Origin of the sequence: Paraburkholderia monticola (genome assembly GCF_001580545.1) — a bacterium.
Classification (GTDB): domain Bacteria; phylum Pseudomonadota; class Gammaproteobacteria; order Burkholderiales; family Burkholderiaceae; genus Paraburkholderia; species Paraburkholderia monticola.
The window spans coordinates 110983-168653 of record NZ_LRBG01000035.1; the positions used below are offsets into that span (position 1 = coordinate 110983).

51 protein-coding genes and 2 pseudogenes (2 of these 53 only partly in view) are annotated in these 57671 nt (G+C 63.8%); 22 read left to right on the plus strand and 31 right to left on the minus strand.

Going from position 1 to position 57671, the window contains the following annotated elements:
- Both zwf and CI15_RS21340 read left to right on the plus strand, forming a co-directional pair.
- On the plus strand, positions 1–694 hold the 3' portion of the coding sequence (gene zwf, locus CI15_RS21335) for a glucose-6-phosphate dehydrogenase (RefSeq protein WP_062131630.1). The gene continues 929 nt to the left of window position 1, outside the view; only the last 694 of its 1623 coding nucleotides appear in the window; its start codon lies beyond the left edge, outside the window; its stop codon occupies positions 692–694.
- A gap of 88 nt (positions 695–782) precedes the next feature.
- Complete coding sequence (locus CI15_RS21340) at positions 783–1607, plus strand: ROK family protein (protein WP_062130639.1); 825 nt, start codon at positions 783–785, stop codon at positions 1605–1607.
- A gap of 120 nt (positions 1608–1727) precedes the next feature.
- Here the strand turns inward: CI15_RS21340 and CI15_RS21345 are convergent, their stop codons facing one another.
- Positions 1728–2723: an aldo/keto reductase gene (locus tag CI15_RS21345; RefSeq protein WP_062130642.1), complete on the minus strand. Its 996-nt coding sequence runs from the start codon at positions 2721–2723 to the stop codon at positions 1728–1730.
- A 481-nt stretch (positions 2724–3204) separates the two neighbouring features.
- Between CI15_RS21345 and CI15_RS21350 the strand changes: the two genes are divergently transcribed.
- From CI15_RS21350 to CI15_RS21370, 5 genes are all read left to right on the plus strand, one after another.
- Positions 3205–5424 carry a TonB-dependent receptor gene (locus CI15_RS21350; RefSeq protein WP_062130645.1) on the plus strand — a complete coding sequence of 740 codons (2220 nt, stop codon included), beginning with the start codon at positions 3205–3207 and terminating at the stop codon, positions 5422–5424.
- Positions 5425–5503: 79 nt separating this feature from the next.
- Positions 5504–6187 (plus strand): Fe2+-dependent dioxygenase, encoded by a 684-nt coding sequence (locus CI15_RS21355; RefSeq protein ID WP_062130648.1) that lies wholly within the window; start codon positions 5504–5506, stop codon positions 6185–6187.
- Positions 6184–6906 (plus strand): PepSY-associated TM helix domain-containing protein, encoded by a 723-nt coding sequence (locus tag CI15_RS21360; RefSeq protein WP_062130651.1) that lies wholly within the window; start codon positions 6184–6186, stop codon positions 6904–6906. The genes CI15_RS21355 and CI15_RS21360 overlap by 4 nt, the downstream gene beginning before the upstream one ends.
- Before the next feature lie 111 nt (positions 6907–7017).
- A complete protein-coding gene (locus CI15_RS21365; RefSeq protein WP_062130654.1) occupies positions 7018–7734 on the plus strand; it encodes a nitroreductase in 717 nt (238 codons plus the stop codon).
- Between the two features lie 36 nt (positions 7735–7770).
- Positions 7771–8085: a high-potential iron-sulfur protein gene (locus CI15_RS21370; RefSeq protein WP_062130657.1), complete on the plus strand. Its 315-nt coding sequence runs from the start codon at positions 7771–7773 to the stop codon at positions 8083–8085.
- A gap of 28 nt (positions 8086–8113) precedes the next feature.
- Here the strand turns inward: CI15_RS21370 and CI15_RS21375 are convergent, their stop codons facing one another.
- Complete coding sequence (locus tag CI15_RS21375) at positions 8114–8464, minus strand: DOPA 4,5-dioxygenase family protein (RefSeq protein WP_062131633.1); 351 nt, start codon at positions 8462–8464, stop codon at positions 8114–8116.
- Positions 8465–8495: 31 nt separating this feature from the next.
- Complete coding sequence (locus CI15_RS21380; RefSeq protein WP_062131636.1) at positions 8496–8987, minus strand: GNAT family N-acetyltransferase; 492 nt, start codon at positions 8985–8987, stop codon at positions 8496–8498.
- A gap of 449 nt (positions 8988–9436) precedes the next feature.
- On the opposite strand from CI15_RS21380, the gene CI15_RS21385 reads away from it, so the two are divergent.
- On the plus strand, positions 9437–9709 hold the full coding sequence (locus CI15_RS21385) for a DUF1488 family protein (protein ID WP_062130660.1): 273 nt from the start codon (positions 9437–9439) through the stop codon (positions 9707–9709).
- Positions 9710–10510: 801 nt separating this feature from the next.
- Entirely contained in the window at positions 10511–10984 is a 474-nt protein-coding gene (locus CI15_RS21390; protein WP_062130663.1) for a hypothetical protein, read from the plus strand.
- Between the two features lie 146 nt (positions 10985–11130).
- Here CI15_RS21390 and CI15_RS21395 read toward each other — a convergent pair whose 3' ends face one another.
- Both CI15_RS21395 and CI15_RS21400 read right to left on the minus strand, forming a co-directional pair.
- On the minus strand, positions 11131–12159 hold the full coding sequence (locus tag CI15_RS21395; RefSeq protein ID WP_161950049.1) for an OmpA family protein: 1029 nt from the start codon (positions 12157–12159) through the stop codon (positions 11131–11133).
- Between the two features lie 496 nt (positions 12160–12655).
- Positions 12656–14623 (minus strand): carboxypeptidase-like regulatory domain-containing protein, encoded by a 1968-nt coding sequence (locus tag CI15_RS21400; RefSeq protein ID WP_062130670.1) that lies wholly within the window; start codon positions 14621–14623, stop codon positions 12656–12658.
- Positions 14624–14960: 337 nt separating this feature from the next.
- On the opposite strand from CI15_RS21400, the gene CI15_RS21405 reads away from it, so the two are divergent.
- The 3 genes from CI15_RS21405 to CI15_RS21415 all read left to right on the plus strand — a co-directional run bounded on the left by CI15_RS21405 (position 14961) and on the right by CI15_RS21415 (position 17258).
- A complete protein-coding gene (locus CI15_RS21405; protein ID WP_062130673.1) occupies positions 14961–15314 on the plus strand; it encodes a YciI family protein in 354 nt (117 codons plus the stop codon).
- Between the two features lie 178 nt (positions 15315–15492).
- The gene (locus CI15_RS21410) at positions 15493–15906 is read left to right on the plus strand and encodes a YciI family protein (RefSeq protein WP_062130676.1); all 414 of its coding nucleotides are present in this window, start codon (positions 15493–15495) and stop codon (positions 15904–15906) included.
- A gap of 77 nt (positions 15907–15983) precedes the next feature.
- Positions 15984–17258, plus strand: a complete 1275-nt coding sequence (locus CI15_RS21415; RefSeq protein ID WP_062131639.1) for an RNA polymerase sigma factor — start codon at positions 15984–15986, stop codon at positions 17256–17258.
- Positions 17259–17282: 24 nt separating this feature from the next.
- Here the strand turns inward: CI15_RS21415 and CI15_RS21420 are convergent, their stop codons facing one another.
- The 7 genes from CI15_RS21420 to CI15_RS21450 form a co-directional block, all read right to left on the minus strand.
- Positions 17283–17900 carry a LysE family translocator gene (locus CI15_RS21420; protein WP_062130679.1) on the minus strand — a complete coding sequence of 206 codons (618 nt, stop codon included), beginning with the start codon at positions 17898–17900 and terminating at the stop codon, positions 17283–17285.
- Between the two features lie 52 nt (positions 17901–17952).
- A complete protein-coding gene (locus CI15_RS21425) occupies positions 17953–18540 on the minus strand; it encodes a DUF4337 domain-containing protein (protein ID WP_062130681.1) in 588 nt (195 codons plus the stop codon).
- A gap of 153 nt (positions 18541–18693) precedes the next feature.
- The gene (locus tag CI15_RS21430) at positions 18694–19662 is read right to left on the minus strand and encodes a quinone oxidoreductase family protein (protein ID WP_062130683.1); all 969 of its coding nucleotides are present in this window, start codon (positions 19660–19662) and stop codon (positions 18694–18696) included.
- Between the two features lie 138 nt (positions 19663–19800).
- Positions 19801–22869, minus strand: a complete 3069-nt coding sequence (locus CI15_RS21435) for an efflux RND transporter permease subunit (RefSeq protein WP_277621045.1) — start codon at positions 22867–22869, stop codon at positions 19801–19803.
- A 16-nt stretch (positions 22870–22885) separates the two neighbouring features.
- The gene (locus tag CI15_RS21440) at positions 22886–24037 is read right to left on the minus strand and encodes an efflux RND transporter periplasmic adaptor subunit (RefSeq protein ID WP_062130688.1); all 1152 of its coding nucleotides are present in this window, start codon (positions 24035–24037) and stop codon (positions 22886–22888) included.
- Positions 24038–24089: 52 nt separating this feature from the next.
- Positions 24090–25673, minus strand: coding sequence for an efflux transporter outer membrane subunit (locus CI15_RS21445; protein WP_062130691.1), 1584 nt, complete (start codon positions 25671–25673; stop codon positions 24090–24092).
- A gap of 192 nt (positions 25674–25865) precedes the next feature.
- A complete protein-coding gene (locus CI15_RS21450; protein WP_062130693.1) occupies positions 25866–26648 on the minus strand; it encodes an alpha/beta fold hydrolase in 783 nt (260 codons plus the stop codon).
- Positions 26649–26775: 127 nt separating this feature from the next.
- On the opposite strand from CI15_RS21450, the gene CI15_RS21455 reads away from it, so the two are divergent.
- Positions 26776–27696 carry a LysR family transcriptional regulator gene (locus CI15_RS21455; RefSeq protein ID WP_062130696.1) on the plus strand — a complete coding sequence of 307 codons (921 nt, stop codon included), beginning with the start codon at positions 26776–26778 and terminating at the stop codon, positions 27694–27696.
- 30 nt (positions 27697–27726) lie between these two features.
- Here CI15_RS21455 and CI15_RS21460 read toward each other — a convergent pair whose 3' ends face one another.
- A complete protein-coding gene (locus CI15_RS21460; protein WP_062130699.1) occupies positions 27727–28683 on the minus strand; it encodes an AEC family transporter in 957 nt (318 codons plus the stop codon).
- Between the two features lie 144 nt (positions 28684–28827).
- Here CI15_RS21460 and CI15_RS21465 point away from each other — a divergent pair, with 144 nt between their 5' ends.
- Entirely contained in the window at positions 28828–29694 is an 867-nt protein-coding gene (locus tag CI15_RS21465) for a LysR family transcriptional regulator (RefSeq protein WP_062130702.1), read from the plus strand.
- Between the two features lie 471 nt (positions 29695–30165).
- Here CI15_RS21465 and CI15_RS21470 read toward each other — a convergent pair whose 3' ends face one another.
- Positions 30166–32334 (minus strand): GNAT family N-acetyltransferase, encoded by a 2169-nt coding sequence (locus tag CI15_RS21470; RefSeq protein ID WP_062130705.1) that lies wholly within the window; start codon positions 32332–32334, stop codon positions 30166–30168.
- A 367-nt stretch (positions 32335–32701) separates the two neighbouring features.
- Between CI15_RS21470 and CI15_RS35600 the strand changes: the two genes are divergently transcribed.
- Complete coding sequence (locus tag CI15_RS35600) at positions 32702–33040, plus strand: GNAT family N-acetyltransferase (protein ID WP_075643753.1); 339 nt, start codon at positions 32702–32704, stop codon at positions 33038–33040.
- A 102-nt stretch (positions 33041–33142) separates the two neighbouring features.
- On the opposite strand, the gene CI15_RS21480 is transcribed toward CI15_RS35600, so the two are convergent.
- Entirely contained in the window at positions 33143–33811 is a 669-nt protein-coding gene (locus tag CI15_RS21480) for a VC0807 family protein (RefSeq protein ID WP_062130710.1), read from the minus strand.
- 207 nt (positions 33812–34018) lie between these two features.
- Entirely contained in the window at positions 34019–34753 is a 735-nt protein-coding gene (locus tag CI15_RS21485) for a GNAT family N-acetyltransferase (protein WP_062130714.1), read from the minus strand.
- 89 nt (positions 34754–34842) lie between these two features.
- On the opposite strand from CI15_RS21485, the gene pdxR reads away from it, so the two are divergent.
- The 3 genes from pdxR to CI15_RS21500 all read left to right on the plus strand — a co-directional run bounded on the left by pdxR (position 34843) and on the right by CI15_RS21500 (position 37732).
- Entirely contained in the window at positions 34843–36474 is a 1632-nt protein-coding gene (gene pdxR, locus CI15_RS21490) for a MocR-like pyridoxine biosynthesis transcription factor PdxR (protein ID WP_075643754.1), read from the plus strand.
- Positions 36475–36669: 195 nt separating this feature from the next.
- Entirely contained in the window at positions 36670–37002 is a 333-nt protein-coding gene (locus CI15_RS21495) for a hypothetical protein (protein ID WP_062131642.1), read from the plus strand.
- Between the two features lie 148 nt (positions 37003–37150).
- Entirely contained in the window at positions 37151–37732 is a 582-nt protein-coding gene (locus CI15_RS21500; protein ID WP_062130716.1) for a flavin reductase family protein, read from the plus strand.
- Positions 37733–37737: 5 nt separating this feature from the next.
- On the opposite strand, the gene CI15_RS21505 is transcribed toward CI15_RS21500, so the two are convergent.
- On the minus strand, positions 37738–38235 hold the full coding sequence (locus CI15_RS21505; protein WP_062130718.1) for a GNAT family N-acetyltransferase: 498 nt from the start codon (positions 38233–38235) through the stop codon (positions 37738–37740).
- Between the two features lie 434 nt (positions 38236–38669).
- Here CI15_RS21505 and thrS point away from each other — a divergent pair, with 434 nt between their 5' ends.
- A complete protein-coding gene (gene thrS, locus CI15_RS21510) occupies positions 38670–39887 on the plus strand; it encodes a threonine--tRNA ligase (protein ID WP_075643757.1) in 1218 nt (405 codons plus the stop codon).
- Positions 39888–39907: 20 nt separating this feature from the next.
- Here the strand turns inward: thrS and CI15_RS21515 are convergent, their stop codons facing one another.
- Positions 39908–40291, minus strand: a complete 384-nt coding sequence (locus CI15_RS21515) for a hypothetical protein (RefSeq protein ID WP_062130724.1) — start codon at positions 40289–40291, stop codon at positions 39908–39910.
- 152 nt (positions 40292–40443) lie between these two features.
- On the opposite strand from CI15_RS21515, the gene CI15_RS21520 reads away from it, so the two are divergent.
- Together CI15_RS21520 and CI15_RS21525 are read left to right on the plus strand one after the other, a co-directional pair.
- Positions 40444–41316 carry an AraC family transcriptional regulator gene (locus CI15_RS21520; protein WP_062130727.1) on the plus strand — a complete coding sequence of 291 codons (873 nt, stop codon included), beginning with the start codon at positions 40444–40446 and terminating at the stop codon, positions 41314–41316.
- 348 nt (positions 41317–41664) lie between these two features.
- On the plus strand, positions 41665–43029 hold the full coding sequence (locus CI15_RS21525) for an MFS transporter (RefSeq protein ID WP_062130730.1): 1365 nt from the start codon (positions 41665–41667) through the stop codon (positions 43027–43029).
- Positions 43030–43086: 57 nt separating this feature from the next.
- Here CI15_RS21525 and CI15_RS21530 read toward each other — a convergent pair whose 3' ends face one another.
- The 13 genes and pseudogenes from CI15_RS21530 to CI15_RS21590 all read right to left on the minus strand — a co-directional run.
- The gene (locus CI15_RS21530; protein ID WP_062130732.1) at positions 43087–43920 is read right to left on the minus strand and encodes an AraC family transcriptional regulator; all 834 of its coding nucleotides are present in this window, start codon (positions 43918–43920) and stop codon (positions 43087–43089) included.
- 45 nt (positions 43921–43965) lie between these two features.
- Complete coding sequence (locus CI15_RS21535; RefSeq protein ID WP_062130734.1) at positions 43966–45459, minus strand: MFS transporter; 1494 nt, start codon at positions 45457–45459, stop codon at positions 43966–43968.
- Positions 45460–45572: 113 nt separating this feature from the next.
- Complete coding sequence (locus CI15_RS21540) at positions 45573–46247, minus strand: glutathione S-transferase family protein (protein ID WP_062130736.1); 675 nt, start codon at positions 46245–46247, stop codon at positions 45573–45575.
- Positions 46248–46374: 127 nt separating this feature from the next.
- Entirely contained in the window at positions 46375–47598 is a 1224-nt protein-coding gene (locus CI15_RS21545) for a dienelactone hydrolase family protein (protein ID WP_062130739.1), read from the minus strand.
- Between the two features lie 33 nt (positions 47599–47631).
- A complete protein-coding gene (locus tag CI15_RS21550) occupies positions 47632–49272 on the minus strand; it encodes an AMP-binding protein (RefSeq protein WP_062131644.1) in 1641 nt (546 codons plus the stop codon).
- A 50-nt stretch (positions 49273–49322) separates the two neighbouring features.
- Positions 49323–49718, minus strand: a complete 396-nt coding sequence (locus CI15_RS21555; RefSeq protein WP_062130741.1) for a RidA family protein — start codon at positions 49716–49718, stop codon at positions 49323–49325.
- Positions 49715–50158: an acyl-CoA thioesterase gene (locus CI15_RS21560; protein WP_062130744.1), complete on the minus strand. Its 444-nt coding sequence runs from the start codon at positions 50156–50158 to the stop codon at positions 49715–49717. Before CI15_RS21560 ends, CI15_RS21555 begins: the two co-directional genes overlap by 4 nt.
- Positions 50155–51366, minus strand: a complete 1212-nt coding sequence (locus CI15_RS21565) for an acyl-CoA dehydrogenase family protein (protein ID WP_062130747.1) — start codon at positions 51364–51366, stop codon at positions 50155–50157. Before CI15_RS21565 ends, CI15_RS21560 begins: the two co-directional genes overlap by 4 nt.
- Before the next feature lies 1 nt (position 51367).
- Complete coding sequence (locus tag CI15_RS21570) at positions 51368–52219, minus strand: enoyl-CoA hydratase family protein (RefSeq protein WP_062130749.1); 852 nt, start codon at positions 52217–52219, stop codon at positions 51368–51370.
- Positions 52220–52238: 19 nt separating this feature from the next.
- Positions 52239–52799 carry a MarR family winged helix-turn-helix transcriptional regulator gene (locus CI15_RS21575; protein ID WP_062130751.1) on the minus strand — a complete coding sequence of 187 codons (561 nt, stop codon included), beginning with the start codon at positions 52797–52799 and terminating at the stop codon, positions 52239–52241.
- Positions 52796–53569 carry an SDR family NAD(P)-dependent oxidoreductase gene (locus tag CI15_RS21580; RefSeq protein ID WP_062130754.1) on the minus strand — a complete coding sequence of 258 codons (774 nt, stop codon included), beginning with the start codon at positions 53567–53569 and terminating at the stop codon, positions 52796–52798. The genes CI15_RS21575 and CI15_RS21580 overlap by 4 nt, the downstream gene beginning before the upstream one ends.
- A complete protein-coding gene (locus tag CI15_RS21585) occupies positions 53566–55950 on the minus strand; it encodes a bifunctional salicylyl-CoA 5-hydroxylase/oxidoreductase (RefSeq protein WP_062130757.1) in 2385 nt (794 codons plus the stop codon). Before CI15_RS21585 ends, CI15_RS21580 begins: the two co-directional genes overlap by 4 nt.
- 71 nt (positions 55951–56021) lie before the next feature.
- A pseudogene (locus CI15_RS21590) lies at positions 56022–56758 on the minus strand (hypothetical protein); the annotation flags it as partial.
- Between the two features lie 678 nt (positions 56759–57436).
- Between CI15_RS21590 and CI15_RS21595 the strand changes: the two are divergent.
- Positions 57437–57671 (plus strand): annotated as a pseudogene (locus CI15_RS21595) (MFS transporter) (it continues 970 nt past the right edge of the window).

Sequence of the window (57671 nt, forward strand, 5' to 3'; positions counted from 1 at the left end):
GCGCAACAGGAAGGCCGAGCTGTTCGACGCCATCCAGCCGCTCACGCCCGACGACGTCGTCTTCGGCCAGTACGAGAAAGGACCGGCCGGTGTGGGCTATCGTGAGGAGCCCAACGTCGCCCCCGACAGCACCACGGAAACCTACGCCGCGGCGCGTGTGTTCGTCGAGAACTGGCGCTGGGCCGGCGTGCCGTTCTATCTGCGCACCGGCAAGCGGCTCGCGGTGCGCCGCACCGAGATTTCGGTGCAGCTCAAGCCGGTGCCGTTCCTGCTGTTCCGGGACACGCCAGTCGCTGCCCTGACACCGAACGTGCTGACCATTCGCATCGATCCCACGCACGGCACGAGCTTCGATTTCAATGTGAAGAAGCCGGGGCCGGTGATGGAAATCGGCGCGGTGCAATCATCGTTCAACTACGACGACTTTTTTGCGCAGAGCGCGAACGTCGGCTATGAGACGCTGCTGTACGACTGCATGCTGGGCGACGCGACGCTGTTCCAGCGCGCCGATAGCATCGAGACGAGCTGGTGCGCGGTCGACGACGTGCTGCACCCGAAGAACGACGGCGCGGTCGCCGTGCACGGGTATGCTGCCGGCAGCGAAGGGCCTGCCGAAGCCGATGCGCTGCTTGCGCGCAATGGCCACACGTGGCGGCCACTGCGGCAGCAAACGCCCGGCGGCAAGACGACGTGACGCTACCTTGAACAGGCTCGTTTGAAAGACCCGTTTGAAAGACCCGCAGACCCGCAACACAACCGCCTCAAGACAATCGGGGGACATCGTGGCAACCAGCAAGAAGACCGCAGCGAAGCGCAACGCGCCGAAAAGCGCCGGCGAGAACATTCTCGCGATCGACGTCGGCGGTACCGGCCTGAAGGCCGCGATCATCGATGCCGACGGGAAAATGAAAACCGACCGCGTGCGCGTCGCGACGCCGCATCCGTGTACGCCGGACCAGCTGGTGGACGCGCTGGCGCAACTGGTCGCGCCGCTCGTCGAGCAGGCGCCGCCTGCCTGTATCTCGATCGGTTTTCCGGGTGTCGTGCGCGACAACCGGATTCTGACCGCGCCGCACTTCGGAATCGAAGGCTGGCACGATATTCCGCTCGCGGATTCGTTCGCGCAGCGCCTCGGCGGTTTGCCGGTCCGCATGATCAACGACGCCGAGGTGCAGGGTTTCGCGGCGATCGAAGGACACGGCCTCGAATTCGTGCTGACGCTCGGCACCGGCGCGGGCACCGCGATGTTCCGCGATGGCGAGCTGATGCCGCATCTGGAGCTCGCGCATCATCCGGTCAGCAAGAAGGGCGTCGCGTACGACGAATACATCGGCGAGGCCGCGCGCGAGCAGATCGGCAACAAGCGTTGGAACCGGCGCGTCGAGAAGGTGATAGGCATTCTCGATTCGCTGGTCAATTACGACAAGCTATGGATCGGCGGCGGCAACGCGGCGCGCATCAAGTTCACGTTGCCGGCGAACGTCGCGACCGTATCGAACGATGCGGGGATCGAGGGCGGCGCGCGCTTGTGGCATCCGCTGTCGGTGCGCGAGACGCGACAGTATCCGGAGGCGATGCAGAAGACGGGGCGGTTCAAGCCGAAGTGAGGGCGGGGCTACGGCTATCACGTTTCTTTCGACGGCCTCGACAACCTTCCAATACGCGCGCTGAACCTGCGCGGCCGGACGCCGGCCGCGCGTGACAGGAGCGAAAATCGCGAAAGGCGCCTAGCGCGCCGCATCCCCCCAGCGGTATTGCACGCTCGCGTCATCGAGTTGCACCTTGATCTCGTCATCGAGCTTGAACTCGGCTGCCGCGAGCGTATCGCTCAATTGCTCGGCGCGGCTCGCGCCAATGATCGCGGACGTGATCAGCGGATTCGCGAGCACCCAGGCCAACGACACCTTCGCCAGCGACTCGCCGGTCGGCGCGACGATCGCCTTCAGCTTTTCGATCGTGTCGAACTCGCGCTCGTGCCAGTAGCGCTCCTGATAGATCGCGCCTGCCTTGCCGACGCTTTCAGTGAAGCGCCCCTCGGTGGGCGTCGCGTCGAGCCGGTGCTTGCCGGTCAGCAGGCCGCCCGCGAGCGGGTTGTACGGCATCACGGCCAGTTGCTCCTCGGCGGCCAACGGCAGCAATTCGCGCTCGATCTGGCGAAACAGCAGGTTGTAGCGCGGCTGGACCGACACGAAGCGGGCGACGCGCAACACATCCGCGCGTCCCAAGGCCCGCGCGAGCCGGTACGCGAGGAAGTTCGACACGCCGATATAGCGCGCCTTGCCCGAGCGCACGATCACGTCGAGCGCTTCGAGGGTTTCGTCGAGCGGGGTTTTCGCGTCGTCGGAATGGAGTTGGTACAGGTCGACGTAGTCGGTGCCGAGACGACGTAGCGACGCATCGATCGCATCGAGCAGGTGCTTGCGCGACGCGCCCTGATCCCACGCAGCTGGTCCCATCTTGCCGACCGCCTTGGTCGCGACGATGAAGCGCTCGCGCTTGCCCTTCAGCCAACGCCCGACGATCTCCTCGGTGCGTCCGGCCAGATTTTCGCCGCTGCCGAGCGGGTAGACGTTGGCGGTATCGATGAAATTGACGCCGGCGTCCGCGGCCGTGTCGAGGATGCGGTGCGATGCGGTTTCTTCGGTTTGCAGGCCGAAGGTCATAGTGCCGAGACACAGGCGCGAAACGGTCAGGCCAGTGCGGCCGAATTGGCGATATTGCATAAGGTCGACTCCAGAGAGGAACGAAAGCGCTTGCCAGGAGGGGCGGCACTGCAGTGTTGTATGCAGTGTTGTAAAAAGGATAAACGGACTTGCGTTTTGATGCGCGCGACCGTCGTTGTTCTAAGTTATAAAAATGAAAGGTTGTGTGTAATGTTGGTGCGGGCGCCAGGCTTGTCGCTGATAAGCTTTCTGCAAGCATAGAATTACAATGTGTAATAAATCGACGCGGACAAGCAACTTAAAATTACAGTAAGCTTTCGTCCGTAAAAAACGGCAACAACTTCCTTACGTCAGGTAATACGAGCCGCGCTTGATGCGCCTTCGCTCATGTGAAATGATAGCGATTCTCATTTAAACCAAGCCAGCCATCCCGTCATCTCCACTCCACACAACGGAGAGCGGCAGCCAGCCATTTGCAGCTTTGTCATGAATTCGACGTCAGCGATGCGAATTTGACAGGCGCATTTCTGACGGGATTTCCATGCTCAACCACACGCCGCTCGCGACAGCGCTAGCGCTCGCTTTTGCCATTCCTTTTGCGACCCCTGCGCACGCGCAAAGCGCTCCGCAAGGCGCATCGCAACCGGCCGCCGCCAGCGCGCCGGCGAACGCGCAGAACAGCGCACAGAACACCGCGCCCGCTGCCGAGGGGCAGACGCTGCCGACCATCGGCGTGCAGGCTCAAGCCGCTCAGCCGGACTTCCAGGCCGACACCGCGACGGTCGGCGCCAAGACGCCGACCGCGCTGCGCGATATTCCGCAGACCGTCACCGTGATCAACCGCGACCTGCTCCAGTCCCAAGGCGCGACGTCGTTTACGGATGCGCTGCGCAACGCGCCCGGCGTGACGATCGGCGCGGCCGAAGGCGGCCAGATCGGCAACAACATCAACCTGCGCGGCTTCACCGCACAGAACGACATCTATCTGGACGGCTTTCGCGACCGCAATCAGTACTACCGCGACACGTTCGACCTCGAATCGCTCGAAGTGCTGTACGGCCCGTCGTCGATGCTGTTCGGCCGCGGCTCGACCGGCGGCGTGATCAATCAGGTCAGCAAGAAGGCGAACCTGACGGATTCAGCGGAAGTCTCCGGCATGATCGGCACCGACGACCGTTATCGCTCCACCGTCGACGTGAACCACAAGCTCACCGACACCTCGGCGATCCGCCTGAACGCATTCGGCCAGAGCCTCGGCTCGACACGCGACGTGATGAAGAACAAGGACTTCGGCGTCGCGCCGGAACTGCGTTTCGGTATCGGCACGCCGACCGAGATCACGCTGTCCGCGCTGATCCAGCGCAACAACGACATGCCCGACTACGGCATTCAGGCGCTGAACGGCCGCCCTTCGCCGGTACCGAAGAACACGTTCTACGGTTTGACCAGCGACCGCACGATCCAGGACGTGCAGATCTTCAACGCGGCGATCAAGCACAGGTTCTCCGACGCCCTGACGCTGACGAACCAGACGCAGATCTCGCACTCGATGACCGACGCGCGCGAAACCGCGCCGCAAGCGGTGCTGACGGGGCCGCTGGCGTCGAGCCCGGCATTGAGCAACGGTAACTTCACGACGCTGCCGCCGTCGCAGCTGTTCATCAAGCTGCAGAGTCATGACCGCGTGATCGAGAATCACGCGATCTACAACGACACGATGCTCGAGTACAAATTCAACACCGGGCCGATCAAGCACGACCTGATCGCCGGCGTCGAAGTGGGCCACGACAGCTATACGAATCAGGCGTACACGCGTAACAACCTGCCGATCGTGCCGATGCTCAATCCGCCGATCATGAGCACGCCGTCGAACGTGACGACCACGGTCGGCAACTACGCCGATTCGAGCTCGAACGAAATCGCTGCTTACCTGAACGACACGATCACGCTGACGCCGCACTGGAAGCTGATCGGCGGCGTGCGCTGGGATCGCTTCTCGGCCGAGATCAGAAATACGATCAGCGCGCCGGCTTACGCCAGCCAGACCAACTACTTCACGAGCGTGCGCACGGGCGTCATCTATCAGCCGACCGACTGGCAGTCGTACTACGTGTCGTACGGCACGTCGTTCAACCCGTCGCTCGAAACGCTGACGGTCACGAACCTCACGCAGAACCTCGCGCCGGAATCGACGAAGTCGTATGAAGTCGGCGGCAAGTGGGATCTGTTCGGCGGCAACATCTCGCTGAACTCGGCATTGTTCCGGCAGGAAATGGACAACGCGCGCACCCAGGTCTCGCCGACCGAGTACGAGCTGGCTGGCGACATCCGCGTCGACGGCTTCCAGGCGGGCGTGACGGGGCACATCACCGAAAAGTGGCAGGTGTTCGGCGGCTACACCTACATGGACGCGACGATCCTGAAGGCAGCGGACGGCACCCAGGGCCACACGCCGGCGAACACGCCGCGCAACACGCTGACGTTCTGGACCACGTATGCGATCACGCCGCACTGGGAAATCGGCGGCGGTCCGATCTACATGTCGCCGCGTTATGCGTCGAATACGAACTACGTGAAGGTGCCGGGCTACACGCGGTGGGACGCGACCGCGGCGTATCACGCGAAGAAATACGACGTGCGCGTGAACCTGCTGAACCTGACCAACAAGTACTACTACGACGCGTTGATTCCGTCGGACGGCGGACGTTCGGTGCCGGGCATCGGCCGCACGCTGCTCGCGACGTTCGATTACCGCTTCTGATGGACGCTTTTGATCCGCACTGAGCGGATGCGTTAGGCTTGCCGCTTTTCACACGGCAAGCCGACGCGAAGGACACACCATGCTGCTGCACATTCCGAAGGTACTGGACGCCGAGCAAGTGCGCTTCGTGCGCGAGCGGCTCGATCGAGCCGGCGACGCGTGGGTCGACGGTCGCGCGACCGCCGGCTATCAGGGCGCGCCGGTCAAACGCAACCAGCAGATCGCCGAGCATTCGCCGCTCGCGCGCGAACTCGGCGACGTGATCGTCGCGGCGATCGAGCGCAATCCGCTGTTCATCAGCGCGGTGCTGCCGAATCAGGTCTATCCGCCGCTCTTCAATCGCTACGAGGGCGGCATGCAGTTCGGCAGCCACGTCGACGGCGCGGTGCGCGTGCTGCCGAATGGCGTGAAGCTGCGCACCGACGTGTCGGTGACGCTGTTTCTGAGCGCCCCCGACGAATACGACGGCGGCGAACTCGTGATCGAAGACACCTACGGTGTGCAGCAGGTGAAGCTGCCCGCCGGCGACATGATCGTCTATCCGGCGACGAGTCTGCATCAGGTCACGCCGGTCACGCGCGGGGCGCGCGTGGCGAGCTTCTTCTGGGTGCAGAGCCTCGTGCGCAGCGACACGCATCGCGCGCTGCTGTTCGACATGGACACCGCGATTCAACGGCTCAATGCCACCCACGCCGATGAGACTGCGCGCCGCAGTCTCGTCGGTTGTTATCACAATCTATTGCGTACCTGGAGTGAAACGTGAGCGTACCGGACACCATCGACATTCAACCGCCCTCGGCCGGCGAACTCGAGACGCACGAGCCGAGACGGCTCGATAGCGATGAGCTCAAATCGCGCCAGCAGCGCTCGCGTCGCGCGACCTTCATCAAATGGCTGCGCAAGGTGCATGGCTGGGTCGGACTGTGGGGCGCGGCGCTCGGTCTGCTGTTCGGCACGACGGGGTTCTTTCTGAACCATCGCGGCGGGCCGCTCAAGGTATCGACTGGCGAGCCGCAGGTGTCGGTGATGCAGGTGCCGCTGCCGCAACCGGCGCCGGAGACGCCGCGCGAGCTTGCGAAGTGGCTCAAGCAGGAGTTGAAGATCGTCGGCAACCCGGGGCGCGTGCAGAAGGAGCCCGAGCATCCGGTGGCGTGGGGCGATCGCAGCGTCGTGCAGCCCGAGCACTGGCAGCTGAGTTTCGGCTCGCCGAAGGAAAACACGTCGGCCGAATACTGGGTCGGCAATAACTATGTGACGGTAAAGCGCAGCGCGAACACCTTTCTCGCGATGTTGACGAACATGCACAAGGGCGTGGGCTTGAGCGTCGGCTGGGTGCTGTTGATCGACACGCTCGCGGGCAGTCTGATTCTGCTGTCGCTGACGGGCGTGCTGTTGTGGACCGAGCTGAACAAGCGCAAGACCGTGGGGCTCGCGCTCGTGGTGGGGTCGATCGTGGCGGTGGTGGCGTTGGGGACGACGTAAGCGCGCAGTGCAACACTGCGGGGCGAAGCCTGTGCGCTTGCGCGCAGGCTTTCACCGGCACGCGCTAGAATCGGTGCAGGCCCACTTCGCTGCCGCTGCCGCCATCCCCCGATGACCTCCCCCGCGAATCCCTCGAATCGTGCCGATCAGGCGAACCTCGTCGACACCGCACTGACCACGCGCCGCTCGGTGCGTGCCTTTCTGCCGACACCGGTGCAGCGCGCCGACATCGAAGCCATTCTCGAAGCCGCGAGCCGTGCGCCGTCGGGCACCAACACGCAGCCGTGGCAGGTGTACGTGCTGACGGGCGAATCGCTCGCGCGGCTGTCGCGCGACCTGCTCGCCGCCTACGACGATCCGCAGCGCGACGAGCTGTATCAGGAGGAGTACGCGTACTATCCGCGCCAATGGCAGTCGCCGTTCATCGACCGGCGCCGCAAGATCGGCTGGGATATGTATGGGCTGCTCGGCATCGACAAGGGCGACAAGACGCGCATGCACGAACAGCACTCGCGCAACTTCCGTTTTTTCGACGCCCCCGTCGGCCTGCTGTTCACGATCGATCGCAGCCTCGAGCGCGGCAGCTGGCTCGACTACGGCATGTTCCTGCAGGCGATCATGACGGCCGCGCGCGGCCGAGGGCTCGACACCTGTCCGCAGGCGGCGTTCACGCAGTTTCATCGGCTGATTGCCGAACATCTCGACTTGCCCGACAACGAGCAACTCGTGTGCGGCATGTCGCTCGGTTTCGCCGACCCCAGCGCGCCGGTCAATACGCTGCGCACCGAGCGCGAACCGGTCGAACGCTTCGTGCGCTTTCTCGATTGAACCCAGCTGTCCGTCCCCATCCCGAGGCAAACGACAATGAAAACATCGCGCCGCCATTTCCTGTTGCTGAGCGCGGGCGTCGGCTCGTCGCTCGCGCTGTCCCGCGTCGCGTTGGCCGCGACCGTTCCCAATGCGCTGAGCGAGAGCGATCCGCAGGCGCAGGCGGTCGGCTATACGGAAGATGCGTCGAAGGTCGACAAAGCCCGCTTCCCGAACTTCGCGGCGGGGCAATCGTGCGCGAACTGCTCGCTGTTCCAGGGCAAGTCGTCGGATGCCTACGGCGGCTGCACGCTGTTCGGCACCAAACAGGTCGCCTCGCGCGGCTGGTGCAGCGCGTACTCGAATATGTGAGCACGTCGCTGCATCAATCGGCGCGCTGCTAGAGCAGCGCCTTCAGCGCGAGCTCGTGCGAGTGCCCGATCCATACCGCCGCGTCGCGATGGTCGCGCAGGGCGTCGCCGGTGTTCGGATGCAGAAAGACGTCGAGTGCGCCGTGATTGAGCGTGAGCCAGCCGACCACCTCGGCGAACTGCGCGTGCCCGAACGCAAGCTGATACGACCACATCGGATGCGGTCCGACTGGCCGTTCGTGAAAGCGCCCGATCTGCAGCTTGTCGCCCCAATGCGCGTCGATCTGCTCGCGAAACGCCCAGGCGGCGTCGCGGCTCACCGCGTCGAAATAGATGTGGGCGTGCCAGCTTGCTATCGCTGAAGCATCGCGAAAGGTCATATCAGAGTTCATCGCCACGTTCGTTTCCGTATCAGTCTTTATCCGACATTCGTTCTGCTTCGCTTTCCGCCGGCGCGCGCGCTGCGAGGCGCATGTGAAACTGTGCCTCATCCTCGCCGACGATCTCGAAGCCGAGACGATCGTACAACCGTTTCGCGGGATTGCCCTTGAGCACCTGCAAGCGGACCGGCAGCGCTTCGGCCGCGGCGGCGCGCAAGATCGTGCGCAGCGCCCGCTCGCCGATGCCGCGTCCCTGTAGCGCCGGCGTGATCTGCACTTGCACGACGAACCATTCGTCTTCGTTGCGATGCGCCTTCAGGAGACCCGCCGGCGCACCATCGATACAGATGACCTGCGCCGCGTCATAGCGATGCAACAGGCGCGCGCGATGGGCGTCGTCGTCGATCGGCTCGCCGGCGCGGGTCAGGTGTTCGGTCATCGTCGCCTTGCGCAGTTCGAGCAGGAAGGACTCGTCGTCGGGTCGCGCGGGGCGCAGGGTCAAGTCGGATGGTTGGGCGGGCATGTCGGCCTGGTTGGTGCGCGCGATTTCGTACGCGAGGATCGTGTGAAGCGCGAGTAAGAATTGTCGTCGATTGTCGCGCCGGCTGCGCTTTTTTACCAGGCGGTCATGCTGCCGCCTCCCCGATTTGCGATGCAGGGCGAATGGCCGATGCGGCTGGCGATGCCGCGAGTGCTGACGATTTTCGACGTTGGGATGCTCGATCGGAAAGGCGTCGCCTTCCGCGCCATGTGGCATGCGCCTTGCTCCGGCTTGATTTGCGTTTCGCGGGCGCGGTCGTCGACCCATTGCGCCCGCGTTATCCGCACTTTCAACGAACAGACCAAACGACGCCGCACTCGATCGGTGCAATGGAGCGACACAATCGCGGCCGTCGTTGCAAGCGTCAGATGATTTTCCGGGGATGTTCGCATCGCACGGCGAACGTCGTAATCAACGTTGCGGGGTGGGCTATGACGATGATCGAGGCGGTACCCAGCGTCTCGGCAGATGGGCGCGCGGTGATTTTCCAGCTTTCGTCGCAGGGGCGCGACCTCGAATGCGCGGTCACGCGCGAGGCGCTCGAACAGCACTTCTGGCTGCAACGCGGCGCCGGCGAGGCGCGCATTCTGAAGACGTTTGCGGACGGTCGCAAGCGTATTACCGCGATCGCCGAACGAAAGATGCTCGCGCGTCCGGGCGAAAAGGTCTTGCTCACGATCGACGATTTCTCCACACGCGGTTGACCGCGCGGCGCGGTGCGCGTCATCGCTCGATGCTCGGCCTGAACGCAGCCGACTTCGCGGTTCGCGGTTCAATTCGGGCTGTTACATCGATTCGCCAAATTAACCCGCCAAAGCCCCTCGCTTCGCGCAATTGCGTTCGCGCATGCTCCCCTACACTGTTTTCCATGGAGCGACGAATCACCGAACTCCATCGATGCGATCTTCCCCTCGCGTCGTATTTGAACCGTACCGTTGATAGCAGGGCAGTTCGCAGTTCGCAGTTCGCAGTTCGCAGTGAGTAGCTAGTAGTTCGTAGTTCGGCAGTAGACGCAATAAAAGCGCGCGATATAAGCGCGAAGCAACAGGGGGTAGCGGCCAGAAGTAGCGAATAACGAGGACCGGCCCACATGCAGTGGCAATTGAAGTAGTGGTGTGATTCGGCAGTTCGAAGCTTGCTGTCGATCGGTAGAAATTGCAGGTGCAGTACAAGTTCAACGTCGTAGCAAGTGCAGTTTGACGTAAGCAAGAGCCTTGTAGGTTTGATGGTTATAGGTCGGCAGGCAACCACGCGCCTTCTCGACTGTTCCATCCTGTCGACCCTGTTCCTCGCGGAGCAGGGTTTTTTTTCGACGGGACGAAGCGGGCTTCTTGTTTCTCGCGAGTTCGAACCGATATCTGGGCTTTGCGTTCTTCGCTGTGTTCGGAGAACGGGCGCATCGCATGGCGTGAACTGTCGGGCGCAAAATGCGTCGGATGTTCGAGCGCGGCGTTTGCCGCCGTCGCGTGCCGAAATCCGGGCGCTGCCGAAAGGAGGTTGAATCGATGTCCAGCAAATCGCGAGTCCGCAAACACGGCCATACGGCCATGTCCCCTTTATTGCGGTCCCTTACCCTGAGTCGCACCGCGCATGCACCGGTCACGCAGACCATGCTGCTTCAGGCCTACGCCGCGCTAGATGCATTCCGCCGCGGCCACGGCGCGCGCAATCTGCACACCACGCTGAGCCGGCATCTGCTGGTATCGCAGGAACTGGCGCGTGCTGGATTGGGCGCCGACGTTTGCGCCGACATCGAAAGCGCGCATGCGGCGATGGTGCGGCTCGACATACGCGAGCGCGAGACCGGCCGCTGGTCGCTCGAAGACGACGAATACGCGCGTCTGTGCACGGCGCTGGCGATTTTCGACGGCCAGTTATCGGCGGCGTCGCTGAACGAGCTGGCGAGCGCGGAAGCAAAAATGATCGAAGGTCTGATGCGCTCCGCGCAGTTGCGGGCGCTGGCCGATGCGGCGGTTTGAACCGTAGGGGCCCATGCGCGCGTCACGCGTCTGGAACGCAACATGAAAAGCGCCCCGATCTGCTGCAGAGAGGCCGGCGATGAAACGCAAACGGTGTTCCGTGGAGCAGATCGGGGCGGCGCTATAGCGGCGCGGAACCTCCCCGTTTATGGCGACACAGGCACAAACTCGATGCGACGGTTCAAGAACCGCCCACGCGCTGTGTCATTGCCGGCTACCGGTCGCTCTTCGCCGTACCCCTTCGCGGTAAGCAAATGCCCAGGCTCCCCCGCTTCGACCAGATGTGCGCGAACGGCCACAGCGCGCTTGTGCGACAAATGAAGGTTGGCCTCCTCGCTTCCTCCGTTGTCGGAAAACGCTGCCACCTGCAGCCGGATTGGATGCCCCTGCTCGACGCAGCTCTTTAGCAACTGGGCCGATACCCTCAGGTTGTCTCGCGCGGATGATGGGATCTGCTCGCTGCCCGAATCAAACTCAATCTTCTGCAAATTCAAGATTTTGGCGATTTCTGCCGGTTCGCATGATGCGCCGGCAGCAGACCATTGCTGGGCCGCGAGTTGGAAAGATCGTGTCGCGGCGGCGATAGCGTCATCTGCGTTGAATGCTTCGCTATTCGGAACGCTGGAAGTCTCGGACGGTTGCGAGGCCAGGGTCGCTGCGACTGCGGATGTTTGCGCAACTGGCGCTGCTACAACCGGCGTCGTATTCGTGGTGGAGACCAGCTGGGCCGGTACGTCGGTTGAGGAAGCCCCGCTGGCCGAGCTGGCGTGCTGATTTCCTGCGGCTTCATCCTGCGCCGACGCGCCAACAGGGTGCTCACGAACGGTCTGCACGAGTACAAGAAGCGCCAGGGAGACAACGCCGACGCTCCAAAAGACAACCGGGCGAATGCGGCGGCTTGAAATTGCCTTGGAAACCAACGGTGCCACGCCAGTGTGCCCCTCGGCCGTCCGATCCGCCTCGGCGCTCACACCGGGATCGTTTTGTCGGATCGCATGAATTTCATTAAGAAGCGCGGATAGACGCTCGATTTTCATTTCCACGACTGTCCTGTTTCCAGTAGCCGTGTGCAATGCCTTGGTCAAAGCGGCAATGTGTTCTTCGATCGTTCGGGCATCAATACGCAAGCCCTGCAGCATCGAATCGATTTCGTCCGTGGCACTTTCGTAGGACACTCCCGGCCTCGTTGCGCCAGTCCAGACCGACAGCAGCGGGGCGGGCAATTTGACTGTATACAGTTGGTTCATCTTCTTGATTTTGTTCGGAAGGCGGCGAGATAGCGCGATGACGCTGCCGTCTACCTGAACCACGCGACAACGGTGCAATACACGACCAGCGTGGCAGCTAGCCATATCAGAGCATGTAAAGAGTCCATGATTGGAAGAACCGTCAAGGTCCGGTTAATTCGTGCTCGTGCGCTCTCGCCATTCGACGAAGCTGAACCAGATCATCGATACACCGGCTAGACGTAGGTACCGTGGACGACACGATAAGCCAGCACGTCGCCGTTTTGTGTCTGACCCGTCAGAAAAGAGCGTCGTCCTCAAAGGCAGCGCCTGAAGACAAAAGAAAACACCCCAAAGCTTGGATAGGTATCAAAGCTTTGGGGTGCAGTTCACATGGGTTTTCTTGAATCAGGCAGCGCGCATTCGGCTGCGCGTATTGCGCACGCTAGTCGTTGTACTGCGTGATATCGAAGTATGCGGTGCCGTCCCGTCCGCCGCCCAACTGGATGAGCCGCGAGCCGCCCGTCGTCAGCGCGGGGAACGGGCAGTTCGTGCAAGTTTGCACGCCGGCCGAATTGACGCCCGCATGCACCGTCGCCTGATATTGCCCAACCGTCGTATTGTTCGCGGGACCGAGCGCGAACCCATTCACCTGCTCGACAACCCCCGACGTCTGCGCGGTGGCCGCGATCCCCGTCGAGGTGACGGGATACGCAAGATTCAACCCGTCGTTGATGAGACTCGACCACGTGACGCTGAACGCGTACTGCACATCGGCAAGAGCGGTGCCCGGCGTCAGGAACTGGGTGGTCGCGTCGTTCATCTGTAGGGTCGGCCACGGAATCGAACTGCCCGCCACCGCATTGAGCGGACTGCCGGGATTGATGACCGACGACTGGCCGAGCTGCACGCCGTTCATGTCGTAAAACGTGACCTTATAGGTCGAATAGAGCGGCACGCTGCTCGCATCGAGCGATTGCGCCGCGTAGAAGCCCGTCGAGGCGGGCGGCGTGAAGCTCGCCGTCGATGACAGCGACTGCCACGACCAGCGGTACAGCGAAGTATTGCTGCCCGTCGTCGCGGGCGACACCGGCGGCGCGCTCAACGCGCTATCGGCGAGACCGAGCGAATTGCTGCCCAGTGCGCTGCGCGGCATCAGCCACACGGGCGCGGCCAGACCGGGGCCGGTCACCGACGCCGAATACACGTTCGGGTTCGACGCGGTCGGGATCGTGATGTCGAGCCCGGACTCGTAGCGGTTCACGTCGTTCAGCCGCGTATCGAGGTAGGTGCGGCGCTGAATGTGCGACATGATCGCCACAGCGAACGACGACTGATCGCCGTACAGATTCCAGCCGAGCTGCGTGCCGTTCGCGAGCGTAACCGGCGCCACCAGCTGCTGCGCGATGCTGTAGAGCAGACCTGGCGTGCCGCTCGCGAGCGTGAACGGCAGTTGCACGAGCGCGAGCTGCTTGCCGTTGCTCGTGAAAAACGCGAGCGTCTTCGGCGAGCCGAACACCGCGCCGGTCATCGCCGATTCGCTCAGGCCGTGTGCGATCGCGAGATCGGTCGAGCCGCTTTCTTTGAACGCGGCGTCGATCGCGGGCGAGCACGAGGTGGCGCTCAGCGTGCCGTTCGCCGCGCATGCGGTCAGCAGCGACGCGAGCGGTTCCAGATAGTTGGCGGCGACCGGCGGCGCGGTGAGCACGACGCCTTGGGCGGTTTTGTTGTTCATCGCGATGGTCGTCCCCGGTGCCGCGTTCGACAGCAGGGTGCGACCACCATTGGCCGCCGTGACGAGCGATACCGAATCGATGACCGCATCGGCGCCCGTGTGATTCGGCGTGAACGCGGTGCCGACTGGATCGAAGCCGGACGACAGGAGCCCGTTCTGCTTGAGCAGGTTCGCGAGGATCGTGTCGAGCGTGATCGTCGCGAGCTGGACCGATTGCAGCGTGACCTTGGCGAGCGTGCCGCTGGACGCGAGTTCGATCGGATTGCCCGAAGCGGTCAGCATCGCGGCGAGCGCGGTGGTCAGTGTGGTTACGTTGGCGACGGCCGGCGCGGTGCCGGTGGGCAGCCTCGCGACCACGGACGACAGCGGGGCGGAAAGACCGCCCGCGTCGGTCGCAATGATGAAGAACGGCAGGGTCATGCCCTTCACCGAGATGCTGTACGCGCCCTGCGCATTGGTCGTCGCGCTGGCTTGCGCGCCGGTCGCGTCGATCAGCGTGACGTTCGCGCCGACGAGCGCGGTGCCGGCTGCGACGGTGCCGCTCACCGACGTCGTGGTCGCCGGCGCCGTGCTGGACGAACTCGTGCCGGAATCGCCGCCGTTGCCGCAACCGCCGAGTTGAAGAAAGACCCAGGCGACGGCGGCTGCGATGCCAGTGCGCACGATCGATCGATGCATGAATTTCCCCGCTGCTCGGATTGTTTGAATGTTGCCTAAGTCGCACGGCTGGAACGGCTGTTCCAGCGCGGATGTCGACGGATTCGGGAGAATACTTGAAAGCGGCATCGACGTGTCGCGCGTGTCCGCTCGAATCGCGCGGCGGGGCCTCTTACGAGTGTCCGTAGAGGTTGGCGCGAGCCCATCCGCGCGTGCCGGTAGAAGGCGCGCGCAGCTGGCGCATTGACGGGTTCGGGCGCGTTTGCCGCTGCGATCCCTGCTTGCTAGACTGGCGGCGCCTGTTTTCCACCTGTTTTCCGCCTGCCCGCGCAGACAACCGAGCTTTATCGGAGAGACCATGTCCTACATGCTGCTCATCGTCGAACCCACGGACCAACGCGAGGAACGCGGCGAAGCCGCGGGCCGCGACCTCTACGGCCAGATGGTGCATTTCGCCGAAAACCTGAAGGCGCGCGGCAAGCTGCTCGCGGTCGAATCGCTGACTTCGCAGAAGGACGCCGTGCGCGTGCAGGTCCGCCACGGCCAGCCGAAACTCGTCGACGGGCCGTTCGCCGAGGCCAAGGAGATGATCGGCGGCTTCTTCCTGTTGAATTGCGACACGCGCGAAGAGGCCGTGGCGATCGCGCAGACCTGCCCGGCGGCGGCGTGGTGCACGATCGAGGTGCGCCAGATCGGACCGTGCTTCATCTAGGCACCCACGACAACCACTTGCCGCCGCTTCAGTGTTTTCCCTGGGATGGCGGGATCGCCGCGCGTGTCGATCCGGCTCTGCATCGCGCGTCGTGTGAGTAGGGGAGCGACCCTGCGTGGCCCCGCTAAGCGATTCATTCGAATCCACTCACAACGAAACGCTCACAAGGAGCAACGACATGCGATTCATGATCATCGTCAAGGCCACGGCCGCGAGCGAGGCGGGCGAGATGCCCGAGCCGTCGCTGATTGCCGCGATGGGCGCGTACCACGAAGAACTCGCGCAGGCCGGCGTGCTGCTCGACGCGACCGGTCTGCAGCCGAGCTCGAAAGGCTGGCGCGTGCGCTATAGCGATGGCAAACGGACCGTCATCGACGGGCCGTTCGCGGAGAGCAAGGAACTGATCGCCGGCTACACGCTGATCCAGGTCCGCTCGCGCGACGAGGCGATGGAATGGGCGCGGCGTTTCCCCGCGCCGTTCGGCGAGCACGCCGACGGCGAAATCGAAGTGCGGCAGCTGTTCGGACTCGACGACTTCGAGGCCGGCCCGGAAGTCGAGCGCTTTCGCAAGCTGCAAGAAGATCGCGGCTGATCCGATGACCCACGTCCTGGAACTCGCCTACATGGACCCGAGCCCGCGGCCGTCGGCGGCAGGTGAAGGCTGACGCCGTGACGATACAGGCCACTCATCGTGCGATCGACGCTGTCTGGCGGATCGAATCCGCGAAGGTCATCGCTCACGTCGCGCGGATCGTGCGCGACGTGGGGCTCGCCGAGGAGCTCGCGCAGGACGCGCTGGTGGCCGCGCTCGAGCATTGGCCGGCCGCGGGCGTGCCCGACAATCCCGGAGCCTGGCTCATGACGACCGCGAAAAACCGCGCGCTCGATCGCCTGCGCCAGGAAGCGCTGCATGCGCGCAAACGCGAGGAGCTCGGCCACGATCTCGACGCGATCGAAGCGCACGTGGTGCCCGATTTCGTCGATGCACTCGATGCCGCGCGCGCCGACGACATCGGCGACGACCTGCTGCGGCTCATCTTCACCGCGTGCCATCCGGTGCTGTCGACCGATGCGCGCGTCGCGCTGACGCTGCGCCTGCTCGGCGGTCTCACCACCGACGAAATCGCGCGCGCGTTTCTGGTGCCGGAGCCGACCATCGCGCAGCGGATCGTGCGCGCGAAGCGCACGCTATCGGCGGCGCGCGTGCCGTTCGAGGTGCCGCAGGCGGACGCGCGCGCGGTGCGGCTCGCGTCCGTGCTGCAGGTGATCTACCTGATTTTCAACGAAGGCTATTCGGCGACGGCCGGCGACGACTGGATGCGCCCGGCGCTATGCGAAGAGGCGCTGCGGCTCGGGCGTGTGTTGAGCGGCCTCGTGTCCGACGAAAGCGAGGTCCACGGTCTGGTCGCGCTGATGGAGATTCAGGCCTCTCGCACGCACGCGCGTACCGATGCAGAAGGGCGTCCGGTTCTGCTGCTCGATCAGGATCGCAGCCGCTGGGACTCGCTGCTGATTCGCCGCGGCCTCGCTGCATTGGACCGCGCGCATGCGCTGGGCGGCGCGAGCGGGCCGTATGCGTTGCAGGCGGCGCTCGCCGCGTGTCATGCGCGGGCGCGCCGCGCCGAGGACACCGACTGGGCGCAGATCGTCGCGCTATACGATGCGTTGTCGCAGGTGGCGCCGTCGCCCGTGGTCGAGTTGAATCGTGCGGTCGCGGTGGGGATGGCGTTCGGACCGGCGGCCGGACTCGAGATCGTCGATGCGCTTGCCTCTGATTCGGCACTCGCGAACTATCACTGGCTGCCGAGCGTGCGGGGGGATCTGCTGGCCAAGCTTGGACGCGTCGATGAAGCTCGCGCGGAGTTAGAGCGCGCCGCCGCGATGACGCGCAACACCCGCGAGCGCGAATTGCTGCTCGCGCGTGCGCGCGGGCTTGGGCACTGAAGCCCGCGCATCCCTGAGCGCCGCTCAACGAATCAGCTGGCGCACGCCCAACGCAACGATCAATCCACCGCACACGCGATCCACCCACATCTTGCCGCGCCGATACGCCGCCGCGATTCGCTCGTGCGACAACGCCAGCGCGACGAACCCATACCAGCTGCTCGCGACGACGAACACCATGCCGAGCATCGCGGCAAACGTGCCGGTGCTCACATGCGCGGGCGCCGCCGACGAAAACACCGCGGCGAAGAACGCCATCGACTTCGGATTCGCGATGTTGGTCGCGAAGCCTTGCGCGAACGCCTGGCGAAAGCCGCCCGACGGCGCCTTGACGAGCAGCGCCTGCTTCGCCGCCGAGGAGTTGAAGATCAGCCGGCCGCCGAACCACAGCAGATAACACGCGCCGACGATCCTGACCACGAGCGCGAGCCACGGGAACGCGGCGAACACGATGCCGACGCCGAGAATCGCGCAGCTTGCCCAGAACAGATTGACGAGCACGATGCCGGCGACCATCGCGAGCGCTTCGATGCGCGTGGCCGAAGCGGCCTTGTGCGCGACCGCGACGAAGTTCGGGCCGGGACTCACCACGCCCGCGATATACACGGAAAACACGCCGACCACGGCGGACCCATCGATCACGACACACTCCCTATTGAAAAACGCCCGGTGAAAGGCAAGACCCGCACCCCGCTCATAACCCGAAAAACGCCGCGCCCGCGGTCACGACGCCGGCACCCGCGACGAGGTACGACACATTGCGCAGCCAGTTCTTGCGCGTGAGCAGCGTGATCGCGCACAGCGCAATCGCGACCTGGATCAGCAGCGTCGCCTGAGCCCAGCGATGATGGCCGTGCAGCAGCGCTTCGCTGCGCGTGTCGGCGGCGACGACCTGTTTTTCGATCGCTTCGGCGTTCGCGCGGATCGGCTCCTTCTGCTGCTTGTACTTCTCGACGTCGGCAAGGAATTTCGTATGCGCGTCGCTATTGGGCGCCGACAGCGCCGCGCCGAGTTCGGCGAGGTTTTCCTTCTCGCCCTTCGCCTGGTAGTAGTTCCACTGGTTCGAGGCTTCGGTCTTCTTGATCGCGGCTTCGTTCTTGTAGAACAGCGCGAGGTTTTCGGCGTTGCCGCTCTGGTAAGCGCACAACGCGCCGATCGTCGCGAGGATCGCGGTCATCACGGCCATGCGGCTCGCGAACGGATCGGCATCGTGATGCGCGGCTTGGCCAGCATGTTCGACCGCATGGTCGTGCGGACCATGCACTTCGTATTCATCAGACATCAAATTCTCCGAGGCAGTGCTTTTGTCGTTATCGGCGGGCGGTGCGGGTGCCCGGCGGCCTCAAATTCTAGCGTGTCGCGCGCGAATCACGGCCAGTAATCACGGCCAGTACCTTGGAGCAACACGATGCAAATACCAGTGCGACTGGGGACGTTATGGCATGGTGATCACGACGCGGCCGCGCGCACCGGCGGCGACCGCCTCGTAGGCTTCGCGCGCACGTTCGAGCGGAAACGCCTGCGCGATCACGGGGCCGCTCAGCTTGCCGCTGTCGAAGCCTTCGACGAGCGCCGTCATCAGCGGCGCCGATTCCGCGACGCCGAGCTTCGCGCTATCGACGCCGAGCAATTGCGTCTCGTTGTGATAGAAATCGATCAGATCGAATTCGACGCGGCGTTTGCCGGTCCCGCTGATTTCGAGCACCCGGCCGCGCCGCTTCGCGAGGCTGAGCGCGGTTTCGAATGCGACGCCGCCGACCGTGTCGTAGACGACTTCCGCGCCCGCGCCGCCGGTCAGCTCGCGCACCCGTTCGGCCGCGTGCTCATCGAGTGGCACGTAGGCGTCGGTCAGACGGCCGGCGGGCGTGGCCGGATCGAGCGGCCGGCGATCGACGGCGATCACGCGCGCGCCGCGTGCTTTCGCGATCTGCACGACCGCGCCGCCGACACCGCCACCCGCGCCAATCACGGCGATGGTCTCGCCGGCTTGCAAGCTGGCGTATTCGACCGTGCCGAGCCACGCGACCACGAAGTTCACCCCGATCGCCGCTGCCTCGGCGTGGCTCAACGCGGCCGGCTTGCGCGCCAGCGCCGCGACCGGAATCCTGATGTATTCGGCGTGCGTGCCGTCGCGCGTGAAGCCGATATCGCCACCCGTGCCCCAGACTTCGGCGTTCAGCCACCCGGCCGGGCCGTCCACCACCACGCCGCTGAAGTCGCGCCCCGGCGTGCGCGGCAGCACCGTGTGTTCGAAATGGCCGGACACGTTCTTCACGTCGCTCGGATTCACCGAGGCCGCCATCACGCGCACGACTGCATGATCCGCATCGGCCTTCGGCGTCGGCGGATCGAGGTATTCGAGCACTTCGGGGCCGCCGAAAGATTTGAACTGGATCGCTTTCATCGTGGTTGCTCCGATTGGTCTTGGGCGCCGCGTTGCGCAGCGAATGCACGGTAGTCTAGGCGACGCCCCTGAAGGCATCAGGACAACGGCTTCCGGATTTCGGGCAACCCGCCTGCAGGGTGCGCGAACCAGCCGGCCTTATCCAGGATGACCCGCCTCGCCGGACTTCGGCGCCTGAGCATGGCGCTGATGATCGGCGGCCAGAAACATGTACATCGCGGGCACGACGAACAGCGTGAACAGCGTGCCGATCGACATCCCCGTGAAGATCACGAGCCCCATCGCGTTGCGGCCCGCGGCGCCCGCGCCCGAGGCGATCACGAGCGGCAGCACGCCGAGCACCATCGCCGCGGTCGTCATCAGGATCGGGCGCAGCCGCACGCCCGCGGCTTCCTCGACCGCCTCGCGCTTCGAGCGGCCCGCGCGCTGCAATTCGTTGGCGAACTGCACGATCAGGATGCCGTGCTTGCTGACGAGTCCCATCAGCGTGACGAGGCCGACCTGCGTGTAGATGTTCAGCGTCGTCAGGCCGATGTTGATGAAGATCAGCGCGCCGAACAACGCCATCGGCACCGAAATCAGGATCACGATCGGATCGCGGAAGCTCTCGAATTGCGCCGCGAGCGCGAGGAACACGATGATCGTCGCGAGCAGCAGCGTGATGACGAAGCCGCCCGACTCCTGCACGAACTGGCGCGACTCGCCCGAGTAATCGGCCGAATAGCCGGCCGGCGCGACCTGCGCGGTCGCATTGCGCAGAAAATCGAGCACCTGGCCTTGCGATACGCCCGGCACGATCACGCCGGAGATCGTCGCCGAGTTCAACTGCTGGAAGTGATTGATCGACTCGGGCACGACGCTGTGCCGCAGATGCGCGACCGTCGAGGCCGGAATCACGCTGCCGTCCGGCGTGCGCAGATAGTAGTCGAGCACCTGCGACGGGTTGAGCCGGTCGGTCTGCAACACCTGCGGAATCACCTTGTACGAACGCCCGGCGATCGAAAAGTAGTTGACGTAGCCGCCGCCCAGCGCCGACCCGAGCGCCTGGCCGACGTCGCTCTGCGACAGCCCGAGCGAGGCCACCTTGTCGCGGTCGACGACGAGCGCCGCTTCCGGCTTGTCGATCTTCAGGTCGCTATCGACGAAGAAAAACATGCCGCTCTCGCGCGCCTTCTCCAGCACCGCCTGCGACACCTCGTTGAGGTTTTCGAACGGCTCGGTCGTGCTGATCACGAACTGCACCGGCAAGCCCTGCGAGCCCGGCAGCGGCGGAAACTGGAACGCCGCGACGCGCGCCCCCGCGATCTGATTCCACTTCTGCTGCAACTCCTGCTGCAGCGCGGTCGCGTTCTTGCCGCGCTGATCCCAGGTCTTGAACAGCACGCCGCCGATGCCCTGGTTGATGGTGGGCGAGCCCGTCAGCTGGAACATCTGCGCGTATTCGGGCAGCGACTTCGAGGCGTCGAACACCTGGTCCGCGTAGGTCTGCATCTGCTGGATCGTCGCGTTCGGCGGCCCGATGATCTGCGAGAGCACGACGCCCTGGTCCTCCTGCGGGGCGAGTTCCGACTGCGAGGTCATGAACAGGTACACCGTGCCGCACAGCAGCAGCGCGCCCATGATCACGAACACCGGCCAGGTATCGAGCGTCGCGTGCAACAGCCGGCCGTAGCCGCGATGCACACGCTCGAACTGGCGGTTGACGAAACGCGCGAAACGCCCCGACTCCTGCCCGGCTCGGAAGAAGCGCGAGCACATCATCGGCGACAACGTGAGTGCGATCACGCCCGACACCGTCACCGCGCCCGCGAGCGTGAACGCGAACTCGGTGAAGAGCGCACCCGTCAGGCCGCCCTGGAAACCGATCGGCGCGTACACGGCGATCAGCACGACGGTCATCGCGAGGATCGGACCGCCGAGTTCGCGCGCGGCGATCAGCGCGGCGTCGAACGGGGTCTTGCCTTCGTGTTCCATATGACGGTCGACGTTCTCGACGACGATGATCGCGTCGTCCACGACGAGTCCGATCGCGAGCACGAGCGCGAGCAGCGTCAGTAGATTGATCGAATAGCCGAGCGCCTGCATCACGAAGAACGTGCCGATCAATGACAGCGGCATCGCGATCAACGGCACGATCACCGCGCGGAAGCTGCCGAGGAACAGGAAGATCACGATGGTGACGATCACGAGCGCTTCGACCAGCGTCTTGATCACTTCCCTGATCGCCGTGTTCACGAAGTCGGTCGCGTCATACACGATGTCGCCCGTCATGCCGGTCGGGAACTGCTTCTGCAATTCGGGAAAGACGGTTTTCACGCGCTTCGCCACGTCGAGAATGTTCGCGTCCGGCGCGACCTTGATGCCGATGAACACCGATCGCTTGCCGCTGAACGCGACGTTGAAGTCATAGCTGTCGGCGCCGAGCACGACGTTCGCGACATCCTCCAGACGCACGATCGAACCGTTCTTCTGCTTGACGACGAGCTGCTTGAAATCGTCGACGGTATGCAGGTCGGTGCCCGCTTCGAGGTCGACGCTGACCATCTGCCCCTTCGTGGTGCCGAGCGTCGCGAGATAGTTGTTGTTGCCGAGCGCGGTGAACACGTCGCTCGCGCTCACGCCGTGCGCGGCGAGCCGTGCCGAATCGAGCCACGCGCGCATCGCGAACTGCCGGCCGCCGAGCACTTCGGCGGTCTGCACGCCCTGGATCGAATCGAGCTTCGGCTTGACCACGCGCAACAGGTAGTCGGTGACGTTGTTGCTCGGCAGCACGCTGCTGTAGAAGCCCATGTACATTGCGTCGGTGGTCTGCCCGGTCTGCACCGTGAGCACCGGCTGCTGCGCCTGCGGCGGCAACTGGTTGCGCACCGAGCCGATCTGCGTATTGATCTCGGTCAGCGCGCGGTTCGCGTCGTAGTTCAGGCGCAGCGTCGCGATGATCGTCGACACGCCCGTGATGCTCGTCGACGACATGTAGTCGATGCCCTGCGCCTGCGCGATCGCCGATTCGAGCGGCTGCGTGATGAAGCCGGCGATGGTGTCCGAGTTCGCGCCATAGTAGGCCGTCGTGATCGTGACGACCGCGTTCTCGGTCTGCGGATACTGGCTGACCTTGAGCACCGCGAGCGCGCGCAGCCCGAGCACGAGAATCAGCAGGCTCACGACCGAAGCCAGCACCGGCCGGCGGATGAAGATGTCCGTGAACATGATCGGGCGGCCTCGCTTATTGTTCCTGGGGCGCCGGATTCGGGCTGTCCGACGGCTGCACGCGGTTATCGATGATCAGCGGCGTGCCGTTCTTCAACTTGATCTGGCCGCTCGTCACGACCTGCGTGCCCTCGTCGACGCCCTTGAGAATCGCCACCTGGTCGCCGCGCGTGGGCCCCGGCGTCACGAACACCTGCTGCGCGACGGGCAGCGTCTTGCCCTGCGCGTTGGGCTGCGTGCCGGGCTTCACGACGAACACGGTCGCGCCGTACGGGTTATAGGTGATCGCCGTTTGCGGCAGCGTCAGGTAGCGCGCGGCGGCGCCCGAGTCGATCTTCACGTTCGCGTACATGCCGGGCAGCAGCTTGCGCTCGCGATTGTCGACGCTCGCCTCGATCTGCACGTTGCGCGTCGCGCTATCCACTTTCGGGCTCAGCGACTGGATCTTGCCGGTAAAGGTTTGCCCGCTGTACGCATTGGTATCGATGTCGACGGTCGCGCCGATCGCGAGCTGGCCGAGTTGTTGTTGCGGCACCGAGAAGTCGGCGTAGATCGGATCGATGGCTTGCAGCGTGACGATCGCATCGCCCGGGTTCAGGTATTGCCCCGGATTGATCGTCGTGATGCCGAGGCGCCCCGCGAACGGCGCGCGAATGGTCTTCTTGTCGACGAGCGCCTGTTGCTGCGCGACCTGGGCCTTCTTGCCCTTGAGGTCGGCCGCGTCCGCGTCGAGTTGGGCCTTGGCGATCGCCTTGATGTCGTACTGCGCGCGGTCGCGCTCGTAGACCGTCTGCGCGAGTTCGGCCGCGGCCTGCAGAGATTGCAGCAGCGCGACGTCGCTGTCGGCGTTGAGTCGCACGAGGATCTGCCCGGCTTTCGCTTCCTGCCCCGACGCGAACGCGACCTCGCGCACGAGGCCCGCGACTTCGGTCGTCACGTCGACGCCGCGCACCGCGCGCAGGCTGCCGACCGCCGTGAGCTGCGGCTGCCACGACTGATAGTGGACGATCACCGCCGACACCGTCGCGGGCGGCGCGGTGTTGCCCGCCATGAACTTCGCGAACATGTGGGCGCGGAACAGGTTGAAGCCGACCAGCGCGGCGAGCAGCAGGCCGACGCTGATCAACATGATCACCATCCGCTTTGTCATCGGTTTTCTGTCGGCCATCGTGACGTCCTTGCTCGGCTTGTGGCGAGGGCTGGGGTTGCGTGAGGCGCGGTCAATGCGGCGTGGCCGCGGTTGCTGTCGGTGTCGCTGTTGCTGCTGTCGGGTCGGCCGAGTGGTTCGAGGCGGCCGGCGCGGATGCGGACGCAGCCGCGGACTCGGGCGCGGCGGCATTCCACCAGCCGCCGCCGAGCGCCTGGAACAGCGCCGCCGTATCGGCGTAGCGCGCGGCCTGCGCCTGGGCGAGGTTCACCACCGTTTGCTGATACTGGCGTTGGGCGTCGAGCAGCGCGAGGTAGCTCACGCCGCCGACGCGATACTGTCCGCGCGTCAGGTCGAGCGAATCGCTCGCGGCGCGCGACGCGTCGGTTTGCGCCTTGAGGCCGGTCGCGTCGTGTTCGAGCGCGCGCAGCGTGTCCGCGACGTTCTGGAACGCGAGCAGCACCGTCTCGCGGTATTGCGCACCGGCCTGCTCGTAGGCCGCTTCGGCCGCGCGCTTCTGCGCGCTCAGCTGGCCGCCGTGAAAGACCGGTTGCAGCAGGCCCGCGCCGATGCTCCAGATCGTGCTGCCCGCCTTGAACACCTCGGCGGGCGTCAACGCCTCGGCGCCGTAGCTCGCGGACAGCGTGATCTGCGGATACATCGCCGCGGTCGCGACGCCGATTTGCGCGCTCGCCTGATGCAGCGTGGCGTCGGCGGCGAGGATGTCGGGGCGCTGGTGCACCAGCGACGACGGCAGGCTCACGGGCAGCGTGTCGGGCAGCGAGAACATGTCGAGCGTGAAGTCGGGCACCGAGGCGTCGCTCGGCAGCTTGCCGGCGAGCACCGCAAGCTGATGGCGCGCCTGATCGAGTTGCTGATTGAGTGGCGGCAGCGTCGCGCGGGTCTGCGCGAGCAGCGTTTCCTGCGCGAGCACGGCCGCGCGGCTCACGCCGCCGAGGGCGAACTGCTGGTTGAGCACGCTCAGCTGCTGGTCTTCCTCGCTGGCGATCCGCTCGGTCGCGTCGATCTGCGCGCGCACCGATGCTTCCTTGACGGCGGCGGTCACGATGTTGGCCGAGATCGCGAGATAGGCGGCCTGCAACTGGAAGCGCTGATAGTCGATCTGCGCGTGCAGCGCTTCGAGTTCGCGGCGCGCGCCGCCGAACACGTCGAGCTTGTACGAGACGCTGACCGAGGCGTTGTAGAGATTGAATTCCTCGACGAGACCGGGCTCGCCGAACGAGATGCCGTTGATCTTTTCGCGCGTGGCGCCCAATTGCGCGTCGACGCTCGGCAGCAGGCTGCCGCCCGCCTGCGCGGTGAAATTCTCACGGGCCTGGCGCAGCGCGGCCTGCGCCGCAGCCATGTTGGGACTGTTCGCGATGCCCTCGCGGATCAGCGCGTCGAGCGGCTCGCAATGAAACAGCGTCCACCACGCGGCGGGGATGTCCTCGGCCGGTGCGAAACGCTGCGGCAGACCGGCGGGGCCGGGCGCGAAGGCGGTCTGATCGGGCAGCGGCGTGGGGGTGAAGGTGTTGGTGACCGGCGCGGGCGGCGAGTGGTAGTCCGGGCCGACCATGCAGCCGGCCAGCGCGACGCAGCCGCCCAGTGCAACGTAGAGGCGCCGCCTGACAATACGCTGACTCACGTCGATCATCGATCTACCTTGTATCGCCAGTGGCGGGTGGACCGGACGAAGATGTTCAGGTCACCCGAACGTTCCTGGAGTTGACTTGCCGACGCTGGAATTTACCACGCACGGCACGAACTGCGCTTGGCCTGGCATTCGCTGGTGGACGAAGGCGGGTACGAGATCACGTAGGAGGGGCGGGCGGGATAGAGCCGAATCTCAGGATGCCACCTCGCCGATGAAACCGCGGATCGCGGCGGCCAGCACCGACGGCGCCTCCAGCGGAGACAGGTGACCGACGCCGGGCAATATTTGCAGGCGCGCGCCGGCAATTCTCGGCAGCAATTCCGCTTGCAAGGTCTCGACGCGATCCACCTGATCGCACTCGCCGGCGATCACGAGCACGGGCACGTCGATCGCGGCGACGTCGGCCGTGATGTCCTCGCGCATCGCCACGTTCGGCCACGCGGCCTTCGCTTGCGGCGCGCCACGCAGGCTATCCTCGATGACCTGCTCGCGGCGTTCCGCGGCGAGCGGGCTGCCGGTCAGCACGTTGTCCACGACCCAGCCGACCGATTCACGCGAGTCGTAAGCGCTCAGCTGGACCGCGCGCTGCTCGTCGGAGAGCAGCATCGGCGCAGGCGGCGACGGCGCGACGAGCACCAGCCCTTCGAGTCCCGGCAGCCGGCGCGCACCCAGCAACTGCGCGACCTTGCCGCCCATCGAGTGACCGACGATGACGTAACGCGAAAGCCCGAGCGCTTCGATCGCGCCCTGGGCGTCGTCGGCGAGATCGGCGATCGTGTAGCCGTCAGCGGGCGCCTCCGACTGGCCCCAGCCGCGATGATCGGTCGCGATGGTTCGATAGGCGTCGGACAACGCCTCGGCGACGAACCGCCAGGTGCGCGACGAGCCGCCCCAGTAGTGCAGAAAAACGATGGCCCGTTCGCCGTGACCTTTCTCGCTGACGTGAATCCGGATGCCGTTGGTGGCGAGGTCCATTGCAATGCTCCTTGTATTTCGGGTGGCGGTTGACGTGAAGCAATCGTAGATTCCGGCACACCGTTTGATAATTGGCGATTCTCGATATGCAGCCGATAATCCTGCTATCGAATCGAGGAGTCGGGCCATGGACCGCTTCACCTGCATCGGGGTCTTCGTCGCCGCGGTCGACGAGGGCAGCCTCGCCGCCGCCGCACGGCGTTTCGGGCTGTCGGCGGCGATGGCCGGCAAATATGTGAGCGCGCTCGAAACCGAGCTGAACGCGCGCCTGCTCCATCGCACCACGCGCCGTCTGAACCTGACCGACGTCGGTCACGCGTACTACGAGCGTTGCAAGCGGATTCTCGAAGCGTTCGACGAAGCGAATCGCGAGGCGCGCGATTCGCAAAACGTCGCGCGCGGCGTGTTACGCGTCGCCGCGCCCGTCACGTTCGGCGCGATGCATCTGGGTGGCGTGGTGGCGCGCTATATGGACGCGCATCCGCACGTCAGCGTGGAGGTGCTGCTGAGCGATCGCTACGTCGATCTGCTCGACGTCGGCGCGGATCTCGCCGTACGGATCGGCCGGCTGCGGGATTCTGCGCTGGTCGCGCGGCGCATCGCACCTTGCCGCATGACGGTGTGCGCGGCGCCCGCGTGGCTGCGGCGGCATGGCACGCCGCGCACGCCGGCAGACCTGCGCGGCGCGCAACGGCTCGCGTTCAGCGAGGCAGTCTCCGCCGACGACTGGACGCTGATCGACCGGAAAGGCCGCGCGCATGTCATCGATGGGGCGTGCCGCATGAGCGCGAACAACGTGCAAATGCTGCTCGGCGCCGCGCTGGCGGGTGCGGGTGTCGCGTATGGGCCGACGTTCGTGTTTGGCGACCCTATCGCGCGTGGGGAACTGGTCGAGTTGTTGCCCGGGTATCGCGCGTCGGAATTGACGATTCAGGCTGTGTATCCGAGTGCGCGTCATGTCCCGCTGAAGGTGAGGACGTTTGTCGAGCACCTGGTGGACGCGTTTGGGGAGCGGCCGTCGTGGGATTCGGCGTTGTCGGGGCAATGAGGGGGCGCCGGTTGCGACGCGTGTCAGCCCTCAGCTTCGGTGTCCCATCACCATCAGCAGCAACGACAGCGTCACGACCGACCCCACCGTCGACAGCAGAATGGTGCGCGACGTAATGTGCGCTTCCCGCTCGTAGAACTCGGCGAGCATGAATGGACCGGTGCCGGTCGGCAGCGCGGCGAGCACGACGGCCATCTCGACCAGCATCGGCGCCAGCCCGAATACGCGTGCCGCGAGCCACCACGCCAGCGCCGGCTGCGCGACCAGCTTGATGCCGGTCAGCAGCAGCGAGATGCGGCCCGCGCCGGCTCCGTCGTCGGCCTCGACCGCACGCTTTTCCGCGAGAAACAGGCCGAGGCTCACGAGCGCGCAGGGACTCGCCGCGCCGGCCAGCAGCTTCAGAAAGGTCTCCGCGCTCGCGGGCAGCGTCACGTGCAAGCTCGCGACCGCGACACCCGCAAGCGGCGACACGATCAGCGGATTGCGCGCGAGCGAACGCAACACCTTCAGGCCGAGCTTGTGCGGCGTGCGCTCGGTTTGCAGGCCGATCTCGATCAGCACGATCGCGACGGCAAACAGCACGCACGCGACGAGAATCGTCGCGATCGTCGTCGGCGTCAGGCTCGCCTGACCGAACGCGATCACGCCGAGCGGAAAGCCGATATAGCCGGTGTTCGGATACGAGGCCGCGATCGCGTCGACGCTCGCGTCGGCCAGATGCCGCCCGCTGAAAAGGCGCAGCGCGAGGATCAACGCGAACACGCACACGCAAGCAAGCGAAAACGTCGCGACGAAGGCGGGCTGATAAAGCTGATGCCATGTGGCGTGCGCCATCGTGTCGAACAGCAGCGCGGGCAGCGCGAGCCAGACGACGAAGCGATTCAGTTCGGACGCGGAGTTCGGTCCGAGCACGCCGCGTCGACGACACGCGAAGCCCGCGAAAATGAGGCCGAAAACGGGAAGCAGGATTTCGAGGGTGGCGAGCATCGGTGCTAAACGGGGCGTGCGGCGGACGCGTGGGCGCACGCGGAACTGAGGACCCGCCAGCGTAGCGAATTGCGTTGATACAATCCAATACTGTCTTGAGGGGTCGACAATACCTTTTTTGCATCGTCCATCCACGGGGGTGTCGTGATCGATGTCAAACCGCTGCGCTACTTCGTGACGCTCGCCGAAACGCGTCATTTCGGCCGGGCGGCGGCGCGGCTCAATCTGTCGCAGCCGCCGCTCTCCCGGCAACTCGCGGCGCTGGAGGCGAGCCTCGGCGTCACGTTGATCGAGCGCAGTCCGCGCAGCGTCACGCTGACCGCGGCCGGCGAGCGCTTTTATGCTGACGCGAAGGCGCTTCTCGCGTCGCTCGAGCAGGCGGTCAGCAACGCCCGCGCTGCCGCGCACGGCGAGGCGGGCAAGCTCGAAATCGGCTTCACGATGTGCTCAGCGTATAGCGTCGTGCCTGGCTATGCGCGAGCGTTTGGAGCCTCTTATCCGGAGGTCGATCTGAAGCTGCGCGAGGTCGTGTCGAACGATCTGGCCGCGCAACTGCTTGCCGGGCAGATAGACGCGGCGATCATGTTTCCGACCGTGCCCGACAAGTCACTCGCGACGCGCACGGTACTTACCGAGCCGTTGTGCGTCGCACTGTCGCGCAGCCATCCGCGTGCGCGGGCGCGTCGGTTGAAGATCGCACAACTGGCGGGCGAGCCGTTCGTGCTCGCCTTGGAGGAAGTCGCGCCGAGTCTGCGCGCGACGATCCTCGAACATTGCCGCTCGGGCGGCTTCGAGCCCGATATCCGCTTCGAGGTGCAGTTGCAGCAGACGGTGCTGAGTCTCGTCGACGAAGGCGTGGGCGTTGCGCTGGTGCCGTCGTCGATGCGCAAGGCGCAGCTCGCGGGCGTGGTGTTCCGGCCGCTTGCCGACGCGCCGCTGATCGAGCAGGTGCTGGCGTGGTCGCCGGCGAATCGGAATCCTTGTTTGGCGAGGTTTCTGGAGTTGGCGTGAGGTTGGGCTGAGCGGGTAAGCAGGTGAGGGGCGATTACCTGTTTCGTCTATGCACACTTGCCTTCGATTGCCAGTAGCAGAGGGCTGCCTGGAGCAATTCGGACAAAAAACTGCGGTGGCTGAAAACCGGCGGAGATTTGCCGCAACTCCGTTAGCGAAATTGAGCCTGCGAGTCGCTGCGGGTCATGCAAACCTAACGCGAAGCCAGTGGTTACGCCATTGAAGTACTGAAAGAATTCTCGTCGCGTAATCCCGCACACATTCGCGAACCGTCGCCATAGTGTCGAAGGCGCAAGCGAATGCGCCGCGCTCACTCTTGCATAGCCAATAACTCGGCCCACAGGAAGTTTGACGTAGATCCAGACAACGGTTCCTTCCTTGACCTTCATGGCCCGGCGACGGAGTTCCACATGCTTGGTGCCAGCGAGTATGTTCTCCGCGTGTCGTTCTTCAAGTGAGATGAGCACGTGTTCAGGATGTTCCGTGGGTAAATCCTTCCTTGAGGATTTCTTGAAGCTGTGTGTCATCAATTGCACGGGTTGTGAGAAGGTCATTTGGACTCCCGCACCCAAGTCGTTTGAGGGTTGAACGGGCCACTGGGCGCTCAAAGTAAACAATATTGTCAAATGCCGTCACGGTCTTTACGGTAGACCGGCCGATTGCTTCAAGTCCCGCCAGGTCCAGAACTGACGGATCGAGATCCGCATTTTCCATGGCTTCCTGAGATTTGAGGTATGCATGTCGTACGCGTGCGACGGCAACGATTGCACCCTGTCCTCGATCTCTCTCAGATTCGTAAAACAGAATGAGATTACCACGCTGGAATCGCTTTAGCGTGTTTGCGTTGCTCAGGTAGTGCCGCTCTTTATAGAGCTTGGCTCGCGCGTGAGGCAGCAAACTTCTTTGTGGTGAATGCGCTAAAAGGTGCTCGGCGAAGACGCGCCGCACTGGGGTGACGACCGCCGGGCGTCCTGGCAAACAAAGAAGCGCGGGCGAAAGCGATGTCTCCAGCGTCATCAATGAGATATGCCCCACATTCCCGTCAGGCCTCACAAGGCGGATCTGTTGGTCGACGTTCCGGTACATCGGCGGCACATCCGGGATACGTACTCGGCTAGCCAGAAAGATATCGTCCATGCGCTGCGCCCAATTCGATGTGGTGATGATGCCGCCTAAGGTTAGCTTTGTTAACGACGTCTGGTCTTTGAGTCCTCCGAAACCAAGAGTTGACGCAATTTCACGTATTTGCGCCTGCTCGGATGGAAAAACCAGTCTGATTTGCGACGTAATTCCGGCGGTACCTTGCTCGATCAGATAGCCCAGCATGAGACGCACCGTATCGCTCGCGTCAGGGTGCTTTTCGTCGACAGCCATGTGAGCGACAATGTCGTTTGGTTTTATGGTCGTGGGCCACATTAGATACCCAGTCAGAACGCCCTCCGACCAGACACCATACCGATTGCAAACACGCCCGTTCGAGTCGACCCCTGCCCACTCTGTGACGACAGCGCTGTTCGGAATGCCGAGTTGAGATAGGAGCTTATGGACTTCGCCCTCATCGGCCCGCGTGACTGGTGTGATAGAAAGGGAGGCGCTTGTGCCGGTTTCGAAGACCTCTTTCGTGGTTTCTCCAGCGTTCGAGTCTTTGAATGCACGTGGCGACACAACCTGGATTCCATATTTCTCTTGGAGCTTAGCAGCGGCATCGAGAATCGAATGGTCGTTTGTGATGAGGCCGCAAAGCCGATGTTGAATGGCAGTGGCCAAATGACGTAAGTCGGAGACGTCATTGATTCTAAGCGTACTGGTCCTATGTCGTTCCGGAAATACGATTGACGCAAGTTCGGGTGCCAGTACATCCCACTCTTTTTCAATGGGTGGGAAGGCGGGGAAAATGCGCGCATAGCATTGCATAGGATCCGTCACTCCGACGCTTGCCGTACGAGTGAGTTCCGCCGTTATCTCTGTGCTGAGCGCAAGTCGGCAGGAACCTGCCCTTTCCATCTTGAAGAGATCTAGAACTTCCTCGTTTCGACGCCTGCGCGGGCCGAGATCGAACAGTACGTTCAGATCCAGAAGGAAAAGCGGAATCTCAGGCGCATAAGACGAGTTTAGACCAAGTGGATCGGCAGCATTGAAGCCGCTCGGTGCGAACAGTTGCGGTGTATCGAGTTCGTGGCTACGAACAAATATTGTTCGGTTTTTTGTTTCGCCTCCGCGGGCGATGCTTTGGATATAGAAACCTTGGCTTTCCCAGAATCGGTTCGCCTCAATGAGGTCTTCCGCTACTCGCGCATAAATAGATATGAAAGCGTGATTCGTCAAATATCGTTTGAGGTGATTCAGCAGCGAAGCCGCAACTCGTCGATTTCTGAAAGTAGGAGGAACGAACACTTGCAGCACGCGCCCCTTGGGATGTCTTGCTTCGAACAGCAGATGACCCGCGTACGAAAATGCCTCGTTGTTGCGTTCGACGGCAACTATAAGTTGCTCTTTGTGAGCAAAGTCTTGAAGCATGCCTGATGGAAGAAATCCGAGGGCATGCTTGTCGCTATCTGCTGCCTGACGGACAGTTGCGAGGAAGGGCTCTACGTCGACATAGCGGTCGAGAATATGAATGACACGGTCCTCTGCGTTCATTTTTCTAGCTGGCCTCCTGATTGGAACGCCGCAAGCAATGCTCGCTCGTGTTGTATATCAACGGACGGGCGATTGTCGCGTTTTGATCGAATTTAACAGTCCTTGAAGGGCAATCACAGTCAGCAAGAACTTCAATCAAGATATCATCGATATCAATCTCTTAATAACTAAATTGATTGGCGAATTGCAAAATAAATAAAGTTCTCATTCGACACACGTTGCCGTGTGTCGTATCTCCAATTTTTCCGGTATAACTCTCTTGTTCGCGAAAGTTCGCGGTCATTGAATACGTGATAGCGGAACACCCAACTCCGTACTGTCCCGGCGCCGAACGCTTGCCACGCACTGCCCGGCCCGGCGCCCTCACGTGCTTGAGGATTTCACCGACAGGTATGGGATCTTTCCTGATCCCGAGGTAACCCGCCATATTGGCGACGGGCTGTCCACGCGGGAGGAAGAGTTGGCGTATCTGATGCGCTGCGCAGTCCACTGGACAATGCTCGGCTGCGGCTATTGGATCGTACGGGACATGAAAAGAGGCCGGTCTGTCGGTGAAGTTGGTTTTGCCGATCACCGCAGTGAGTTAGTGTCGCCACTGCTCGATGCACCACCGGTGAGTTGGGCGCTTGCTGTACAGTCGATGCATGGCCGTGGCTATGCGGCTGAAGCAGAGCGTGCCGCGCCCGATAGGGTGGCCGGGTGCTAGCTCGGCGGCGAAATCAGGTGCATCTTGATGCCGGATAATTGGTCGTCGCTGCGCGTCGATCGATTGCAGGCGCTCCTTGATGTGCACGGCCCCAAGCACCATTCACGCACCAGCCACCGAACTCCCGGACTCCGACACCGGCTCGTCGGCCGGATAGCGCCGCGCGTCCCGCTTGATGCGCCGGCGAATCAGGAACGTCCACGCCGTCAGCACCCCATACACGGCGTAACGCAGCACGGTGGATGCGATCGCCGAGCGAGAGTCGTTCGGCCATTGCAGCACGATCGCGCTGCGCACGATGTTCTCACCGATCATCCCGACACCCCACACGAGCGTCATCAGACGAATATAGGCGGCGAGGGTCGGGCGCTCGCGCCAATGTCGCTCGAACAGCTCGGCGCTGCGATGGTCTTCGCGCGCCATCGTCGAGCGCGCCATGTAGAACACCATCGGCTTGCGCAGCGTGAGCGATGCAAGAAACACGATGCCGATAAAGCCCGACACCATCGGATCTTCGATCAATTGCATTCGGGCGTTGTCGAAGGTGAGCCGCGTCGCAAGCGATGGCAGCACGCCCGCGAGCACGAGCGCGCTCAGCGCGTCGAAATGCCGGTAGCGCAGCAGATCCATCGTCATCCAGATGATCAGCGGCAGCGCCGACGCGGCGAGCGCCCCTGCCTGCCCCCAGTGCGGAAACGCAAGCCGGTAGGCGAGCCAGGGCAGCGCGACGTTGACGATCAAGGCGCTCAGATAGCGCAGGCGGGATTTCATCGGCTGGACGGTGACGGGCGCGCAAGGTGGCACGCGTTGCGCGCGCCGGTGCCGCAGCCGGGATCGCGTCGGCATCGTCACGCGAACGTATGTGGGCAGTGTAGGGCGACGTGGCGTCGCCTGCCGGGGTTGGCGGACCGCGGCGAACGGCTGGCGGAAGCGCGCCGCGTGCGGGTGCCGCGGTCGCGCTGCTTGAATCGCCTCGATTTACCGGGCCGCGTCCGTCGCCCGCCGCTGCGCGATCAGATCCGCGAGCCGCTCGACCTGCTGCCCTTCTGCATCGAAATTGCCTGCGTCGAGCCACTGCTGGTAGCACCCGCGCAACGCCGGCCATTCGCCGTCGATGATCGAAAACCACGCCGTGTCGCGATTGCGCTCACGGTAGACGATCGCCTGCCGGAAGATCCCCTCGAAGGTGAATCCATAGCGCAGCGCGGCCTTGCGCGACGGCTCGTTCAGCGAATCGCATTTCCATTCGAAGCGCCGATAACCGAGCTTGTCGAACACCTCGCCGAGCAGCAGGAACATCGCCTCGGTCGCGATGCGGGTGCGCTTGAGCCGCGGCGAATACGTGACGTGGCCGACTTCGATCACGCCGTTGGCGGGATCGATCCGCATCAGCGAGAGCGTGCCGACCGGCCTGGCCGTAGCGAGGTCGATCACCGCGTAGTGCAGCGGATCGTTCGATGCGGCCATCTGCGTCAGACGCTCACGATAAGCCGCAAGGCTGTCGAACGGGCCGACCGCGAGGTAGGTCCAGTCGCGGCCGTCGGTGGCTGAGCGGTACGCGTCGAAAAGGTCCGCCGCGTGGCGCTCGACGTCGACCGGCTCGAGCCGGCAATAGCGGCCGCTCAGCGGTTCGCGGCCCGGCGGCTTCGCGCCGTGCCAGCCAGGCACGGGCGCGCCGATCGGCTGGCCGTAGGAGTTACGTGTGGGTTCCATGTCTGTTCTCCTGTCGATGGAGGAACGATACGGCAAACGTGGTATGTTCAAAAGATCCACGACACGCTCATTCGATAGGTCCAGTCACCATGATCGAAATCATCGGACCGCTCGTCCACGCGGACCACGCCATGGCCGCGAGCGGCGCCGCCCGGCCCGCGCCACTGCAGAAGCAGCTGATCGAACGTTTGCAGCAGGCGATTCTCGCGGGCCGTCTGCCGGCCGGCTCGCTGCTGCCGTCGTCGCGGCTGCTCGCCACCGAAATGGGCGTGTCGCGCAACACGGTCGTGATCGCGTACGAGCATCTCGCCGCGGTCGGCTACGTGATCGCCGATCGCCAGGGCACGCGCGTGAGCCCGCTGTCGAGCCCCGCCGCGCGCGGCGAGCCGGCGCTGGCCTCGGCCCCGCCGCAGATCGCGTACGCGGCGCGCGTCGGGCAGTTCGCGGCGACGCACCACCACGCCGACAATACCTACGCGCTGACCCCCGGCACGCCCGCGCTCGACCGTTTTCCGCTTGCCGCATGGCGGCGCGCGCTCGAACGGGCCATGGAGCGCGCGTTGCCGCGCGCGCTCGGCTACGGCACACCGGCCGGCGAGCCCGCCTTGCGCGATGCGATCGCCGCGCACTTGCGAATGGCGCGCGGCGTGCGCTGCGACGGCTCGCAGGTCGTGATCACCGAGGGCGCGCAGGAGGCGCTGAACCTGTCCGTGCGACTGCTGACCAACCCCGGCGAGATCGCGTGGATCGAGGATCCCGGTTATCGCGGCGCCAAGGCCGCATTCAACGCGGGCGACCTGCGCATGCTGCCGATTCCGGTCGACGCCGAAGGCATAGCCGTGCCGGCCGACGCGTGGCGCACGCATCCGCCGAAGCTGATCTACACGTCGCCCGCGCATCAGTATCCGACGGGCGCGGTGCTGTCGGTGGCGCGCCGGCTCGCGCTGATCGCGCAGGCACGGCGCTGTGGCGCGTGGCTGATCGAGGACGATTATGACGGCGAGGTGCGCCACACCGGCGAGCCGATCGCGAGCATGCAGGGCCTCGTCGACGACGCGCCCGTGCTGTATGTCGGCTCGTTCAGCAAGACGATGTTTCCGGCGTTGCGCATCGGCTTCGTCGTGCTGCCGCGGGCGATCGCCGCGCATGCCGCTGTTGCGCTGCAAGAAATGCTGCGCGGGGGGCATCGGCTGGAGCAGCTGGCGCTGGCGTATTTCATCGAAAGCGGCGAATTCGGGCGGCATCTCGGGCGGATGCGGCGGCTATACCGCGAGCGCCAACAGGCGCTGCGCGACGCGCTGGCCGAGCAATTCCCGGCGGCGACGATTCTTGGCGGCGATTGCGGCATGCATCTGACGCTGCAACTGCCCGCGTCGCTCGACGATCGCGAGCTCGCGGCGCGCGCGCAGTCGCGCGGGCTCAGTCCGCGCGCGCTGTCGGGGTTCGGTATGGGGACGGCGGCCGGCGTGAACGGGCTCGTGATCGGCTATGGCAATACGGAGGCGGAGCGGCTGGGGCCTGCGGTGAAAGCGCTGGCCGAGTTGGTCCGGGAGATGGAGGGTGAGGCGCGACCGGCTGCAAGGCGCGCGGCAAAACCGGCTACCAAACCTGGTACAAATCCGGCCACAAATCCGCCCGCCGAGGCCCCCGCCAACCCCCCCGCGCGGCCCCGCAAAAAGCCCGCCCCGCAACGCCGTCCATCGGCCAACCCGGACATGTAAGTTTTACGTTTGTCGGCCCGGCCCATGTCGCGCTATCGTGTCGTATGCGCGGCGAGTTAGCCGTTCCGATGGGCTGGTTCGCCCGCATGTGCCGCTGTCGCCGGCGCTGCCGCTTCGCGGGTGTAGCGCTGGCGATGGGCACGAACAATGCGTTGAGTGTGGTTATCGATGACGATTTATCCGACCGGAGACGACATGAAGGAAATCGAACCGACCCCGTGGTTTGACCTTGCCATCCATACGCCCGTCCGCGAGGGCTGGTACGAGGTGCAGTTGGCGAGCGGGGACACGGCGTTTGCGAAGTTTGGTGACGGCGTGTGGACCGAAAAACCGTTGCTCGTATTCACGCATTGGCGCGGCTTGTCCGCCGATCCGTCGAAAGCCGCCGAGGGCGCGGCCGAGTCGATCGCCGGCGAAGCCACCGCTGCGCAGGGTGTGCGCGCGGCCTGGAACGCGTTCTTCCCGGGACTCGGCGAAGAACAGCACAAGCCGCTCGACGCGGTGCCGAACGGCAAAGCGCCGCATTGAGGGTCTATTGAAACTCGCTTGATGTCTGACCGGGCGGCGGCTCCTGGGGCGCCGCCCGGTCAGGCGATCTGCATGTCATCCGCGCCGCACCGCATTTCTTCCGCCCCGCTACAATCAGCGTCATCCTTTCCGACGCAATCACGATGCCATGAACGCCACCCGAGAACCCGTGGAATTGTCGCGCGCGACGCAACTGCTCAATCACGGACCGGTCACGATCATCACGAGCGCGCACGATGGTCGATCGAACGTGATGGCGGCTTCGTGGGCAATGCCGCTCGATTTCAATCCGCCGAAGGTGGTGGTGGTCGTGGATAGCCGCACGCTGACGCGTCGCCTGATCGAAGCGAGCGGCGTGTTCGGCTTGCAATTACCGAGCCGCGGCTTCGCCGCGCAAACACTCGCGGTCGGCACGCACGCGGGTGCCGAGCTCGACAAGTTCTCCGCGTTCGAACTCGAGACTTTCCGCGCGGAAAAAATCGACGTCCCGATGCTGGCCGGCTGCATCACGTGGATGGAATGCAGAGTGATTCCGGACGACAGCCAGCGGCACGATCTGATCATCGGCGAAGTGGTGGCCGCGTATGCGGACAGCCGCGTGTATTCGCACAACCGCTGGCATTTCGGCGACGACCCCGAGCTTCGCACGTGCCATTACGTTGCCGGCGGCACGTTCTTCGCGACGGGCGATCCGTTCGAGGTGGCGCCGGTGGATGCCTCCGCCGACTGACGGGCTTAGGCGTTCCCTTCGGTGTTGCCTTCGGCGAATGCTTTGAGCGCATCGCCGGCGAGACGGTAACGCACCCATTCGCTTTGCGGATTCGCGCCGATCGACTTATAGAAGCCGATGGCCGGTTCGTTCCAGTCGAGCACGCTCCATTCGAAGCGGCCGCAGCCGGTTTCGCAGGCGATCTGCGCGAGATGGCGCAGCATCTGTTTGCCCGCGCCGCTGCCGCGCGATGCGGGCGACACGTACAGGTCTTCCAGATAAAGCCCCTGCTTGCCGAGCCACGTCGAATACGAAAAGAAGTACACGCAGAAACCGACGGGCTCGCCGTTCATTTCGCAGATCAGCGCTTTGGCGGGCGCGCCCGCGCAAAACAGGCTCTTTTCGATGTCTTTGACACCGGCGACGACTTCGTGCTCGGCTTTCTCATAGACCGCGAGTTCGGTGATGAAGCGCAGGATCAGGGGGGCGTCGGCGGTGGTGGCGGGGCGGATGTGGATCGTCAAGGTCGAGTGCTCAATCAGTGCTGTGGTGAATCGTGGCCGGCGGGCGGAATCCGCGCACATGCGCCAGCGTCGGAACAGGCTCACATCGTAGCGTTTATCCCGTCCCTGTGGCCAGTATGTCGAGATCGCGCGTGTCGGCACGAAGCACGTTCCGCGCACTCGCTGCGATTGACGCGTTCCGCAGAAATGGTTTACCGTCGATCCATGGACTTCCACTCTCATTCCCTCTCTGCCGTCACCACCACGACGACCACCTTCACAGGCGGGTCGTCTGGAGGTCGCACGCGCTAGCAGGTAGTACTGGACAGTACGAGCAGCAGTGGCAGATCCCCAAAGGCCCCGCCGGAAACGGACGGGGCCTTTGGCGTTTCTGGTCTCCCCGTTTGCGGCATCCATCGTGGTAATCGTGACATTCGAACCGACGGAGCATGACCGTGAACGACATCGACCATCGTGTACTGGGCAATAAGCTCGATCTTTTTCATCAGCAGGAAGAGGGCGCCGGCATGGTTTTCTGGCACCCGCGTGGCTGGACGCTGTATCGCGTGCTCGAAGATTATGTGCGGGCGCGCATGCGTCGCGCGGGCTTCCGCGAGATTCGCACGCCGCAATTGCTGGCGCGCTCGCTGTGGGAAAGAAGCGGCCATTGGGAAAAGTTCGGCGGCGCGATGTACTCGCTTGCGGACGCCGAGGAAGGCCGTGCGCTTTGTCTGAAACCGATGAGCTGTCCTTGTCACGTGCAGGTGTTCAATCAGCGTGTGCGTTCGTATCGCGAGTTGCCGGTGCGTTATAGCGAGTTCGGCGCGTGTCATCGTGATGAGCCGTCGGGGTCACTCGAAGGTTTGAAACGTACGCGCGCGTTCGTGCAGGACGACGCGCATGTGTTCTGCGCGGCGGCGCATATCGAGGCGGAGGTCGGACGCTTCTGCGCGCTGTTGCGCGACGTGTATGCGAATCTCGGCTTTCCGGCGTTCAAGGTTGCACTGGCGACGCGGCCCGCGTCGCGGGCTGGCGGCGAGCAGACGTGGGATCGCGCGGAAGCGGCATTGGCCCATGCCGCGCACGCGGCGGGGCTCGAATTCGATGTACTCGCCGGAGAGGGTGCGTTCTACGGACCCAAACTCGAATTCCAATTGACGGATAGTCGCGCGCGCAGTTGGCAGTGCGGGACGGTCCAGCTCGACTTCGTGTTGCCTGAGCGGCTCGATGCGGAGTTCGTCAATGAGCGCAATGAACGCGAGCGTCCGGTGATGATTCATCACGCGGTGCTAGGCAGTATGGAGCGGTTCATCGCGATGCTGCTCGAGCATGACGACGGGTGGATGCCAGCTTGGCTCGCGCCGGAGCAGGTTGTCGTGGCTTCGATCAGCGATGCGAGTTTGAGTTATGCGCACGAGATCTTGCAGGCGCTCGAAGACGCTGGGGTGCGAGCGGTGGTCGACGGACGGCCCGAGAGACTGGAGAAGAAGATTGTCGATGCGAGGGAGAAGCGCGCGCCTTTTCTCGTTGTCGTGGGGAAGAGGGAGGCGGCGAACAGGAGGGTTAGTGTGCGGCGGTCGAGGGACGGGGCACAGTTGGAGTTTGATTTGGGGGAGGGGGTGGAGTATTTGAGGGAAAAGGGCATGGTGCCCGGTGCGTCGGCTGGAGCCTGACATGGGGCGATCGCATCGCGTCAATCCTTCGGCAAACCAGACCTGCCTCGCCGCTGGCGCGGCTTCGGCTCCACCCCCACCCGCGGATCGCGCGCCAGCACAAGTGCCGCCAATTGCTCTGCCGTGTCTTCGAACGCCGGATCCTCCTGCGGCACATAGAGCCATTTCCCGAGCACCGGGTGAGGGCGCAACGCAGGCATCTCGGCAATCAGCGCGGCATGGCGATCCTGCGATGTACAGACGAGCAGCCCATTCCACGGCTTGTCGCGATCGGCCGCGACCAGACACAACAGCCCATCGACATACGCCGCGTCGCTACCGAACATCCGTCGACTCACGTATGTCGGTTCGCGTTCGAACGCGTCGAAGATCCAGAGGAGCGAATTGCTGATCGAAGAAGGCATCGGACGGAAACCTCAGGAAGCGGGGGCGGATGAAGATAAGTCTACGTAAATTCTCCGGGCTCGGGCAGCGAGCCGATCAAGATCGAGCAAGTCCGGCTAGGTAAGATGTGCCCCACCTCGGCGACCATATCGGAACTCGCACGATCCAGACCATGCAAGCTCACACAGACGCCACCGCTGCCTACACGAAGCGCTTCGAAGCCGTTCTCGCCTATATCGACGCAAACCTCGAAGGCGATCTATCGGTCGACGCGCTCAGCCGCATCGCAAACTTTTCGATGTTTCATTTTCATCGACAGTTTGCCGCGTACGTCGGCGTGCCCGTCGCCCGCTATGTGCAACTGATGCGCTTGCGTCGCGCGGCCCGTAGTCTCGCGTCGCAGGCGTCGTGCTCGGTGCTCGATGCCGCGCTCGACGCCGGCTTCGAGAGTCCCGAGGCTTTTAGCCGCGCGTTCAAGCGTGCGTTCGGCACTGCGCCGAGCGCGTTCCGGCGGCGTCCGACATGGCAAATCTGGAGTGCGAATTTTATCGTTCCCTATCTTTCGAGGAAACTGACCATGCAAGTGAAGATCGTCGATTTTGCTGATACCCGCGTTGCCGCGCTCGAACACCGTGGTCCGCCAGGCCTCGTCAACCTGAGTGTGCGCAAGTTCATCGACTGGCGTATTCAAAGCGGACAATCGCCGGTGGAGTCGAGCCGTACATTCGGTATTCCGCGCGGCAATCCGGACACGGTGCCAGAGGCGGAATTCCGCTTCGATATCTGCGGCGAGATCGATGAGCCCGTCGCGTCGAATGCTTATGGCGTGCGCGAACTCGTCATTCCGGGCGGACGGTGCGCCGTGGTTCGGCACACCGGATCGACCGACCACATCGGCGAAACGATCTATCCGATCTATCGCGACTGGCTACCTTCGAGTGGAGAAGAATTGCGGGACCAACCCCTGTTTTTCCAGTATCTGAGTGTCTATCCTGAGACGCCGCTCGCGCAGTGGCAGACGGATATTTATATCCCATTGGTGTGATTGGGATGGGGCGGAATAGGTGTCATCTCACAGTCCGCCCCGCTTCCTGTTTCAATCTGATTTCGGCATATCGATTCAATTTTCGCATCGGTATCAATTGCATTGAAACGATGAATGGCTTATTCATGGCCAGTAAAAAATGCAAATGCGAAACATAAATCTGGAATAGAGCCTTAACCTTTGCGAATAGTGATTCGAGCGCGAATTTTATTTAGCCAGGCTGGCAGCCATAACAGTAGCGGCCAAGGCGATTTCGCGGTTTGTACTTCGCCTTATCGCCGGAACCACCGCATACCATAACTGTCACAAAAAAATATCACTGTCCCTTTGCATTTGGGGAGATATCAAATGGCTGCCACGCAATCAGGGTCAATGACCCTCTCCGATGAGGAGGCTCGGCGCCAATTGCGCCGCGCTGTCATCGCCAGCACGATTGGTACCACGATCGAATGGTATGACTTCTTCCTGTATAGCATCGTCACGGGTCTCATATTCGCGAAGCTGTATTTTCCGGATTCGGACCCGCTCGTCGGCACACTCCAGGCTTTTCTGATTTATGCGGTCGGCTTTATCGCACGGCCAGTGGGCGCCGCCATTTTCGGTCACTATGGCGATCGCATCGGGCGTAAAGCCACGCTAATCGTGACGCTATTGCTGATGGGACTCGCGACGTTTGCGGTGGGCTTTGTTCCAACCTACGCGTCGATCGGTATCTGGGGGGCAGTCTTGCTCACGGTGCTGCGCTTCATTCAGGGTGTGGGTGTAGGCGGCGAATGGGGTGGTTCGGTGCTGATGTCGATGGAATGGGCTCGCACCAACAAGCATCGCGGATTCGTCGCGTCTTGGCCGCAATTCGGCGTACCGGCCGGATTGTTCGTCGCGAACCTGGTGGTGCTGGGCACGAGCCAGATCTCCGGCAGCGCATTTGTCACATGGGGCTGGCGCGTGCCGTTCTTCCTCAGTATCGTGCTGGTCGCGATCGGCCTTTATATACGCTTGAGTATTCTCGAGACGCCGATCTTCGCGAAGCTGCTCGCTGAGCGCAGGATCGAAAAAGCGCCGATGCGTGAAGTCATCCGGCGGCAGCCGAAAGACATTCTTCTATCGGCGCTCGCGCGCATGGCCGAACAGGCGCCTTTCTATATTTTCACAGCCTTTATATTTACCTATGGCGTGATGAGGCTGGGCGTCTCACGTGACCTGCTGCTGATGGCGGTGCTGGCCGCAGCAGTGCTGGAACTATTTACGATCCCGCTCTTTGGTCACGTGTCCGATCTGATCGGACGCCGACGCATGTACGTGATCGGCGCCGCTCTTGCAGGGCTATTCGGCTTCCTTTACTTTTTCATGCTGGGCACGCGTGACCCGGTATGGATCTTTATGGCCATCGTGCTCTCGCTGGTGCCGCATGCAATGATGTACGGTCCCCAAGCCGCGTTGATCGCCGAGTCGTTTACGGGGCGCTTGCGTTACAGCGGTGCGTCGATGGGCTATCAGTTGGCTTCCGTTATTGCCGGCGGTCCGGCGCCGTTGATCGCGACCGCGCTGTACGCTTATTTCCATTCGGGCTTTGCCGTGGCGTGGTATGTCTTCGCGTGCGGCGTGATCAGCGTCGCCGCCGCGATGCGATTGGGCGATCGCACGAACAAGGACATTTCGCGGGAATACGACGACGTGCATGCGATGCATGATCCGAGACATGCCCATCCGTGAGCGATCGATCGGACGCGGCGGATGGCCGGCCGCAGCGGCCGTCCGCCTGATCGATCATCAACTCTTCAACGGCAGCCAGATTTCGACGCCACCCATCCCCGTCACCGGATCGAACTGTTCGCCATAGCGCTCGAAATGCGGTGCATCGGCTGGCACGTGCCCTGAGGCGGGCAACCACTGATTCCAGATCGTATTCATCGTGCGGCGAATACTCGAGATGTGCTCGCGATGACTGAACACCGCATACCGTTGCGCAACGATGCGTAGACGGCTCAGCTCTGGCGGCAATGCCGAGAAATCACCGACCTCGGCGCCGCACATGTAGTCGAAGTTACCCTGTTCATCGGCGTTATAGCCAACGCCATAAGCAACCTTGCCGATCTGTCCCGGCACCTTGCCGAACAGCGGGCCAAAGCGCTGCCATTGCGACGGTATTGCCTTGCTGGTCTCGCACGTATAGCGCTCGCTCAGTCCCGCGACGAGAAACGGCTTGCCGTCTTCGAAGCGCGGCGGTTCCAGATGGGTCAGGAGGGTTTCGTCCATTTTGATCGGCTCCACGATGTTAAGGTTGTCGAGATGACCCCGCGCGCGCAGCGCGTCGGGCGTGAGCCCGAACTGTTCGCGAAACGCGCGCGTGAATGCTTCGTGAGAGCCGTAACCGGCATCGATGGCGAGCGCCAGGATGTCGGGCGCGCCGTCGGCGAGACGCCGCGCGGCCACGCTCAGGCGACGCCCGCGCAGGTAGCGCATCACCGATAGCCCGGTTGCCGCTTCGAACGCTCGCGCCAGATGAAAGCGCGACACACATGCGCCGCGAGCGATGTCGTCGAGCGTCAACTCGCCGGCGAAGTGGCTTTCGATATACCAGAGCGCTTTGCCTACCGGGTTCATCTCGCCTCTCATGTCAGCATGGAGCCAGCATAGCCAGCGGCGAATTTACGCGTTTGATCGCGCTTGCGGTTTTGTGGCCGCAGTGGTTGGCGGAGTCGAATCCGCTACATCACTATGCGCGCCCGCAGCACTACCCGCCTGACCCGGCCTCAACAACACCCCACCCAACACGCCAGCCACCGCCGCAAACACCGCTCCGGACAGAAACGCGACGTGATACCCGCTGTTCAGCGCAGCCGCCGCACTCGAGGACGCCAGCATCGCCTCGGTACGCGCCGCGGCAAGACTCGCGAGCACCGCGAGCCCGAGCGCGCCACCCATCATGAACGAGGTGTTGACGATGCCAGACGCGAGGCCCGAATCGGCGGGATCGACGTCGCTCATCGCGGCGAGCAGCAGCGGATTGAATGCGATGCCCGCGCCGACGCCGAGCAGGATCATGCCTGGCAACACGTCGGGCACGAAGCTGCCGTCGACGGGCGCACGCGCGAACAGCGCCAGCCCGCATGCCGCGAACAGCAGGCCCGCCGCGAGCGGTCGACGCAGCCCGAAGCGCATCACGACACGCGCCGACAGGCCGAGCGAAAACAGTCCCATGATCAGGTTCGCGGGCAGAAACGCGAGCCCGACCTGCAACGGTCGATAGCCGAGCACGCGTTGCAGATACAGCGCTGAAATGAAGAACCACGCGAACATCGCCGCCGCCCACAACACGCCCACCACGTTCGCGGTCGCGACATTGCGCAAACGCAGCAGACCGAGCGGCATCAACGGGTGCTCGACTCGCGCCTCGATCATGAGGAACGCGGCAAGCAGCGCGAGCGCGATCAGCAGCAGGCCGAGCGTTTGACCCGAGACCCAGCCAACTTCGTTGCCGTTGACGATCGCATAGACCGCGATCATCAGCGATGCAGTCACGCTGAGCGCGCCGGCCACGTCGAGCCTTTCGCCGTGCGCGTGTCCGCGCGCAGCGGGCAGCAGCGCGAGGCACAGCGCATACACGGCGATGCCGATCGGCAGATTGACCAGAAAGATCCAATGCCAGCTGAGCAGGTTCGTCAGCAGTCCGCCGAGCAGCACGCCGATGCTGCCGCCACCCGCGCAGACGAAGCCGTACACGCCCATCGCTTTCGCGCGTTCGTCGGGCTCGGTGAACAGATTCATGATCAGCGACAACGACACCGCCGAGACGATCGCGCCGCCCAGGCCCTGCACGGCGCGCGCGGCGACCAGCAGCACTTGGGAGTTCGCGAGGCCGCAAGCGAGCGAAGCGAGCGTGAACAGCGTAATACCGCAGAGAAACAGCTTGCGGTGACCGTACAGATCGCCGAGCCTTCCGCCGAGCAGCAGGCAGCCGCCGAAGGTCAGCATGTAGGCGTTGACGACCCAGACGAGCGAGGTTTCGCTAAAGCCGAGATCGGCTGCGATGGACGGCAGCGCGACATTCACGATGGTCGTGTCGAGCACGATCATCAGCACGCCGAGGCAGAGCACGATCAGTGCGAGCCAGCGCTGCTTGCCGTGGAGGGAATGGGTCATGCGGGCGCCCCCTTTTACGCGGGTCCTGGCGATTGCTGACGATGGGCTTTCGAGTCTAGCACCCGCGCATTTCGCGTCCAACTACGAAATCCTGGGCGGCGCGCCGTCCCGCGTCAATCGCCGCCGAGAATCTCGTATTTTCCGCCGCGTTCGAGCGCGCGCTGATACGCGGGCCGCGCGTGAATACGCTGCAAGAACGCGCCGATCGCGGGCAATTGCGCGGTCGCGCCACGCGCGGTGGCGGCTTCGAGTGGGAAGCTCATTTGCACATCCGCCGCGGTGAAGTCGTTGCCGGCGAACCAGCCGGTCGCGCCGAGCTCCTTGTCGATATAGCCGAGATGCAACCGCAATTGCGGATCGACGAAGTTCGCTTGCAGGTTCGTCGCAATCTTGCGTGCGATCGGCTTCGCGAAGAACGGCATCCGCGCATTGCCGATGCGTCGGGCGATGAGCTTGAGCAGCAGCGGTGGCATCGCCGAGCCTTCCGCGTAGTGCAGCCAGTAGGTGTAGCGCAACCGTTCCGGCGTGCCTGGTTGCGGCGCGAAACGCCCCGCACCGTACCGGTCGACGAGGTACTCGATGATCGCGCCGGACTCTGCGATCGTGAGGCCATCGTCGGTGATCACGGGCGACTTGCCGAGCGGATGCACGGCGCGCAGTTCGGGCGGCGCGAGCATCGTCTTTGGATCGCGCTCGTAACGCTTGATCTCGTACGGCACGCCAAGCTCTTCGAGCAGCCACAGCACGCGTTGCGAGCGGGAGTTGTTCAGATGATGGACGGTGAGCATGGTCGGCCGATGGAGGTGGTGGGAGCGTCACATGATAGGCATGGCGTGTCGAGGCAGGCTTCTAGTCGATGCTATACACCTTCGACGGCTCGCTATTCCATGTCGAGCCGTCGAAGACACCGCATCGTTACACCTTCGATTTGCTTCCCATCAACGCATTCGACGGCAACGTCTCATCCAGCAACTTCTTCGCGCTTTCAATCCCCGCCACCGGCAAGCCCTCGGGATTGAGCAGCCCCACCTGCACGAGCACCGAAGCCTGATCCCAATAGATGTGCTCGTTATAGAGCTTGTCGCCACGGAAGCACACCACGGCGAGCATCGGCACCTCGAAGTACTTGCCGGTCGGCGCGACACCCGGCAACAGCCAGTCGATCTCGCAGCTATGCGTGCAGCTGAAGATGAATTCATCGACGATGCGATCCGAGCCGATCGTGCGCGAAATCGGAATCAGCTTCGTGTCCGGCGGGTTCGAGTTGACGAAGTGATGCGTGTAGAAGCGCTTCAGATTGTCGTGCCCGACGCCGCCCGTCATCGTCGGCACATGGTTGACGTAGGGTTGCGCGACCATCGTCGGCATCACCGCGTCGACGTCGCGTGTCGCGAACTCGTGATAGCAATGCGCTTCCCATAGCGCGTTCAGATCGTAGACCGGACCGAGCACCTTGCGCAGCAGCGCGAGCGTGCGCGAGTACGCCATCATCGCGGCGGGCTTGTCGTAGTGCTTGCGCTGCGGCGCCGCGAACGCGTGATCGCAACCGGGGTACACGTATTGCTCGATCTGCGGCCGCGTGCGCAATGCGGCGCTAATGCGCTCGCGCGTTTCGGGCGGGCAATACGCGTCGTTTTCGGGGAAGTGAAACACCATCGGGCAGCGGATTGCCGGCACTTCCTCGAGATGCGCTTCGAGGCCCACGCCGTAGTAGCTGACCGCGCAATCGACGTCGGTGCGCGCCGCGCTCAGAAACGCGAGCTTGCCGCCGAGACAGTAGCCGACCACGCCAACCTTGCCCGCCTGCTCGGGTAGCTCGCGCAACGTGGCGACGGTGGCGGCGATGTCCTTGACCGCGACATCAGCGTCGAACTGGCCCAGATAGCCGAGCGCTTCTTTCATGTCGGCGTCGCCGTATCCCAGCGACATGCCGGGCTTGATGCGCCAGAACAGATCGGGCACGAGCACGACGTAGCCTTCTTCGGCGTAGCGATCGGCGGTCGCTTTCATCGTGTCGTTGACGCCGAAGATTTCCTGCAGCAGCACGAGCCCCGGGCCAGAGCCCTGCGCAGGGCGCGCGACGTAAGCGTTGAAACGGCCGCCATCGTGGGCGACGACTTCGATGAAAGAGCCCGCCATGCAGTCTGCCTCCAGTCTCACGAAAGATAGGGATTACGTCATCGTGTGCAATTCGAAACGCTTGAGCTTGCCGGTTTCGGTGCGCGGCAGCGCGCCGACGAATGTGATGACGCGGGGATATTTATACGGCGCGACGTTATTCTTAACGAAATCCTGCAGTTGCGCGACCAGTTTGTCGTCGGCCGTGTAGCCGGGGTTCACCACGACGAAGGCTCGCACGATCTGTCCACGCGTTTCGTCGGGCACGCCGATCACGCCGCATTCGGCCACCGCCTCGTGTTGCAGCAGCACGCTTTCCACTTCAGGGCCGGAGATGTTGTAACCGGCCGATACGATCATGTCGTCGGCGCGCGCCTGGTAGAACACGTAGCCGTCCGCATCGAGATAGACGGAGTCGCCCGGCAGGTTCCAGCCGTCGCGCACGAAGCGCAGTTGCCGTTCGTCGGCCAGATAGCGGCAGCCGGTCGGGCCGCGCACGGCGAGCTTGCCGATCGTGCCGGGGGGCACGGGCTGCATGTCGTCGTCGACGGCTTGCACGACGTAGCCCGGCACCGCGCGGCCGATCGCATTCGGCCGGATGTCCGCGCCTTGCGACGAGATGAAGATGTGGATCAGCTCGGTGCCGCCGATGCCGTCGATCATGTCGATGCCGGTCGCCTCGCGCCACAGGCGCCGCGTCGAATCGGGCAGCGCCTCGCCGGCCGACACGGTCTTCTTCAGCGACGACACGTCGTGTTGCGCGACGAGCGGCGCCATCTGCCGATAGAACGTCGGCGCGGTGAACATCACGGTCGCATGAAAACGTTCGACCACGCCGAGCAAGGTCTCCGGCGTGAGTTTTTCGACGAGCACCGTCGACGCACCGACGCGCAACGGAAAGCACAACAGCCCCCCGAGCCCGAACGTGAATGCGAGCGGCGGCGTGCCGCAGAAGATATCGCTCGCGGAAGGCTTCAGCACGTGACGCGGGAACAGGTCACACATCGCGATCACGTCGCGATGGAAATGCATGCAGCCTTTCGGCGCGCCGGTCGTGCCGCTCGTGAACGCGATCAGGCAGACGTCGTCGGCGGCGGTATCGCACGCGGTGAAGGTTTCGGGCTTGTTGACGGCGAGCGTTTCGAGCGAATCGACGGAGTCGTCGTGAAAGCGGCGGATCTGTTTGAGCCCCGCGCAGTAGAACTCGTCCCGCGGATTCGCGCAGCGCTCGAGCTCCGCGGTCAGGCGCGCGTCGCAAAGCGCGGCGCTGACCTGTGCTTTCGCGATGATCTGTTTGAGTTCCTTCGCGCGCAGCAGCGGCATGGTCGGCACGACGACGAGACCGGCCTTCAGCGCCGCGAGCGCGGCGACGGCCATCTGCAACGTGTTCGGTCCGCGCAGCAGCACGCGGTTGCCGGGCCGCAAGCCCATTTCATCGACGAGCACGTGCGCACTGCGGTTGACCATCGAGAGCAGTTCGCCGTAGGTGGTCGCCTGAGGCTTGCCGTCGACGTCCGACCAGATCGCCGGCCGGTCGCGATGCCCCGCCTCGATGGTTCGCTCGAGCAGTTCGGTCGCGCAGTTCAGCCGCGGCGGATAGGCGAGCTCCGGATTGTCGAGCAGAAAGACGGGCCATTGATCCTGCGGCGGAAGATTGTCGCGCGCGAAAGTATCGACGTGTGCTGACGGTTCCATCATGGTCTCCCCGGGGCGTTGAGTCTGGATGTTCCCTGCCTGTACGACGTTCAGTGCGGAATCACCGCGGTGGCTTCGATCTCGACCTTCGCGCGGTCTTCCATCAGCGCGACGACCTGCACCGCGCTCATCGCGATGTCGTAGTCGCCGATCAGCTCGCGAAACGCGCGGCCGATGTCCTTCAGCGATGCGAGGTACTCACGCTTGTCGGTGACGTACCACGTGAGGCGCACCAGATGTTCGGGCTTACCGCCCGCTTCGCGCAGCACGGCCAGCAGATTCTTCAGCGCCTGCTCGGATTGCTTCGCGAAGTCGTCGGTATGGAACTGCGCCTGTTCGTCCCAGCCGATCTGACCGGCGATGAACACTTGCGTGCCGGTCGCCGCGACGCCGTTCGCATAGCCGCGCGGTTTGACCCAGCCGGCGGGAAGGAGAGCTTTTTTCATGAGCGATGCGCCTCGATGGAGGGGGACGATGGGGCGTACGGCGCGAGCGCGCTCGCGATGTCGCCGGGAATATCGATCGATTTGCCGCTGTCGAACGACATGAACACGAGCACCTGTTTCGAGCGGAAGCGCGTTTCGCCGTTGCAGTGAGCGTGAATCTCGATGCCGATCGAACTGCGGCCGATGGTGGTGACACACAGCGTGAGCAGGATCGTTTCGCCCATCCGGCTCGGCCGCGAGAACTCGCAATCGAGTTTGACGATCGGCAGGCCGACGCGGCGCTCGGCGATCATATGCGCGTAGTCGATCCTCAAGCCCTCGTTGAACCAGTCTTCGACCAGTACGTTGGTCATCACGAGGTACTGCGGAAAGTACACGATGCCCGCGGGATCGCAGTGCGAGAAGCGGATGCGTACGGGCCGCTCGAAGGACATGCTCATTGCGCGTTTCCCTTCGCGGCGGCATGCGCCTTCAACAGATCACGACCGACGATCAGCTGTTGCACCTCGGTCGCGCCTTCGTAGATGCGCAACGCGCGGATCTCGCGGTACAGCATCTCGACCGCCGTGCCGCTTTGCACGCCCATGCCGCCGTATAGCTGGACGGCCGCGTCGATCACCTGCTGCGCGCCTTCGCTGGCGTGCCACTTCGCCATCGCGGCTTCGCGCGTCACGCTTTCGCCCTGATCGCGCAGCCATGCGGCGCGATAGACGAGCAGCGCGCTGCTGTCGATCGTCAGCGCCATTTGCGCGAGCTTCGCCTGCGTCAACTGGAAGTCGCCGAGCGTCTGGCCGAACATCTTGCGCGATGCCGCGCGGGCGAGGCCTTCGGCCATCGCATGACGCGCAAAGCCGAGCGACGCGGCCGCCACCGAGGTGCGGAAAATATCGAGCGTGCGCATCGCGATCTTGAAGCCTTCGCCGGGCACGCCGAGCATCTGGGTCTTCGATACGCGCGCGTTCGTGAAGCGCAGTCGCGCGAGCGGATGCGGCGCGATCACGTCGATGCGCTCGGCGATCTCGAGGCCCGGCGTCTGCGCATCGACGATGAACGCGCTGATGCCGCGCGCGCCCGGTGCCTCGCCGGTACGCGCGAACACCACATAGAAGTCCGCGATGCCGCCGTTCGAAATCCACGTCTTCTCGCCGTCGAGCACATAGTGGTCGCCGTCCTCGCGAGCCGCCAGCGCCATCGCCGCGACGTCCGAGCCCGCTTGCGGCTCCGACAGCGCGAACGCGGCGATCGCCGTGCCGCTCGCGACGCGCGGCAGATAGCGCGATTTCTGCTCATGCGTGCCCGCGAGCGAGATCGCGCCCGAGCCGAGGCCTTGCATCGCCAGGGCGAAATCGGCGAGGCCCGAGTAACGTGCGAGCGTTTCGCGCAGCAGGCACACGGCGCGCGTGTCGATCGTGTCGCCGTGGCCGCCGTACGCGACGCCGCCGACGCCGTATTTCAACCAGCCGGCCGCGCCGAGTTCGCGCACCAGCCGGCGGCAGGTCGCGTCGGTGTCGCCATGGTCTTCATGCGAGAGATGCGCGCGGCACCATGCGTCGATGGCCGCCGCTAGTTCGCGATGGCGCGGCTCGAAAAACGGCCACGCGAGCGGACTGTGCAAATCGATCGGGTGGTTCTGATGGTCGGCGCTCAACTCAGTCTCCTTCGAACACGGGACGGGTCTTCGCCGCGAACGCGTTGTATGCGCGCTCGAAATCGCGCGTGCCCATGCAGATCGCCTGCGCCTGCGCTTCGGATTCGATCGCTTCGTCGATGCTCATGCTCCATTCCTGGTGCAGCATCTTCTTCGTCATGCCGTGCGCGAAGGTCGGGCCGGCCGCGAGATCGGCGGCGAGCTTGTGGGCTTCCTCGATCAGCGCGGCCGGGTCGCAGAGGCGGTTATAGAAGCCCCATGCGTGGCCTTCGTCGCCGCTCGCCGAGCGGCCGGTGAACAGCAACTCAGCGGCGCGTCCCTGGCCGATGATGCGCGGCAGCATCGCGCAGGCGCCCATGTCGCAACCGGCGAGACCGACGCGTGTGAACAGGAACGCGAGCTTGCTGCGCGCGGTGCCGAGCCGCAGATCGGAAGCCATCGCGAGGATCGCGCCGGCGCCCGCGCAGACGCCGTCGACGGCCGCGATGATCGGCTGCGGGCAATGACGCATCGCCTTGACGAGGTCGCCGGTCATGCGCGTGAACAGCAGCAGCTCGGGCATCGGCAGATCGATCAGCGGCGCGATGATGTCGTGCACGTCGCCGCCCGAGCAGAAGTTCTCGCCCGCGCCATGCAGCACGACCGCTTTGACGTCGGTCGCGTACGCGAGGTCGCGGAACAGGTCGCGCAGCTCCGCGTACGATTCGAAGGTCAGCGGGTTCTTGCGCTCGGGGCGGTTCAGCGTGATCGTCGCGACCTTGTTGGCCACCGACCAGCCGAAGTGCTTCGCCTCGTAGCCTGCCAGGCTCAGGCGGTTGCCGGCCAGCAAGGCGTCGGCGTTGGATCGTGTCATGTAATTCTCCAGTGCGAAGTCAGCCTTTCAGACTGTCGAGCAAATGCTGTTTGAGCTTGCCGAGGTCCTGATGCGTCTGCATTTTCTCGTCGAGGCTCAGGCCGCCGAACATTTCGACGACCCATTGCTCGTGCGCGACGGCCATGGCGTCGAACGCCTTGCGGCCTGCGGGCGTGAGGCACACGCTGATCGAGCGGCGATCGTTCGGATCGGTATCGCGCGCGACGAGCCCTTCTTTTTCCAACTGATCCGTAATGCCCGTGACGTTGCCGCCCGTCACCATCAAGCGGCGCGACAGCTCGGTCATCTTCAGGCCTTCGGGATGACGTTCAAGCTGCGCCATCAGATCGAAACGCGGCAGCGTGGTGTCGAACTCGGTGCGCAGACGTTTGCGCAATTCGGCCTGCACGAGGTTGGTGGTGGTCAGCATACGCAGCCACAAACGCAGGCCCATGTGGCTGTCCGCACCGGTGCTCATTTCGAGGTCCACGACGTTCTCCGCGGGTTGTGAGACACCTTTGCGCGACGGCTTCGCATCGGAGGCCGCCGGCGATTTCTTTGCATGCGTTGATTTGCTCACATCACTTCTCCACCCGAAATGGAAATGGATTGCCCCGTGATCGCATCCGAGCCGGGGCGGCACAACCACAACACCGCGTTCGCGACCTGCTCCGGACTCACGAAGCGGCGCTGCGGATTCGAGCGCAGCAGCGTTTCGCGCGCCTCGGTCTCGGTGCGCGAGGTCTTGCTCGTGATCTGTTCGAGCGAGGCATGCAGCAGCTCGGTTTCGGTGTAACCGGGGCACACCGCATTGACCGTGATGCCGCGCGTCGCGGTTTCGAGCGCGAGCGAACGCGTGAGACCGATCACGCCGTGCTTCGCGGCGCAATACGCGGCGACGTACGCATAGCCGATCTGCCCCGCGGTGCTCGCGACGTTGACGATGCGCCCGTGGCCGCGCTCGAGCATGCCCGGCAGCACCGCGCGGGTGCCGAGAAACACGCCGGTCAGGTTCACGTCGAGCATGCGTTGCCACAGCGCGGTATCGGTGTGCGTGAACGGCGCGGCCTGCGCCTGGCCCGCGTTGTTGACGAGGATATCGACGGCGCCTGCCTGGTCGAAGGCGCGCGCCACGGACTCTTCCTGCGTGACGTCCATGCTGATCGACGCGACGTTGCCGAGCGCCGCGCATTGCTCGCGTTGCGCGTCGAGCCGTTGCGCGTTGCGGCCCATCAGCGTGACGCGCGCGCCGGCGCGCAGCAGCGTCTGCGCGATGGCCGCGCCGATCCCGCTGCCGCCGCCGGTGACGACCGCGTGTTGTCCGGCGAGAGAGGTGTCTGAGGTGTTCACACGGTTCCTTCGGCGCGTTGCGCGCGTTGTTGCGCCGTGAGACCGGCGTTGGCGATGGCTTGCGCGCGCTCGCGTTCGAGATTGCGTTCGAGCTGCATTTTCGCGGCGGTGTAGGGCTTCGGCCAGGCGACGTCGAGGTAGCCGATCCTCGCCGCTTCGTTCAACGTCCACGCCGGATTCGCGAGATGCGGACGCGCGATGGCGCACAGGTCGGCACGTCCCGCCGCGATGATGCTGTTCACGTGGTCGGCTTCGGAAATCGCGCCGACCGCGATCGTCGCGATGCCGGCCTCGTTGCGCACGCGATCGGCGAACGGCGTCTGGAACATGCGGCCGAACACGGGCTTTTCGTCCTTGCTGACCTGACCCGACGACACGTCGATCATGTCCGCGCCGGCCGCTTTGAATGCCTGCGCGATCTTCACGGCGTCGTCGGGCGTGTTGCCGCCTTCGACCCAGTCGTGCGCGGAAATCCGCACCGAGATCGGTTTGTCTTGCGGCCACACCGCGCGAATCGCGTTGAACACCTGCAACGGATAACGCAGACGGTTTTCGAGCGAGCCGCCATATTCGTCGGTACGCTGATTCGTCAGCGGCGACAGGAAGCTCGACAGGAAATAGCCGTGTGCGCAGTGCAGTTCGAGCCAGTCGAAGCCCGCTTCGATCGACATGCGCGTCGCCTCGACGAACTGCCGCTCGATCTCGCGCAACTCCTCATGCGTGGCTTCGCGCGAATGCTGGCTGATACCGCGCAGATACTGCTGCGGCGACGCCGATACGAGCGGCCAGTTGCCTTCGGTCAAGGGCTGATCGATGCCTTCCCAGGCGACCCGCGTCGAGCCTTTCGCGCCCGAGTGGCCGAGCTGGATGCCGATCTTCGCATCCGATTGCAGGTGCACCAGATCGACGATGCGTTTCCACGCCGTCAGATGCTCGGGTGAATACATGCCGGGGCAGGCCGGCGTGATGCGCGCTTCGGGCGACACGCAGGTCATCTCGGTCATCACGAGCGCGGCGCCGCCCATCGCGCGTGCGCCGAGGTGCATCAGGTGATAGTCGCCGGCCACGCCGTTCACCGCCGAGTACTGCGCCATCGGCGAGACGATCACGCGGTTTTTCAGCGTGACGCTGCGCACCTTGAACGGCGTGAACATCGGTGGAATCGAATGCTTGCCCGCTGCGCGCTCGACGCCCGCGCGCGTGGCGAGCCAGTCTTCGAAACCAGACAGATACTGCGAATCGCGCTCGCGCAGATTCTCGTGCGAGATGCGCTGCGAGCGCGTGAGCAGCGAATAGGCGAACTGTTCCGGCTCGAACGACGTATAGCGGTCGACGTGCTCGAACCATTCGGTCGAATTGCGCGCGGCGTTCTGAATGCGCAGGACGTCGACGCTGCGCACTTCGGTGTAGTGCTTCAATGCGGCGGCAAGATCGTCCGGATGCGCACCGGGATGCGCGCTCATGCTGTTGGCGAGTTCGATTGCGTCTTCGAGCGCGAGCTTGGTGCCCGAGCCGATCGAGAAGTGCGCGGTGTGAGCGGCGTCGCCCATCAGCACGATCGGCGTTTTCGTGCCGTTCGCGTTGCTGCGCCAATGCACCCACTCCTTGTTGACGACGCGCGGAAAACGGATCCATTGCGACGAGCCGCGCAGATGCGCCGCGTTCGACATCAGCGCGTTGCCGTCGAGATACTTCGCGAACAGCTTCTCGCAGAACGCGATGCTGTCTTCCTTGCTCATCTCGTCGAGACCGGCGGCGCGCCATACGCGTTCCGGCGTTTCGACGATGAACGTCGAGGTTTGATCGTCGAAGCGGTAGGCGTGCGCCTGGAACCAGCCGTATTCGGTTTCCTCGAACGCGAACGTGAACGCGTCGAACAGCTTCTTCGTGCCGAGCCAGACGAAGCGGCAGTCGCGCATGTCGATGTCCGGCTGATAGGTGTCCGCGTATTTCTGGCGCACGAAGCTGTTCAGGCCGTCGCACGCGATGATCAGGTCCGCGTCGTAGGTGCTGTCGTCGTCGACCTGGGTTTCGAACACGAGGCTCACGCCGAGTTCTTCGCAGCGTGCCTGCAGGATATTCAGCAGACGTTTGCGGCCGATGCCGCAGAAGCCGTGACCCGACGAGCGCACGCTACGGCCGCGGAAGTGGATTTCGATGTCGTCCCAGTGATTGAACGCGTCGAGAATCGCCTCGGCGCTGGGCGCGTCGGCGGCGCGCAGATTGCCGAGCGTCTGGTCGGAGAACACGACGCCCCAGCCGAAGGTGTCGTACGGGCGATTGCGCTCGACCACCGTGACTTCATAGCCGGGGTTGCGTTTTTTCATCAACAGACCGAAATACAAACCGGCCGGACCGCCACCGATACAGACTATGCGCATGCTGGTTCCCCAAAAGTGGACTCTGCTGTGAGATTAATTTAGATGTTGATAGTTTAGATGTCAAGTAAAACTCTGGCCGGCTCGATGGACGCGTTGTCGCCCATGTTGTTGAGCAGGTCGACGACCTTGCCGAAACTGGTGTTGCCACCGCTGCTGCCGACGCCGATGTTGTTGCCCGTGTCGTTGTACAGAGCGCTCGTCGCATCGGCCGGGATCGGCGTGATGGTCGTTGTCTGCTGCGCTGCCGCGCGCCACGCATTGGTAAGCGGTCCCATGCCATCGGTCACGCTATAGCCTTTGCCACGCCGGTCGTCGTAGTAGGCTGCGTCGGTCTGCGCCTGGATTCTGTTGGTCGTCCCGGCGACCACGAGTTGAATGTTTGCGGCATGGACGGCGCTATTCACGACAGCCCCGCCCGGCGTGCCGTCATTGGGTAGTGTCCTGTCCACGTGGACTGCACGACAGCCGGAAAGGAACCGTTGGCGGGCGCAGAGACGCCCGCATCGGCGATCTCGGTCAACGGTTGCCAGATGTCGAGGAATCGCGAAACGACACGCACGCCTGCGTTCGTGGCGAGCGTCGCATATCGCGCATCGCCGCGTTGGTTAGTCGCAATCGTGTCGACGAACGCGGGCACGTCGGGGGTTGCGGCGTTGTCGATAAAACCGGGGTCGGCAGGCGACGCCGGGGTCGAGGCCGACGCCGTCGAGGCATTCGAGGCAGTCGGCGTCGAAGGATCATTGCTACCACCGCACGCGGCTAGTGCCGTCACGCTTGCGAGTACCGTGAGGCGCAGCGGGCGTCGGATTGTGCGGGTGAATTATTACGGCATTGTTGCGACCGAAAACAAGGTTTAGTCCTTGATTGCGGCTCATTCGTACTCGCAAAAATACGCTAAAGGTTTCACTCTCCAGGATCTATCTGTAACGTCGATTCCGACCGCCAACCACACGGCGATCATTTAGCGGATGGACGTGTCGCCTGAGCCTAAAGCCACCCCTTTACCGTCGCCACTCGCCAGACGACAAACATCACGAGGCCCACCGACGCAGAGGTCAGCAGAATGAAGTCGATTGAGTGGACCAGTTTTTTCATATCAACATTGGATCGGACCTGCGACGTCCGCAGGAGAACAGGAAGTTAAGCGCGTGCCAGTAGCGAAACGCGCCTGTTTGGAATATCGAAGCTCACTCGCAAGTCAGTGACGCGAGAAAAGCGGGCCGCTGGTTTGAGCGCGTTGAGCGCGTGAATACGAAGTTACGCCCTGCAACCTTAAAAGCCGCTTATCCCGGTCCGGAAAAATGCGCCGCTCTCGCCAGTTAAGTTCTGAAGGAAACCGCGTGCGATGAAGTGGACCCCGCCCGCCGGCAAGCCGTGCAATCATGGCGAGCATTCAGCAGATGTTTTCGAGTGGGACGGAAGCCGGTTGTTGCAAGCGCGCGCTTCAGTACCGTCCGAACGCGCTTTTTGATGTCATTCATATCGAATGCAAAACGAATCGCAAGTCAGTGTCGTCCGGCAAATTCCGCGCAGCGTGTGGATTCTCGGTTGTGTCAGTCTGTTCATGGACATCTCATCCGAAATCATCCACAGCCTGCTGCCGATGTTTCTGCTGACAGTCCTCGGCGCCAGCGCTGATGCGATCGGTCTCATCGAGGGCATTGCGGAGGCCACTGCGCCCATCGTCAAAGTATTTTCGGGCACCCTCAGTGATTATCTGG

Bases quoted from the DNA above. Each gene is read 5' to 3' on its own strand.
- CI15_RS21435 (WP_277621045.1), bottom strand. From the start codon at position 22,869: ATGTTCACGGACATCTTCATCCGCCGGCCGGTGCTGGCTTCGGTCGTG.
- CI15_RS21350 (WP_062130645.1), top strand. From the start codon at position 3,205: ATGCTCAACCACACGCCGCTCGCGACAGCGCTAGCGCTCGCTTTTGCC.
- CI15_RS21400 (WP_062130670.1), bottom strand. From the start codon at position 14,623: ATGCATCGATCGATCGTGCGCACTGGCATCGCAGCCGCCGTCGCCTGG.
- CI15_RS21410 (WP_062130676.1), top strand. From the start codon at position 15,493: ATGCGATTCATGATCATCGTCAAGGCCACGGCCGCGAGCGAGGCGGGC.
- CI15_RS21520 (WP_062130727.1), top strand. From the start codon at position 40,444: ATGCAAGCTCACACAGACGCCACCGCTGCCTACACGAAGCGCTTCGAA.
- CI15_RS21460 (WP_062130699.1), bottom strand. From the start codon at position 28,683: ATGCTCGCCACCCTCGAAATCCTGCTTCCCGTTTTCGGCCTCATTTTC.
- CI15_RS21425 (WP_062130681.1), bottom strand. From the start codon at position 18,540: ATGTCTGATGAATACGAAGTGCATGGTCCGCACGACCATGCGGTCGAA.
- CI15_RS21545 (WP_062130739.1), bottom strand. From the start codon at position 47,598: ATGGCGGGCTCTTTCATCGAAGTCGTCGCCCACGATGGCGGCCGTTTC.
- pdxR (WP_075643754.1), top strand. From the start codon at position 34,843: ATGATCGAAATCATCGGACCGCTCGTCCACGCGGACCACGCCATGGCC.
- CI15_RS21585 (WP_062130757.1), bottom strand. From the start codon at position 55,950: ATGCGCATAGTCTGTATCGGTGGCGGTCCGGCCGGTTTGTATTTCGGT.
- CI15_RS21355 (WP_062130648.1), top strand. From the start codon at position 5,504: ATGCTGCTGCACATTCCGAAGGTACTGGACGCCGAGCAAGTGCGCTTC.
- CI15_RS21440 (WP_062130688.1), bottom strand. From the start codon at position 24,037: ATGGCCGACAGAAAACCGATGACAAAGCGGATGGTGATCATGTTGATC.
- CI15_RS21445 (WP_062130691.1), bottom strand. From the start codon at position 25,673: ATGATCGACGTGAGTCAGCGTATTGTCAGGCGGCGCCTCTACGTTGCA.
- CI15_RS21450 (WP_062130693.1), bottom strand. From the start codon at position 26,648: ATGGACCTCGCCACCAACGGCATCCGGATTCACGTCAGCGAGAAAGGT.
- CI15_RS21525 (WP_062130730.1), top strand. From the start codon at position 41,665: ATGGCTGCCACGCAATCAGGGTCAATGACCCTCTCCGATGAGGAGGCT.
- CI15_RS21370 (WP_062130657.1), top strand. From the start codon at position 7,771: ATGAAAACATCGCGCCGCCATTTCCTGTTGCTGAGCGCGGGCGTCGGC.
- CI15_RS21385 (WP_062130660.1), top strand. From the start codon at position 9,437: ATGACGATGATCGAGGCGGTACCCAGCGTCTCGGCAGATGGGCGCGCG.
- CI15_RS21555 (WP_062130741.1), bottom strand. From the start codon at position 49,718: ATGAAAAAAGCTCTCCTTCCCGCCGGCTGGGTCAAACCGCGCGGCTAT.
- CI15_RS21375 (WP_062131633.1), bottom strand. From the start codon at position 8,464: ATGACCTTTCGCGATGCTTCAGCGATAGCAAGCTGGCACGCCCACATC.
- CI15_RS21365 (WP_062130654.1), top strand. From the start codon at position 7,018: ATGACCTCCCCCGCGAATCCCTCGAATCGTGCCGATCAGGCGAACCTC.
- CI15_RS21535 (WP_062130734.1), bottom strand. From the start codon at position 45,459: ATGACCCATTCCCTCCACGGCAAGCAGCGCTGGCTCGCACTGATCGTG.
- CI15_RS21405 (WP_062130673.1), top strand. From the start codon at position 14,961: ATGTCCTACATGCTGCTCATCGTCGAACCCACGGACCAACGCGAGGAA.
- CI15_RS21530 (WP_062130732.1), bottom strand. From the start codon at position 43,920: ATGAACCCGGTAGGCAAAGCGCTCTGGTATATCGAAAGCCACTTCGCC.
- CI15_RS21550 (WP_062131644.1), bottom strand. From the start codon at position 49,272: ATGGAACCGTCAGCACACGTCGATACTTTCGCGCGCGACAATCTTCCG.
- CI15_RS21500 (WP_062130716.1), top strand. From the start codon at position 37,151: ATGAACGCCACCCGAGAACCCGTGGAATTGTCGCGCGCGACGCAACTG.
- CI15_RS21480 (WP_062130710.1), bottom strand. From the start codon at position 33,811: ATGAAATCCCGCCTGCGCTATCTGAGCGCCTTGATCGTCAACGTCGCG.
- CI15_RS21560 (WP_062130744.1), bottom strand. From the start codon at position 50,158: ATGAGCATGTCCTTCGAGCGGCCCGTACGCATCCGCTTCTCGCACTGC.
- CI15_RS21390 (WP_062130663.1), top strand. From the start codon at position 10,511: ATGTCCAGCAAATCGCGAGTCCGCAAACACGGCCATACGGCCATGTCC.
- CI15_RS21485 (WP_062130714.1), bottom strand. From the start codon at position 34,753: ATGGAACCCACACGTAACTCCTACGGCCAGCCGATCGGCGCGCCCGTG.
- CI15_RS21345 (WP_062130642.1), bottom strand. From the start codon at position 2,723: ATGCAATATCGCCAATTCGGCCGCACTGGCCTGACCGTTTCGCGCCTG.
- CI15_RS21380 (WP_062131636.1), bottom strand. From the start codon at position 8,987: ATGCCCGCCCAACCATCCGACTTGACCCTGCGCCCCGCGCGACCCGAC.
- CI15_RS21570 (WP_062130749.1), bottom strand. From the start codon at position 52,219: ATGACACGATCCAACGCCGACGCCTTGCTGGCCGGCAACCGCCTGAGC.
- CI15_RS21515 (WP_062130724.1), bottom strand. From the start codon at position 40,291: ATGCCTTCTTCGATCAGCAATTCGCTCCTCTGGATCTTCGACGCGTTC.
- CI15_RS21495 (WP_062131642.1), top strand. From the start codon at position 36,670: ATGAAGGAAATCGAACCGACCCCGTGGTTTGACCTTGCCATCCATACG.
- CI15_RS21540 (WP_062130736.1), bottom strand. From the start codon at position 46,247: ATGCTCACCGTCCATCATCTGAACAACTCCCGCTCGCAACGCGTGCTG.
- CI15_RS21430 (WP_062130683.1), bottom strand. From the start codon at position 19,662: ATGAAAGCGATCCAGTTCAAATCTTTCGGCGGCCCCGAAGTGCTCGAA.
- CI15_RS21470 (WP_062130705.1), bottom strand. From the start codon at position 32,334: ATGAACGCAGAGGACCGTGTCATTCATATTCTCGACCGCTATGTCGAC.
- CI15_RS21455 (WP_062130696.1), top strand. From the start codon at position 26,776: ATGGACCGCTTCACCTGCATCGGGGTCTTCGTCGCCGCGGTCGACGAG.